Raw genomic sequence first — 57,671 nt, forward strand, 5'->3', positions numbered from 1 at the left:
TTTGGAACGTCCAAATCAAAAACCAATCTTTTTGAAGGTAAGGTATGTTAATTTGTGTTTCGGGATTAAACACGAGGTGGTTAGGGGCAAAAATATTTCAGAAGCATTTATCAATTTCTTTCAATTGCCAGAATCTTGACCGGATTTATCAAGTATTGTTCTTCATTTTTACGCTCGTGAATCTTTAAAAGAACATCCATCCCTGATACAACTTTCCCGAAGGCGGAAAAACCTTGCCCATCTGGATTACGCTTTCCACCAAAATCCAATTCCGGTTGATCGCCTATACAAAAGAAAAAATCAGCTTGTGCAGTTCCTGGTTCATTTCGAGCCATACTAAATACACCATCTTTATGTAGAATTCCTGTTTGCTTCGTTGTTTCATGCTCTATAGGAGGTAAGTGGTTTGGATGCACATCATCATACAACCCTCCTTGCACCACTTCTATTTTAATATCATTATCCGGTTGATTATCCATTGTAACAACCCTATAAAAGGTAGCCCCCTCAAAACGCCCCTCATCCACATACTTTAGAAAGTTGCCAGCAGTAATGGGAGCATCCTTAATATATATGTCGCATACAATTTCTCCTAACTCCGTTTTTATAATAATTTGGGGATCACTCTTACACGACTGAAATAACAATACTATCAATAAACCGAATAAAACAGATTTCATATTCTTACTTTTTACGAATAAATGCTTGCCATAAGACAATAACTACAACTGCAAAAGTAACAATAAATGCCCACCAATTGGTGGTTCGATAATAACCAAACACCGTTTTATCGCAATACTGAAATTCACCTGCTCCCATTTCCCATTTCAAATTTTCATTATCAAGTTCGGCTGCATTGGTATCATAAACAAGTCCGGGTAACTCAAATTCTATTTTATAACTTCGAGAATGCAATAACAGCATTCTATCATTCACTTCTTCTTCAAACTGATCAAAGTATCCTTTCTTATAAAGCCTGTCCATTCGATCAATATTCAATAAACTATCTGTTATTACTGTCAACTCATTCAACTCAGGCCCATCATCCAATACATGATAGAAAATCTCATCAAGAAACTTTGTCTGGTCTTTATTAATTACATCAAACCCATTTAAAACAGCAGCAGAATCAACCAAACGAATATACTCTCTACACATTGATTTTGAAATAAACTCCCACAAATGAAGCTCTCCATTTTCAATCCAGTTATCTTTTTCTTTACCACTTAAATGGTTTATAACTGTCGTATCATCTTCCAGAAAATAAGTTCGTTCATCCTCACTTAAAAATTCACTTATATCAAAATGTCGATAAGGGAATCGTTGCAGAAACGTTTCACTGTATTCATGAAAAGTGTAGAACCATCTATACTTCTTATGATAATCTATCTTTATATTTTCTCTTTGGCCTGAATCAATCTGGGAATAAAACACATTGAAAGAGGCGTCAACAGAAGGAAATGTTTTTTCAGCAATGGCAAAGAAAACAGTGTCTGATTCATTTATTTCTTTTGAGTAACTTACATCCCAACCATCAGAAACATCAAAAGAGAAGGGATTTCGATGAACTTTTGCTGAGTCACCAACAGCTGTCACTCTTTTATAAACGGATCCATCATTATTAATCCGGGTAAAATATCTTAGTTCAGGCTCATCACAACTACTTAATAGAAGAAGTGCAAATAATATGTATTTGATTTTTTTCATTTGTCTGATTTTAGTAGTTAGCGAATCCAATCGCATAAACGGCTATCTTTTTGCAAATGCCAGGCATTGAACTCAACCATTTCGCCCGCACTAAACTGCTCATATTTTGTAGGGTAAATTTCTTTGACTACAACTAAAAACTGTTTTATATCTGATATATACTCTGAGTTATTATCTTTTAGTTGTTCAACATCCTGCCGCGAAAACTGAATGGCATTTTTACGACTATCTATAATAAATCCGGCTTTCTTAAGGCTTTCTATTAAGTCGTTTATCTGATATTGGCATTGCATATCAAGCTCAGGTGCTTTTTTACTATAATTATCTAATACTAAAATATTGGTTCGCAACGTATAAGTTTCGAATTCTAACCACGTAAACGATCCCACAGCCAACAAAACAATAACTGATGCCGCAATACGCCACCACACCATTTTTGAATGATTCTTTTCATCGGCCTCAATGGCTTTTAATACATTTTGCTGAAATCGATTCACATCTCTTAAACGAGGTTGTTTTTTTATTTCTTCCCAATTATTCATCATCCCACTTTTAATATTTTACTTAACACCTCTTTCACCTTTTTGCGTGCAACATAAAGATTATCTTTAATCTTCTTCTCTGAGTACCCTGTAATTTGAACTACTTCATCTACATCCATCTCTTCCAAATCTCGCAATACAAATACTAACTTTTGTTGGGGCGACAAATGCCCGGTAGCAGTGTTTAGTAACTCTCCTAATAGTTTCAGATCAAGATCTTTTTCAATATCATCATCCGATTCGATTGTATTTGGCAAATTGATTTGTGCATGGTTTGTTTTTAAATGATCTAACGCTATTCGGGTGGCTATTGTATATAACCAGGTGCTAAACTTTCCTTTTGCCTCATTGTATTTGTTAATATTTTGCCATGCTTTTACAAATACATTTTGCGCAATATCTTCCGCTTCTAACTCATTGTTTACCAATCTAAAAACAACAGAAAACACATAATCTCCCATCATCAACACTAACTTTCCAAAAGCATTTTGGTCACCTTTCTGGCTTTTATGTATTAACTGGTTTATTTCCATCAATCGCTTTTCGGTTTATTAATGATACGAATAAAGAGTCATTTGGTCGAAAATAAAATCTAAAAACGAATAAAAACCTATCATTTACCCAACACTTTGAAAATGTCCGCATACGAACAAGACGAACACTGTAACCTATTGAATACTACAAGTGTCCCATATAAAATAAGTAAAATAGGTAAAACGTCCGAATATGAACACTTTCGCCCTAATAAGCGATAATGCACCACTACCTAAAAAGTATTTACACTCTGATTTAATGTTATTTAAACTATTCGGCACGAGAGTTGATAACGTATTTTAACAATAAATCCATTGAATTCTATTCATCTTTGAAAAAAATATTATGAGTCAAAGCATCATTCGTGTTAATCAATTGCACAAATCTTACATAACCGGCAGCAACTCACTTCATGTGCTAAAAGGGTTAGACATTGATATTAAGCAAGGCGAGATGGTTTCCATTATGGGCTCATCAGGATCGGGCAAATCTACACTTCTGAACATTTTAGGCATCCTAGATAATTACGACAGAGGTGAATATCACTTAAATGATATTTTAATACGACAAATGAGTGAGCGCAAGGCAGCTGCATTTCGCAACCAGTACATTGGTTTTATCTTTCAGTCGTTTAACCTCATCTCTTTTAAGAATGCCATGGAAAATGTTGCTCTTCCTTTATACTATCAGGGAGTTAGTCGCAAGAAAAGAAATAGCATGGCTCTTGATTTGCTCGAAAAGCTTGGACTAAGAGAATGGAGCGAACACCTACCAAGCGAACTTTCCGGTGGTCAGAAGCAACGAATAGCTATTGCACGCTCACTGATATCTAATCCTAAAATTATATTAGCTGATGAGCCAACAGGTGCATTAGACACACAAACTTCATATGAAGTAATGGATATACTTAAAGAAGTTAACAACAGCGGTATCACCGTTATAATTGTTACTCACGAAAATGATATTGCAGACATGACTCAAAGAGTTATTCGATTGAAAGATGGCTTAATAGAAGCCAATCATACCAATGTTCATTTTGCAGAACAACAGGCAGGTAAATCCATTTTTGTAAACAATTAATTTTTTTTCTGATGATTGATTATTTACAAGAGATATTCTCTACACTCAGACAGAACAAGCTTAGAGCGATCATGACCGGATTTAGTGTTGCATGGGGAATTTTCATGCTAATACTTTTATTGGGCTCAGGAAAAGGATTGCAAAATGGCATGGAAAACAATTTCAGGGGCACTTCAAAAAATGCCTTGTGGATTTGGAGTCGCAGAACTCAGGTTGCTTATGATGGATTAAAAGCCGGACGTCGTATTCGTTTTACTGATCAGGATGCCACAACTATTCAACGTCAGTTTGCCGACGACATTGATAACTTCTCCGGTCGTTTCAGTATTTGGGGTAATAACGATGTGACCTACAAAAATGAATATGGCGACTTTCGAGTTGAAGGTGTAATGCCTGAATTTAAAAAAATATCCATTGTGGATATGCTCGACGGACGTTACATAAACGAACTGGATATTAAAGAATACAGAAAATGCGTAATTATTTCTGAACCGGTTAAAACACATCTCTTCAAAGAAGAAGAACCAATGGGTAAATACATCCGCATTGGTGGAGTACCTTTTAAGGTCGTAGGTATTTTTAAGAATCCAGAGAATCGTGAAGAGAAAAAAGTATATATCCCATTATCCACCACGCAACGTGTTTACAATGGCAACAACCGTTTAAGCGAAATGGCAATCGCCACCAATGCTTTAACCGTTGCTGAGAATAAACGAATTGAAGAAGCCGTACAAAACACGCTGATGGAACGACACAGAGTGGCTCCGGAAGACAAACAAGCTATTGGTATTTGGAATACGCTGGAATCATTTAAACAAGCGCAAGGCGTGTTTGCCGGCATCAGAATGTTTGTTTGGGTAATTGGTGTAATGACCATTATAGCAGGTATTGTTGGAGTCAGCAATATTATGATCATACTGGTAAAAGAGCGAACTAAAGAAATAGGAATCAGAAAGGCAATTGGTGCTTCACCGTTTTCCATTATCCGATTAGTACTATCCGAATCCGTTTTGATTACCGGACTCGCAGGATTTTTTGGACTGGTTGCCGGAATGGGGCTTTTATCTCTGGTATCTCTGATTCTTCAACAAGCCGCTCAAGGCAGTCAGGAGTTAGAGAGGGCATTTTTTAATCCATCAGCAGATTTAGGCGTAGCCATTTGGGCATTGGTAATTCTGGTTTCAGCTGGAGTAATAGCCGGTTTTATACCTGCAAGAAAAGCCTCGGCTATCCGCCCTATTGAAGCTTTACATGATGAATAATTGATAACCTTAGAACCTTATCTATGTTTGATAGAGACAGATGGCAGGAGATTTTTAATGCCATAAAAAAGAATAAACTAAGAAGCGTACTAACAGCTTTCGGTGTTTTCTGGGCCATTTTTATGCTGATTGTAATGACTGGCTCCGGCAACGGATTAAAAAACGGCATTACCGAAGGTGTTAAAGATTTTGCCACCAACAGTGCTTTTATGTGGTCGGAAAATACTACAGTAGCTTTTGAAGGATTTAAAAGAGGCAGACACTGGATGATTACCAACGACGACATTGTTGCCATTAAAGACCAAGTGCCAGAAGTGGAAGTGATATCACCCCGCCTGAACGGTTGGAACCTCAGAAGTGGTGAAAATGTGGTGAGAGGCAAGCGCTCAGCAGCTTTTAACGTAATGGGCGACTACCCAACTTATAAGAAGATAGACCCATGTACGATGCCTTACGGACGTTATATTAATGATGAAGATATACGCTTAAAACGCAAGGTCTGCATCATTGGAGAAAAAGTATATGAGATCATGTTCGACGAAGGTGAAGATCCTGTTGGAGAATACATCAGAGTGAACGGGGTGTATTTTATGGTGGTTGGTGTATTTAAAAGCAACAACCCTCAAATAAACATTGGAAGTAATAAAAAGGAAACGGTTTATCTTCCTTTTACATCTATGCAACAAACCTTTAACTATGGCGATCAGGTACATTACTTTGGAATAACTGCTAAAGAAGGAGTCAAGGTAAGTAAGGTGATAGATAAAATCACCCCTATTCTTCAGAAAAATCATAAAATTTCTCCTGAGGACCCCGATGCTGTTGGCAAGGTTGATATAGAAAATCAAATTCAAACCATGTTCTATATCTTTTTAGGAATTGATATTCTAATATGGGTAGTTGGAATTGGTACTTTAATTGCAGGCGCTGTTGGAATCAGTAATATTATGCTGGTTATTGTAAAAGAACGCACCAAAGAAATAGGAATACAAAGAGCCATTGGAGCGCGTCCGGCTGTAATAATTGGCCAGCTGTTAACCGAATCGGTATTTCTTACAACCATTGCCGGTTTTATTGGTCTGGCTTTCGGAACCTTCGTCCTTTATCTGGTCGATGCCGGTATTGATGCCTCGCGAGCGGGAGCAACCGGAGAAGAAGAAACCTTCTTTTTAAATCCTGAAATTGGATTACCTCTGGCTCTTTCTGCCCTGGCTATGCTAATATTTGTTGGGTTAATAGCCGGTTTAATACCAGCGATGAAAGCCATCAAAATTAAACCAATAGAAGCTTTACGTCACGAATAATAACAAAACGAACAAAATAACTTAAATCAATAATCATGAAAAAGGTATTAAAAATATTAGGTCTAATCATATTTGTAGGATTAGTAGGCTGGGTTGTATTTTACTTGTACGGCCAAACTAAAAAAGATCCGATTGTTTACGAAACAGAAAATGCCGAAGTCACTAATATCATTAAAAAAACGGTGGCTACCGGATCGGTTGTTCCACGAAAAGAAATTGAAATAAAACCCCAGGAGTCTGGTATTATAACAGAATTATATGTTGAACCGGGTGATATGGTTGAAAAAGGCGATTTAATTGCAAAGATTCAGATTATTCCTGAAATGGTGCAGGTTAACAATGCCGAAACCCAATTACGAAAAGCAGAGATCAGCTTTAAAAATGCTGAGATTGAATTTAAACGTAAAAAGGAATTATTTGACACCGGAGTGATACCAGAATCGGAGTATCTTGAAGAGTCTTTAAGATTTGAAACGGCAAAAGCCGATCGCGATGCAGCTGAAAATAACCTACAGTTGATAAAAGAAGGAGTTACATCTAAAATGAAAAACCAAACCAATACTTTAATCCGCTCTACAATTAACGGAATGGTATTAGATGTACCTATCAAAGAAGGAAACTCGGTTATTAAGAGTAATACCTTTAATGATGGAACCACCGTAGCGACAGTGGCCGATATGGGCAAAATGGTATTTGAAGGTAAAGTGGACGAGACAGAGGTAGGTAAAATTCGTGAAGGAATGGATCTGTTATTATCTATTGGTGCCATTGAAGACGAAAAATACGATGCCCAGTTAGAATCTATTGCACCTAAAGGAGTGGAAGAAAACGGTGCCATTCAGTTTGAGATTAAAGCTGCCGTAAACCTTAAAGAAGGTCAGTTTATCAGAGCCGGTTATAGCGCTACTGCTGATATTGTATTAGATCGCAGAGATAGTGTAATTGCCATTAAAGAAAAACTGATCACTTTTGCAAATGATTCAGCTTTTATTGAAATTGAAACCGGAGAGCAAGCCTTTGAGAAACGCCTAATACAAACCGGATTATCTGATGGAATTAACATTGAAGTGAAAGAAGGACTTTCTACTGAAGAAAAGATTAAAGTTCCCAAAAGCTAATATTCAATTATAATTGATATTTTTAATAGTTTTTTCATAAAAACAGTCGGGGTTAACTACCCCGGCTATCTGCTACTAATTTTTTTAGTGCACACCTGAGAGAAATAAAAATAACGATCCTAACGGAAAAAAATCTTAGCAATGATTCGAAAAGCTTTATTTGGGTTTGTAATTGCATTAGCATCCATTACCTCATCATCTGCACAAGAGGTAAAACAATGGTCGCTGCTTGAATGCATTAATTATGCCCACGAAAATAATATTACGGTAAAACGCCAATTACTAAATGCCGAATATCAGGCAAATGTATTAAAGCAAAGTAAACTTAACATGCTTCCAAACCTTAATGCCAGCGTAAGTGGCTCCTTTAATTTTGGTTATACATGGATTCAACAAGAGGCTCAAAACGTGGAAGTGAACACTCGCTCATTAAGCTCCGGCCTGTCGAGTAATGTGGCACTGTTTGAAGGGCTAACCAGACAAAATACCATTAAGAAAAACCAGTATTTGTTAATGCAGGCTTTAGAAGACAATGAGAAAACCAAAAACGATATTGCTCTTCAGATTACTGCACAATACATGCAAATTTTGTTTGACAAAGAGTTATTGGCTGTTGCCAAAGAACAATACGAAACCAGTAAACTTCAAGTGGATCGAACTCAAAAATTAGTAGATGCAGGTAGTGTAGCAATGGGTAATCTTCTTGAAATTAAATCACAGGCTGCTAAAGAAGCTTTAAATGTAACTCAGCAAGAGAATAATTTAAATTTAAATATTCTGACTTTAGCCCAACTTTTAGATCTCGAAAACCCATTGGACTTTGCTATAGAAACACCTACTATACCAGAACTTGAAGCTTTTACTCCTGCCGGACCTGAAAACATTTATCAAACGGCATTAGAAATCATGCCAGAGATCAAAAGTTCGGAACATTATGTAACAAGCTCAGAATATGATCTGAAAATTGCAAAGGGTAATTATTATCCTACCATAAGTTTAGGAGCAAATATTGGTGCTAATGCCAATTGGCTGGCTGATGATCCTGATGGTTACAATCGTCCATTATGGGAACAATTTAAATCAACCAGAAACACTTACATTGGCGCATCTTTGTCCATTCCTATTTTTAACAGATTACAGGCTCGTAATGGTGTAGCCAATGCTAAACTTGGTTTACAAGATGCAAACTACCAATTACAATCGGCTAAACTTGCACTTCGTAAAGAAATTCAACAAGCTTATGCCGATGCAACAGCTGCTTATAAGAATTTCTTATCAAGTGAAGAGGCTGTTGACTCTTACAAGGAATCATTCCGTTATACCGAGAAAAAGTTTAATGTTGGCTTAGTTAATTCGGTTGATTACAATGTATCGAAAACAGATTTTACCAAGGCTCAATCTGATTTACTACAAGCCAAATACTCGTATATTTTACGAACTAAAATTTTAGATTTCTATAAAGGGATTCCTATTGAACTTTAATGTTCACCTTAACCCTAACTTAATACCAGTTGGTTTTTTACCAATTGGTATTTTTTTATTATTTACTTAGATATGATAACGCTGCATAACAAATAAACAGCAGCCTACTACCTAAAAGTAGAGAACTATTATTAAATTAGCGCAAATCAAATATTACCCAGAGGATGAAGAAACCGGTTCTTTTAGCTTTAATTGCTCTTGTTGTCATTATCGTGCTTTTACTTATTGGAAAAAAGCAAGGATGGATTGGTCAGGAATATAGAGAAAAAGTATTGACTGAAAAGGTCACCAACAGAACAATCACCGAAACCATTACTGCCAATGGTAAGATAAAACCCGAGGTAGAAGTGAAGATAAGTTCTGATGTATCCGGCGAGATATTGGAACTTTTGATCAACGAAGGTGACGAAGTAACCAAAGGTCAGATCTTAGCTCGTATTCAACCCGATATTTATCAGCGAAACCTTGAAAAAATGCAGGCTGCTTTAAAATCAGCCGATGCAAATCTGGCACAAGCAAAAGCGCAATTGGTTCAAAAAGAGCTGAGCTTTAATCGGAACAAACAGCTTTGGGACGAAAAAACCATCTCTGAATCGGAATATGAACAGGCACTGTCGGAATACAACGTAGCTAAAGCCAATGTTGAATCGGCTCTGGCCAGTGTAGTTAATTCAAAAGCTGGATTGAACGAAGCGCAGGATAACCTAAATAAAACAACCATCTATGCTCCTATGGACGGTACTATTTCAAGGCTAAATGTTGAAAAAGGAGAACGTGTTGTGGGGACAGCCCAGTTTGAAGGTACCGAAATGATGACGTTGGCCAACCTTAACCAAATGGAAGTTTTGGTTGATGTGAATGAAAATGACATTATCCGGGTTAGCTTAAATGATACAGCTCTTATTGAGGTTGACGCGTATCTTAAAAAGAAATTTAAAGGTATAGTTACACAAATAGCTAATTCAGCTAAAGTGGAAGGAACCAGTGCCGATCAGATCACCAATTTTGAGGTACGAGTGTTGATCTTACCTGAATCATACGAAGATATGATTGATGAAACAAAATACAATAAATATCCTTTCCGTCCGGGTATGTCAGCTACTGTAGATATTCAAACCAATACCAAAACAAATATTCTAACCGTTCCGATTATTGCTGTTACAACACGAAACGATACCATTTCAAGTGATTCAACTATGGTAAACAAAGCCGAAAATGAATCAAAAATTGAAGTAGTATTTGTGGCCAAAGATGGAGTTGTTGAACAACGAAAAGTTGAAACCGGTATTCAAGACTCTAAATACATTGAAGTAACCGAAGGTGTTGATGAGGATGAAGAAGTGGTTAGCGGACCTTACTCTGCTATTTCAAGAAAGTTGAATGATGGAGATTTAATTGAAATAGTTGACAAATTGAACTCAGGTAAAAAGGATTAGTAATTCTCTTTTTTATATTTTTGTGCCATATTTTTAACTGATATGGCACGGATATTAAGCATTGAAACATCAACAGGCGTTTGTTCTGTTGCATATAGCATAGACGGGAAAGTAATTGATTCAAAAGAACTATTTGAAGCCAATTCTCATGCAGCACATTTAACCGTATTAATTGAGAAACTCTTCAAAGAAAATAATTTAACAGCCAAAAATGACCTTGATGCTATTGCTGTCAGCAGTGGTCCTGGATCATACACCGGACTGCGTATTGGTGTTTCAACAGCTAAAGGTATTTGTTATGCTGCAGACCTTCCTTTAATAGCCATTGATTCGATGCATATTCTGAGTTACCCTGTTGTCAATCAAGATTGGAATAACTCAGAATTACCCTATTTGTTTTGCCCATTGATGGATGCCCGCCGTATGGAGGTTTACACCGCTTTTTTTGATTCAGAGATGAACCTTAAAGAAGAAATATCGGCTAAAATAGTAGATGAAAACACCTTTGCCTCAACACTCGAATCGAATAAAGTGGTTTTCTTTGGAAATGGTGCCGACAAATGCAAAGAGGTTATCCAACACGATAATGCCATTTTTGTGGATGACATATATCCGCTGGCAAAAAATCTTGCTCCTTTAGCTGAAAAATATTTCCAGGAAGAGAAATTTGTGGATGTGGCTTATTTTGAACCTTTTTACTTAAAAGATTTTGTTGCTACAACACCTAAAAAAAAGGTACTTTAAACCTAACCAATAAGTGATTTCATACGTTTAATTGTCATAAGGTAACAGTACTAACCTTAAGACAACGTATATGAATAGATTTATTATTCTCTTTTCTGCTTTGATTACCTGTGCAACTATTTGGGCAGATGAACCGGAAAAGAACGATACTATTTTCATTCCCCCATATCCATTAACTAGCCATCAGGCTTATCAAGACGGAGAGCTCCTGGCTTATACACTTGATTATGGATTTGTTACCGGCGGAAAGGCTTATCTTTCGGTAAACGACACTGTAATTAATGGTACAAAAACGCATCATATTATTGGCCGCGGCGAAACTGTTGGTCTTGCCGATGTTCTATATAAAATCAGAGATCGCTACGAAAGTTTTATTGATGTAGAAACACAATGGCCGGTTAAAGCAGTAAGAAGTATTCGCGAAGGGAGATACAAATACTATAACGAAGTTTCATACAATCGTGATTCATCTCAGGTTATAAGCAAAAAAACAGGAGTTCATAATGTGCAAGAAGGAATTCTAGATATTCTTTCGGCGTTTTATTTTGCTCGAAATCATAAGTTTAATAACAATCTTCAAAAGGGAGAAGTAATTGAATTTATGACCTACTTCTCTGATGAGAATTTCCCCCTTCGGATTAGATACAAAGGTATTGAAACAATAAAAACCGAATTTGGTAAAGTAGAGTGTTACAAGTTTTCTCCGGTAACAGAAGTGGGTAGAGCATTTAAAACAGAAGATGACATGCAGGTATGGATCTCAAAAGACGATAACCGAATACCCATCCGTGTTCGATTTAATTTAAAGGTTGGTGCATTTACCTGCGATCTTGAAAGTTTTAATGGCATCAAACATCCTTTCTCCAGTATTCAATTCTAATTTTACCAAGAATCAATAGAAACATTGGCTGGCAAAGCGTTTCAAGTATAGTTGAAGAATGCTTTTGACACTACATTAGGCAAATATTTATATATTATGCTGATTTATTAAGCTTTTACACTATTTTTGCAGCGTTTTTTGAATTTTAATAGAATCAACACAATTTCAATATTATGGCAACTACGGCTGATTTTAGAAACGGAATGTGTATTGAGTACAATGGACAACTTTTTTTCATTGTTCAGTTTCAACACGTAAAACCTGGTAAGGGAGCTGCTTTTGTTAGAACTAAGCTTAAAAATGTTTCAACAGGTAAAGTAATAGAAAATACATTTAATGCAGGTGTTAAAGTAAACGAAGCACGCGTTGAACGCCGCCCACATCAGTTTTTATATAACGACGATATGGGATATCACTTTATGAATGCGGAAACCTTCGATCAGGTGCCTATCGAAAAAGACCTGATTGATAATACTGATTTATTAAGTGAGGGATTAGAAGTTGAAGTGGTTTATCATGCCGATACTGAAACACCTTTAATGGTGAATCTACCAGCAAACGTTTCTTATGAAGTTACCTATACCGAGCCTGGTGTAAGAGGAGATACTTCTTCAACCAACTCATTAAAACCGGCTACCGTTACAACGGGTGCACAAATTATGGTTCCGTTATTTATTAACGTAGGCGACAAAATTAAAATTAATACCGCCGACAATTCATACGTTGAGCGAGTTAAAGAATAAATTAAGCTTTGGCTTAATAAAAAACCTTTTCAAAAAAGTCCTGTTTCATTTTTAACCCGGATTATATTTGAAAGGGTTTTTTAGTTTTTCTCACTCCTTTACTGTTATTGCGACGAACTTTTTAATATCTTAGATGATATTTCATTCCAAAATATGGTAACGCAGATTAAAAAGAAAAGACTCAAGTTGTATAAGGATCGACTAAACATCATCCTTGACATTGCGCAAACCATCAATGAAGATCATAACATTGAAGATTTGTTATCTGAGTTTGAGATTTTACTGCGCGAAGAACTGGAAGTTGGTAAAGTGTTGGTTTTCACACTCACGAATGACATTTGGCACAATCTTTTAATTTCGGGTGTCACCAAAGAAGAAGCCAATCAAATTAATGTGGAAGAAGACTTACTTTGTTATAAAAACATTGAAAGCATAACCATCTCTCACCCACCTAAGCTTAAAGGTTTTGATGCGGTTATTCCTCTTTTTCATCGATATGCACCTATTGGATACGTACTAATTGGTGATATTGAAGAAGAACAACAAGGGATAAGCCCAACGATCAAACACCTGAAGCTTATTCAAATTATTTCCAACCTTATTATTGTGTTTGTTGAAAATAAACGAATGCAAAATGCTTTGCTGGAACAGGAAGTGTTAAAGAAGGAGATGGAACTGGCATCAAAAATTCAAAACCAACTGGTGCCAAGTGAATTTCAAATGCCCAAAACACAAAAGCTTAACATTCAAACTTTTTATCAACCCCATATGGGTGTTGGTGGCGACTATTACGATATTTTTCGACTGTCGAGACAGAATATTGGGTTTTGTATGGCTGATGTATCAGGTAAGGGAATTGCAGCTGCTATGGTAATGTCGAATTTTCAGGCGGTAATGCGATCATTATTCACTACCGGCACCAACTTTAAAAAGTTGATACACCTTTTAAACGAAAGGGTGAATGCCAGTGCTAATAACGAAAAGTTTATTACTCTGTTTATCGGTCGTTATAATGTGGTTACCCGAAGATTAACCTATGTTAATGCCGGTCACCTTCCGCCCCTTTTATATGATGTTAAAAAGAAACATCTCAGCCATCTTGAAAAAGGATGTATTGGTTTAGGAATGCTCGATTTTGTTCCTTCTGTGGAAGTGGGTAAAGTTAAAATCCCAAAAGGAGCTAAATTATTAGCTTTTACCGATGGTGTGGTTGAATTGGATAAAGGTAATCAGGTTGAATCCAACGCTCAGGAAATTGAAGATATCTTTAGTACCAATGAGAGTCTTGAAAACAACTTTAATGAACTGAGAGGTATCATTGATAAATTCGTGAGCAAGGGAGCTGTCTTCGACGATATCTCATTATTAGGATTAGAATTTAAATAATACAAAATAAAAAAAGCAGGCTCAAAAGGCCTGCTTTTCATTTTATGTTTTATCCGTTTATTCGGCAATCACCAAAAAGTAATTTTTCTTCCCCTTTTGAACCAACAGATATTTGTCGTTTAACAGCATAGATGCATCCATACTAATTTCAGCATCCGATACCTTCTCTTTATTAACACTAACACCACCACCTTTAATAGTACGGCGCAACTCTCCTTTTGAAGGGAAAACTTCAGTCTTTTCAGCTAATAAATCAACAATATTAATTCCTTCAGCAAATAAAGCTTTATCAACCGTAAACTGAGGTACACCCTCAAAAACAGCTAGTAATGTTCTTTCATCAATTTTGCGCAATGCTTCGGTAGTTGATTTACCAAACAAAATTTGTGATGCTTCCACTGCAGAATCATAAGCCTCCTGCCCATGTACCATAACAGTTACTTCCTCCGCCAAACGTTTTTGCAACGGTCGTAAATGAGGGGCATCATTTTGTTCATTTACTAACCCTTCCACTTCCTCTTTCGAAAGCATGGTAAATATCTTGATATACTTTTCGGCATCCGCATCAGATGTATTCATCCAAAATTGATAGAAATGATAAGGACTGGTTTTTTCAGGATCAAGCCAAACGTTTCCACTTTCAGTCTTTCCAAATTTACCTCCATCAGCTTTAGTAATCAACGGACATGTTAGAGCAAAAGCCTCTCCTCTTTCAATACGACGAATCATTTCGGTACCGGTAGTGATGTTACCCCACTGATCCGATCCTCCCATCTGTAAACGGCAATTTTTGTCTTTGTACAAATGTAAAAAGTCGTACCCCTGAACCAGCTGGTATGTAAATTCAGTAAACGACATTCCCGCTTTAGAGTCAGCTCCCAAACGTTTCTTTACCGAATCTTTAGCCATCATATAATTAACAGTGATATGCTTACCTACATCACGAATAAAATCCAGAAATGAAAATTCCTTCATCCAATCGTAATTATTCACCATTTCTGCTCCATTATCAAGACTTGAATCAAAATCCAGAAAAAGAGCTAACTGCTTTTTAAGACCATCCTGGTTTTTGCGAAGTGTTGCTTCATCCAACAGGTTTCTTTCGGCACTCTTCCCTGATGGATCACCAATCATTCCTGTTGCTCCTCCTACTAAAACAATAGGCTTATGACCACAGGTTTGAAAATGTTTTAACATCATTACACTTACCAAATGGCCAATATGTAAAGAATCAGCTGTTGGATCAATCCCTACGTAAGCCGATGTCATTTCCTTTTGCAGTTGTTCTTCAGTTCCGGGCATTACGTCATGGATCATGCCCCTCCAGTTTAATTCCTCAACAAAGTTCATTGTTAGCTATTTTATGCGTTTCGCTTGAAACGTTACTATTCAAAAATTAATTAAGCGACAAAGATAATAATTGAATGCTTATGATTCCTTTTTCAATGCTGGAAATTAGAATCTTTCAAACGAAGTGGCTTTAACCTGTAACTAACAGAATCACAAACACGTCCTACTTTAATAAAAATTAATTCATTAATTTAGCCTAAGCGCAACTCAATCCTAATTATGACTAGATTACTCCTTCCCATTATCCTGGTGTTTACGTTCATATCGTTACATGCCCAAAACAAAAAGACTGTTGAATGTTACGCTATCGATCAACCACTGAAGATTGATGGTATTTTAGATGAATCGTGCTATCAGAATGCATTTCCAGCGAAAGATTTTGTACAATTACAACCTTATAACGGTAAACCATCCTACCAACCTTCGGAAGTTTATTTTTTCTACGATCAGAATGCTATTTACCTGGGTGCCATGTTATATGACAGTTCTCCTGACAGCATCTATAATTTTCTCTCTGAAAGGGATAACATCGGTATGTCGGATTATTTTGGAGTATATTTTGACCCATATAACGAAGGTCAGTTAGCCTATGGATTTTTTATAACGCCCGCCGGTGTGCAAACCGACATTAAAGCCATCAAAACATCGTACGATTATGAAGACGGTAATTGGGATGCTGTTTGGCAAAGCGAAACAACTATTACTGATAAAGGCTGGACCATAGAAATGCGCATTCCGTATTCGGCACTTCGCTTCCCGCTAACTGAAGTGCATACCTGGGGTTTAAACATGTTCCGAAATATCAGAAGATATAATTCCAATAACTCTTGGAACTTTATCGATCGAAATGTAAATGGCTTTATTCATCAGCAGGGAAGTTTAACCGGAATTAAAAATATCAAACCTCCTGTTCGTCTTTCTTTCTCTCCCTATTTGGCAACCTATGTTGAACACAATGAAAGTTCGGAAGAAACCAGTTTTATTTACAGAGGTGGACTCGATTTAAAGTATGGCATCAACGAAAGTTATACATTGGACATGATGCTCATACCGGATTTTGGGCAAATTCAATCGGATGACAAACAGCTAAATCTAAGTCCATATGAATTATATTACCAGGAGCGCCGACAGTTTTTTACCGAAGGTGTGGAACTATTTAATAGAGGTGATGTATTTTATTCGCGGCGCATTGGCGGATACCCCAAATTCTCGTCTGAAGCCAATGATAACCTTAAAGAAAATGAGATTATTGATGAGATGCCATCAGAAACTCAATTGGTAAATGCAACTAAAATTTCAGGAAGGAACAAGAAAGGCTTTGCAATAGGCTTTTTAAATGCTATGAGCCTAAATTCTTATGCAACAGTTAAAGATACCAACACTAATTCAACCCGTGATATATTAGTTCAGCCCTTTACAAATTATAATGTTTCGGTTATTGATCAGTCGTTAAAGAACAATTCATACATTAGTTTAATCAATACTAATATGACGGTTGCTAACCATCCATTTATGGCTAATGTAACAGCAACTGAGTTCCAATTCAGAGATAAAAGTCTTACCTATGCCTTAAGCGGACAGGCCGGTATTAGTCACAGAGGTGAAGAGGATAAGGAAACCGGATGGTTTACGTCGTGGGAGCTTTCAAAAAACAGAGGAAAATGGCAATACGGCATTGAGCAAGACATCTACTCTGATGACTACAATCCTAACGATATGGGTTACCTTCAGCGTAATAACCGCTTTGACTCCGAGGCCTATTTATTATTTCAACAGGTGGAACCTTTTAGTATTTTCCGCCAGATGTTTACCCGAACATGGTACGAACAAAACAGGGTGATAGAGCCCTGGGATCTGAACAATCACGAAGCAGGAATTTATACCGAATGGCAGTTTATGAATAATTATGGTTTCGAAGCTCGTTTCACCTATGTTAGTAATGACAGAAATTATAACGAACCTCGTGTAGATGGCAGATACTTTTTCAAACCCGAAACCATCAACTATAACTTTTTTGCACATACCGATTGGACTAAAAAGATAAGTGGCTATGCCTATTATGGAGAATACAAACGACCGGTAAGAGATCAGAAAGGCAATTGGTTTGGTATAGGGCTGGGATGCCAGTTGGGGCAAAAATTAAATTGCGATTTTGAAATGAATTACGAAGGTGAGGATAATGACTATGGCTTTGTAAGTAAGAATGAGTCGGAAGACAGCATTCATTTTGCTCGCCGTAATGTTGGAACTATCGAGAACGTAATACAATTATCGTATACTTTTAATAATGAGTTAAGTCTGCGTTTACGAGGTCGTCATTACTGGTCGGGGGTTGAAAACAAAGAGTTTTATTTGCTGCAAAATGATGGAACACTTCAACCCGATGCTGAATACGATGAAAGTCACGACTTTAATTTTAATGCATTTAACATCGACATGGTGCTTCGATGGGTTTTTGCTCCTGGTTCTGAGATGACTTTAGGATGGAAAAATGCCATATTTAATCAGGGTGATATATCTGAAGAACATTACGGTAAGAATATTGATATACTCTGGAAAAGTCCGCAAACAAATACCATTTCGCTGCGGGTATTATATTATATCGACTACAACAATTTATTTAATAAACACATTTAGTTTACTGAGACAGAATATTGATTAACTTTGCGCCAGTTTTATTTGATACCCCTCCCCTCTCTTTATTATTAATTTAAAACCTAGGCAAATTTTATCATGAAAAAAATTTTAATTCTGGCATTAGCTTTAATGTCAATTAACGCATGGGCTCAACACTCAGAGCATCATTCGGAAACAACACATGAAACGCATCAGGCAGAGGAAGCTCACCATGGGAAACACAAATTAGCCTTTTACTATGGCTTTACTCATGTACCGTCGGCCTTTTACGAACACGAAACACATGTTGAAAGTACTGGAAAGTGGGTGCCAACTATTGGTATTGATTACTACTATGCATTAAATAAAAGATGGGATTTGGGTTTGATTGGCGATGCCGAGCTTGACCAATATTATATCCGAACATCTGAAGAAGATGAATTGGAACGTGCCAACGTAGTTGTAGTATCTGCAGTTGCTAAATACAAAGCCACCAAACGGATTGGTATTTTTGCCGGTCCAGGATTCGAAACAGAATTTAAAAAAGAAGAAGCTAAATCATTCTTTGTTTTTAAAGCAGGAATTGAATATGAAGTTGAAATAGAAAAAGGTTGGGAATTAGCGCCTATTCTATCATACGACTTTAAAGAAGAATATAGCTCGTATGCATTTGGTATTTCCATTGGCAAACGTTTCTAAAACACAGATAAGCCAGTTGCTTCAAAAAACGAGTAACTGGCTTTTTTCTACCCTCTTCCACTACCTCATTAGCTGCAAGTATTGCTGAGTCTTATTTTTTTCTATCTTTAAAATAAAATCAACACCACATGCGCACCTTTTATCTTCTTCTGTTTTCTCTGTTTTTTTTAGGCTCTGCTGCACAAAATTCAGAATTAAAAAATGTTTCTGCTACCATTAATATTAAAACGCTAAAAAAACACATTTCTGTTTTAGCTGCCGATAGCCTTAATGGTCGATACACCACATCTGAGGGTCAAAAAAAAGCAGCGAATTACATCCGAAATGAGTTTAATAAAGCTGGTTTACATCCATACAACGACACCAGTTTTTACCAAACCTTCTCTTTATGGTCGTGGAGATGGGGAAAATGTGAATTAAAAGTTGGAGATATTTTATTACAAAGTTATAAAGATTTTATCTATAGATGTAATTCTCCTCTTGACAGTATCAATACCGATTGTGTATTTGTTGGATACGGTGAGGATGACATCATCAACAATATTGACTTACAGGATAAAGTGGCTTTTGCATTTACCAAAAGTTATTCGAATTATTATCATTTAGCATATCGTTTAAAAAGCAAAGGAGTAAAAGCCATTATTCTGACTAATCCAAAAGATAAAAACAGCTTTACAAGATTAGTTAAAAGTGAAGACCCTGATCATGTAAATGTATCTAAAGCAAAACCATTCTTCTCAAAAACGGCTACTCGTATTTATATTGTAAATCCATCATTGACTAAGACATTTTTTAATAAGAACTCAAATGTTCTGAGTCAAATAAATACGTTAGAGGAAGCTAAAAAGATAAAATCACAAATTATTTCTGCTAATTGCCCAGCTATTGTTGAAAAAGTGAAGACTGAAAATGTTATTGGTTACCTAAAAGGGAAAAGTGACGAAACAATTGTAATTAGTGCCCATTACGATCATATTGGCAAAAAAGGTTCACTTATTTGTAACGGTGCTGATGACAATGCAAGTGGAACATCTGCACTAATAACTTTGGCAAATACCTATGCTCAACAAACAGAAATACCTGATAGAAGCATTCTATTTCTCGCCACTTCGGGTGAAGAATTAGGTTTATTAGGAGCTCTTCACTTTGCCGACCATCAGCAAGAATTGCCCTTTGATATAAAGGCGAACCTTAATATTGATATGATTGGCAGACGCGATTCTACTCATAAATCAAATTACATCTATATAATTGGTGGTAAAGAATACCCTGTACTAGACTCTCTTTGTAATGTTGCCAATAAAAAAGTTGGACTAACTCTTGATTATGGATATGCCGGCCGAAGTAGTTTTGGTAACATTCTTAATTTATCAGATCATTATGCTTTTCATAAACAAGGTATACCCATCCTGGGTTTCTTTAACGGACTGCATCCTGATTATCACAAACCCACAGATACCATCGACAAGATTGAATTTGACGAGATGCTCAAACGGGTCCAATTAATTTACCTCACAGGCAATCTTTTGGTTAATAAACAAAGTTATTCCAACAACTGATTTTTTACATGTAAATTACCATGTAAAGATTATACATTTACATACCTGATAAAACTAAATGTAAATACTATGTCTAACATTGGAAGAACATTAAAAAGCTTCCCCAAACTTTTTTGGGTTGCTAATACTATTGAACTACTGGAGCGTTTTGCCTGGTATGGATTTTTTATGCTGTTTGCGAATTACTTAACTAGTTCGCTTGATGCAGGTGGTTTAGAGTTATCTCAAGCGCAAAAAGGAATCATCATGGGATTTGGAACGGGCATTCTGTATTTTCTTCCCATTATAACCGGATCTATTGCAGATAAATTTGGCTATCGCAGGGTGCTTTTTGTTGCTTTTATTGTTTATACAACAGCCTTTATAGCCATGCCATTGTTTAAATCTTTTACAGGAGTATTTTTTATTTACCTGTATCTGGCTTTAGGAGCAGCGTTGTTTAAACCCATTATTTCGGCAACCGTTGCTAAAACAACCAATGACAGTAACGCTTCCATTGGATTTGGCATTTTTTATATGATGGTTAATCTGGGGGCATTCTTCGGACCTTTAGTTACTTTATTGTTTAAAAACTCATCGTATACCTTGGTGTTTTATATTTCGGCAGGTATTGTTGCATTAAATTTCATCCTTCTTTTGTTTTACAAAGAACCTGAACTTGAAAAAAACGACGACACACTTGCTACAGCCATAAGTAAGGTGTTTAAAAATATATTGGTTGTATTAAAAGATTTTAAGTTTGTATTGTTCCTATTGATTGTTGCTGGTTTTTGGACTATGTACAATCAGTTATTTTTTACTCTTCCGGTATTTATCAAACAGTGGGTTGATACCAGTTCGATGTTTGACTTTTTTGCCCAATATGCACCTTTCTTCAGCGAGAACTATGGTGCTGGAGACGGTCAGATGGAGGCAGAATTCATTACCAACCTTGACGCTTTATACATTATTATTTTTCAGATAATAGTATCTGCCATTGTTATGAAGTGGCGCCCATTGAAAACCATGATGACTGGCTTTTTGGTATGTTCAATTGGAATGGCACTTACTCTAACAACTCAAAATGTACTTTATACATTAGTTGCAATTTATGTATTTGCCATTGGTGAGATGGCCGGGTCACCTAAAATTACTGAGTACATTGGACGTATTGCTCCGCCAGACAAAAAAGCCTTATATATGGGATATTCGTTTATTCCTGTATTTATAGGTAATGTTTTTGCGGGTATTATTTCCGGAAATGTTTATCAAATAATGTCTGACAAAACACAATTTGTTCAACAAGAAATGGCTTCAAGAGGCATTACCTTGTCAGAGGGGCTTACACAAGATGAATATTTTAGTACGGCTGCACAAAAACTAGATATGTCAACATCCGAACTGACCAACTTTTTGTGGGATAAATACGATCCATCATCAATTTGGAAGGTTCTATTGTTTATTGGCTTATTTGCTGTTGTAGCCTTATTCTTCTACGATAAAAACCTAAGGAAATCTGAAGCAAAATAAATTTTAGGCGCTCATTAGAGCGCCTTTTTTGGCATACATATTGTTACATAGTTTCAGAACTTAACCCTGAAATATGAGACAATATTTATTCTTGCTTTTTCTTATTGTAACCTCAACTTTCAAACTTTCGGCTCAAGGTAAAGGGAGTTTTAAAATATTTACGAATCCAACTTCTGCCAACATAACATTAGATGGCTTTCCCGATATTCAAAAAACATCACCTGCCGAGTACACTCTTTATCGACCTCTCACTTATAAGATCAAAATTAGCAAGTTTAATTACTATGATTTAGATACAGTGGTTACCTGTACTCCCGACTCAATCACTGAATATCATTTTAATTTAACTCCTAAAATGAGCACGCTCAACATTACAACTATTCCAACAGCAAGAATTTACCTTGATGATGAATTTATTGGAGTTTCACCCATCAAAGATTATCAAGTAATATGCGGAACATACATGGTTAAGATAGTGTATGATAACAATGTTGAATTCAGCACCAGGCACTTTGTTTCGGAATACGGACCATGTGAAATTCACCACGAATACTCATCTACAATTTCAGCTAACAAAAAAGAAACTAATCATTTACCCGCTACAGAAGACTCTCTTTATTTTGAAAAAGCATTTGTAGATCAAATTAATCCATCTGCTTACAAAGAAGAAACTGAAACAGTAGAATCTTCTAAATCAGGTTTCGGACATATTGGTTTTTTTGCAATGACAGGAAGTAATGGGACGAAAGGTGCTTCCTGGAGATATGGTTTAGACATTTTGCATTACATTCGTTTTATTGGTGAGACTAATACTACTTTAGGAATTTCAGGAATTGGAGTGGAACTAATAATACCAGGCGATTTCAACAACTTTGCAGCATATTGGAAACTTGGTTTTATTGACAGAAATTATCATGATATAAATATTAATATATCCAATACTTTTATAAACATGGGAGGTGGATTAATTTACAAACCAAGTCCACATTTTCAGATCTTTAGTGAATTTGAGTTTAACTTGAACAATGAAAAATCTTCAGATGAAATAAATGAATGGACAGATCAGTTTCCAAATTACTCTTCTGTTGCTGGATGGGTGGGTTTAAGGGTTGCCTTCTAATAATTGAATTTTTACCCACATGGATGAATCACTTTTGTTATTTTTGAAAAAAACGATTCAATGACAAAAGGTTCTCTTAAATACCTTCCTCCGCTGGGTAAATTATTTACTGTTATAGTTTTAGTTTTAAGCGGGTCTGTACTCATCTCATTAATTAGTATACTAATTGCTAAACCTTTATTTGGTATTGATATTCAATCAGCAGAAGATGTTTATCACAATATTGATTTTTTAAGGGCGATACAGATTCTTCAGGGTATTTTGGTATTTATTGTGCCTTCCGCATTGGCCGTTTATCTTCTATATTCTTCAAAAGATAAAGTGATACCTGGTAAAGGACATTTTACTATTTCTTTTTTTCTGATAGCAGTTGTAGCCATCATATTAAGCCAATCATTTATTAGCTGGTCAGCTTATTTCAATCAACAACTTCAACTACCCGAAGCAATGAGCGGACTGTCAGATTGGATAGCCAGTAAAGAAAAAGAAACATTGGAGTTAACTAGCTTAATGATCAACACATCTGACTGGAAACAGACGCTCATAACTGTTTTACTTATTGCTATTTTACCAGCCATAGGTGAAGAATGGCTGTTCAGAGGATTAATACAACGCGAGTTAATGAATATCTTTAAAAGTGGTCATTGGGCTGTATTGGTAACTGCCATTATTTTTAGTGCCATACACATTCAGTTTCTTACCTTTTTACCACGTTTTATTCTTGGTATAATCTTAGGATACATGATGTTATATTCTCAAAATATCTGGATGCCCATCACTGCTCATTTTACCAATAATTTCTTAGCTGTTGTGTTATACGCATTCTTTCAAAACAAGGAAATGCCTCAACCACAATCTCAATCGCCCGGTACTCTTAGCATCATTTTTAGTTTGGTAGTAATTATCACTCTCATCATAACCACGCAACAGCTGGGTAAAAAACAAGCAACCAGCTTTAGGTGACTCTCAATTTCAAAATTTTAGCCTTCTAATCGCGTTAATAATTGCATAGCAATAAATTAAAATTGTTATCTTAATCATGATTTTATATTTGAGGTAGCTTACGCTTCTTCAATACAAACCTATTTCTATGCTAAGAGAGTGAATATGAATAACCACAACCAATCCAATATCATTCTAGTAAAAAACTCCTTGGTCAAACCTGGCCAAACTACAGATTTAGAAAAACGTTTTTTAAAATCCATTAACCTATTTAGCGACAATGAATTAATTACTGCATTATGCATGCAATATTCTATGCTCTCTGACAAATACAGAAATGAACTCATTGAGCAAATACACAAAAGATCATTGTCGAAACGAAAGGTCAGGCGCCTTTACAATACAAAAAAGTTTTATAAAGATCTAAACTCTGAAGATTGTCCTTGTTGTGAATCATCACAGCATGTCATTATTCGAAAAAATAAAGTGTCTTTTTGTTTGGTTTGTGGATACAACATCAAATTAGATAACCCCAAATCATATCTTAACAGATTAAAATGGAAGATGGGTGTTTACAGACAAAGAAAATTATCCTTAAACGAAGTGGAGAAATTATTATTTCAAACACCAAGTCATACATCCACCTTAAAGGATCTTGAATCTTCACACAAAGGTACATTTTAAACATTTCAACTATAAATTGAAGAAAAAGTGCAGGTAAGTGTTTCTTTACAATTATACATTTGCGAAACTAAATAACAAATTCACTAGAATAATTATGAATAGAAATTCAATTAAACTTCTTTTGACACTTACGGCTATGGTTCTGATAGCATCATGTAACACTCCTAAGAAGAAAGCAGAAAAAGTAGATTTCAAGCAATGGGCTCAAACCCCGCCTATGGGTTGGAATAGCTGGGACTGCTATGGCCCAACAGTAAAAGAGCATGAAATTAAAGCCAATGCCGATTATATGGCAGAGCATTTAAAAGATTTTGGCTGGGAATATATAGTAGTTGATATTCGCTGGTTTGTTGAAAACACTAAATCGCACGGTTATAATCAAGATGACCCGCGTTATGTAATGGATGAATATGGCAGATATTTACCTGCAGTTAATCGTTTCCCATCAGCTGCTGATGGTAATGGTTTTAAAGCTTTAGGCGAATACATCCATTCTAAAGGTTTAAAATTTGGTATTCATATTATGCGAGGTATACCAACACAAGCCGTTGAGCAAAAATTACCAATTAAAGGTACCGATGGAATTACGGCTGATCAGATTTACTCAACCGAAAACCAATGTAAATGGCTTCGAGATAATTACACCATTGTTGCAGATAAACCAGGAGCGCAAGAGTATTACAACTCTATTTTTGAGTTATATGCCGAATGGGGCGTTGACTTTATTAAAATTGATGATTTGTCAGCTCCTATCTACCATGCTGATGAAATTGAACTAATTCGTAAAGCAATTGATCAGTGTGGAAGAGAAATAGTTTTAAGTACCTCACCAGGTGAAACTCCGGTTGATGCAGGTCCTCATGTTAGCGAACATGCCAATATGTGGCGTATGGTTAATGACGTATGGGACAGCTGGTGGCACATTCAACACTTAATGAATGTTAGTCAGGATTGGTACAAATACATTAAAGCCGGTACATGGCCTGATTGCGATATGATTCCTTTAGGACGTTTATCAATAAGAGGTGAAAGAGGTGATGATCGAATGGCCAACCTTACAAAAGATGAACAGTACACATTAATGACTTTCTTTACTATTTTCCGATCACCACTAATGTTTGGAGGTGATTTACCAAGTAACGATGAGTTTACAAATTCACTTCTGACAAACAAAGCTGTTTTGAAGATGCATTCCGAAAGTTCAGACGTTCGTCAATTGTATCAGAAAGATGATATGGCTGCCATTACTTCTAAAAATGAGAAAGAAGGATGGACTTACCTTGCACTATTTAACCTATCGGATTCTGAAACGCAGAAAGTAGAAGTTTCATTGGCTGAACTAGGTTTGAAAGGTGATGTTAAACTTACTAACCTTTGGACAGGTGATGTTTTGGATGGAATAAAAGCTGATACATTCTCTAAGGAGCTAGCTTCGCATGCATCGGTTCTTTATAAAATTGAACCATCGAAATAATTACTATTATTAAAAAATTAAAAGGTGTACGAAATAGTTTTTGTACACCTTTTTTATTTTTTACTCCTTCAGCTTTTTTAAATAATCTGAAGGACTGATGCCAAATTCATCTTTAAAACACTGCCTGAAATAACCTGTACTGTTAATACCTATTCGGTACATCACCTCTGATATTGTATACTTACCGCTAAGAATTAATTGTTCTGCCACCCTCATTCGAATCTTACGAATGTATTCATTCGCTGTCATATCAGTTAATGCCTTAATTTTACGATACAGCGTTGAATGGCTCATATTCATGTGCTGGGCTATTTGAGAGATATTCATTTCCTCGTCTTCGAGGTTTTCCTCAATAATCATATCCAGCTTCTCCAAAAAGTCTTTATCTAATTTATTGGTTGCCTCTTTAAACAGTTTTTGCTTATCTTCAATCTTATTAGTATACGAATCAGATAGTTTTTTGCGGGTTTCTAAAATATTTCGCAAACGACTCTTTAACAGACTACTGCTAAATGGCTTGGTAAGATACGAATCAGCGCCGGCATCATACCCTTCACTTTTATCTTGTAAGGTATCTTTTGCTGTTAGTAAAATTACCGGTATATGACTGGTGCGAATATCCTGTTTCATTTTTTTACACATCTCTATCCCATCCATAACCGGCATCATTATATCACTGATAATAATATCAGGTACTTTTTCGCAAGCCACTTCATATCCTTTAAGTCCGTTATTAGCCGTGTAAACCTGGTACACATCCGATAAACTATCATAGATATACTCTGTTATATCCTGATTGTCATCAACTACCAGAATCACATCTTTATTGCCCAATACCTCTTCGTCCTCCAACTGTTCCGTATGAGTCGTAAGAAGTTTTACCCCCGGATAACTATTGTTAGTTAAGAAACGAACCGTAAAAGTGGTTCCTTTATCTAACTCACTTTTCACATAAATTTCTGCCTGATGCAACTCAACCAGATTTTTTACTAAGGCTAAACCAATTCCTGTTCCACTTATCGCATGCTTAGTATCTTTTGCCTGATAGTAACGCTCAAAAATATTAGTAAGATTATCTTCTGAAATGCCATAACCCGTATCTGACACCTCTATTTCAGTATAAGCTATGTCATATTCTTCAAACTGTTTCATTTTCATGCAAACACATCCTTCTAATGTGTATTTAAATGCATTCGACAGAAGATTATCAAGTATGATTCCTACCACTTCCGGATCATACAATATTTCTTTATTTTCCTTAGGAAGTTCTATTTCAAACTCCACTCTCTTATTCTGATTAAGCTCTTTATATTTTAGTCCCGTTTCATATATAAACTGACCTAAATCTCCTTTGACAACAGCTAATTCTCGTTTTTTTGATTCCGTTCTTCTAAACTCAAGAACCTGGTTTATAAGCTGAAGCAATCGATTAGCCACCCGATGCATCGAGTTTATTTTTTTGGTTAAGGATTCAGAAAGAGATTGTTCAGCGACCAAATCTTCGAGCGGACCAATAAGCAAAGTCATTGGAGTGCGTAACTCATGTGCAATATTGGTGAAGAACTTGATTTTTTCTTCATTCAAATCATGTTCCCTCTGCCGAATACTCTTTTCTAATACCAATGCATTTTCTACATCTACTTTATTTTTATAAAATCTTAATATAAACCATGAGCCTAACACAAACAAAACAAGATAGAGTATTTTAGCCTGCCATGTCTGCCAGTAGGGCGGTTCAATACTTATAGACATCATCTTTATTTCATCCGTCCATTCTTTGTTATGAAGCCTAACCTTAAGATTAAACTGGTAACTTCCCGGATTGAGGTTTCGAAAAGTAACGGTATTTTCTTCCTTCATTAAGTACCAATTATTATCGAGTCCAACCATTTGAAACATATAATCGACCTTATCTGTCAAAGAAAAGTCTGCTACATTAAAACTGATCCTGAATGAGTTTTCATTGTAATTGAGATTAACATTATCATTAAAAGGAAAATCAACAAACTCAGTAAACGTTTCATTGGCTTTTGAAGGAACCTCAAAACTTGTAATCATCACGTTGGGCAAATCACTGTATCCTAAATCAAGATTTTGATTGAAGAAGGTTGCTCCATTTTGAGTACCAAAATAGATTGTTCCATCTTTTGATTTATAACAGACCCCATTAATATAGTCACCGGTAGAAATACCATCGCCCATATTGAAATTAACAATCTGATTGCTTTGAATATTATAATGACTAATTCCATTTAGGGTACTAAACCAAATTTCATGATCACTATTGCCCTCAGCTATAGCTCTTACATCGGTCTCGGCCATACCATCTTCAAGGCCTATTCGCTTGGTTAAGGTATAATCTTCGAAGTAGAATAAATCATTCTGACTACCTACCCAAATTCTATCTTTAGAGTCACGATATAAATGGTTGACATTATAAAAGTCATACTGCTGCCCGAAATTATATCGTAACTGAAAGTGAGCATCAAATACACACAGACCTCCTACTGCGGTGCCCACCCATAAATCACCATTGGCATCTTCAACCACCGATCGAATGATATTATCGGTTAACGCCGAGTTTTGGGTGGTGTATACGAAATGTTTCTCCGTTTTAATATTGTATTTTAATAAACCGACATCAGTACTTATCCACAAATTCTTTTTTGAGTCTTCGTAGAAATTGTAAATAGGCACATTTTTAACCTGCGGGAAACTATTTAAGATTGAAAAACGATTGTGATCCGGCTCAAACTTATAAATAATACCATTTACCGTTCCAATCCAAAAGTCATTGTTGCTATCTTTAAAGATACTTTGCGCTAATAATGGTTTATTATTAACAGAGGTTATATCTCTGACTTTCTCTTTTCCGTTATATACGCAAACACCGCCGTCACCATTAGCAATCCAAATATTTGACTGACTCCCCTCTGCAAAACCAAATACGATTTGATTATTCAAACTATTAGTATTGCCAATAATGGGTAAAAAGCTCAATTTTTTAAAGAAGGATTCTTTAACCGGAATTAGATTAATGCCTCCGACAAAACCACCCAACCACATGTTTCCATGTGCATCCTGAAATATAGTTTGAACCGATAAGCTTGATAAACCATCTTCTGTATCGGAAGATCCGATGCTTTCAAATTGAATATCCTTAGGATCTTCGAATTGCTTTAAATCAACAATATTAACTCCTCCTCCTTCTGTACCAACCCATAAAACTGAGTCTTTGGTTTCGATAATGCTCTGAATAAAATTATGGGAGATAGAACCTTTTCTTTGGGCATCATGCTTAAAAACAGTCATTGAATTGGTCAAAGGATCAAAAAGTACCAGCCCACTGCGTGTGCCTACCCAAATATTGCCTTGAGAATCCTTAAATATATTTGTGACCGTATTATCTGGTAAAGAATTAGGATTATCAGCATCATGTTTAAAATTGACAGCCGATTGGGTTTTCAGGTTAATAATACTCATTCCATCATTAACATGTCCCACATAAACACTTTCATCACTTTCATACATTACACACCAATTGTAATTGGATGGCAAACCTTTTATATTCGACTGATTATAATGAGTAAACACCCCTGTTTTTTTGTCAAAATAATCTAAACCGTACTGATAGGTTGCTAACCACAAATTACCAATGCTATCACATGTTATATCTGTAATACCATCAGCTGCTAAACTATTCTTCTGACCACTGTAGTCATGGGTATAATGGGTAAATTCATGAGTTCGGTAATTATAGGCATCCAATCCATTTTTTTCGGTTGCTATCCAAATTACATCATCCTTTTTATCGGCAAACACAACGTTAAAGATGTTACTTGCTGGTGAATTATCCCCATTTTTTCGGAACACCTTAAATGAATGTCCGTCATAACGATTTAATCCATCTTTGGTAGCGATCCACAATATCCCATCATTATCCTGAGTAATGCTCATTACATTATTGTTCGACAGCCCGTCCTTAATACCAATCTTTTTGATATCGTATGCTTTTGCTGAGCCATAAAAAAGACTCATTCCTACAATCAACAAACAAATTTTTATTGGAATCCTCATTTCACCCTAATTCAATATTTACTTAAAAATAATATTAAAAAAAATGAATCTCGCATCTATAAATACTCTTGCTGAATTTCTGTTTATGTTTTGCCGAATAAATGAAAAAGTAATGACATTAATGAATATAAATTTGTAATCGTTAATGAACCAATCATGTGTTAAAACCAGCTCAAACTTGTAATCATCAATCACTAATTAAAGCTAAAAACAATAATAAAAATGAAACAAATCATTGCTTTTTTACTGGTAATCTGCAGCATTACTGTACATGCGAAGGATAAAAACCTGGTACTTCGTTATACTTTTTATTCTTCTAATGCTGATGAAATCATAAAAGATGATACCGGAAATGGCTATAATGGCGAATTAAAAAATCATGCATACATCGATCAGATGGGTGATTTTTCCATACTTAATTTGGGTTACTCAAACGGCTATGTTGATATGGGTGAAAAAGTGGGTACTTTAATTAATTCGTTAAAAGATTTTTCAATATCGTCGTACGTATGTATTAATGCTGAGGCCAACCTTAATGACAATGGACATTTCATCTGGTCGTTTTCAAATAGCAACGATATTATGAAAGACCAGAATGGTTGTATGTTTTTTTCTGCCCGAACACAGGGTTTTTCTATAAGCAAAACAGATTACAGAGCTGAATCTGGAATCAGTGTTAATTCGCCGTTACAAAAAAAGATTTGGAAGCATGTGGTTTACACTCAAACCGGAAATACTGCCAAAATATATGTAGATGGAGCAGTGATAGCAGATGGAGAAATTACAATTAATCCGAAGGACCTGGGCAAAACCTTATTTAATTTTATTGGACGATCTCCTTATGGCGCTGATGCCTATTTCAAAGGTCTGATTTCTGATTTTAGAATATACAAAAAAGCTCTTTCTGAAAATGAGATTGCTCCACTTCATGCTGATTTAGAAGTTATGAACAATGCCTATGCCGATTATTTATTAAAACCGGTTCAGCATGTAACGAACGGTAATCCTTTATTTTCTCACAAGCACACTGCTGATCCGGCTGCTTTTGTTTATGACGATACATTTTATATTTATGCAGGTCAGGATGTTGGTGACGGTTCGTACTATAATATGCCAAACTGGGTGGTTTTCTCATCCAAAGATTTAGAAACATGGGAAGAACATGCTGTACCCTTATCGGTTAGTGATTTTTCCTGGGCAAAAGGAAATACTGCTTGGGCAGCACAGGTGATTGAACGCAACGGCAAATTTTACTGGTATATCTCTACCGAACATGCTTCGATACATGGTAAATCAATTGGTGTTGCAGTATCCGATTCACCAACTGGTCCTTTTGTAGATGCCCGCGGGAGTGCATTAATCACAAATGATATGACTACCGAATATACAGGCATCTCGTGGGACGACATTGATCCAACAGTTTGGATTGATGATGATGGTCAGGCTTATATTTTCTGGGGTAATACACAATGTTACTATGCAAAATTAAAGGATAATATGATTGAATTGGATAGTGAGATTATGCCTGTTACATTACCTAATTTCACCGAAGCTCCATGGATTCACAAAAGAGGTGATTGGTATTACTTATCATACGCTTCATTGTGGCCTGAAAAAACATGCTATGCAATGAGTAAAGACATCAATGGTCCATGGGAATACAAAGGTATTTTAAATGAATTGGCAGGAAACTGTAACACCAACCATCAAGCCATTGTTGAATTCAAAAACAATTGGTATTTTGTATACCATAACGGTGGATTATACAACGGTGGTAGTTACCTTCGATCGGTTTGTATTGATTATTTGTTTTACAACACCGACCATACCATTAAAAAAATTCAAATGACGTCGGAAGGCGTTAGTAAAGTGGAATAACCACTATATTTAATATTATTTGATTTACTGCACTTTTAATTAAATATTTTAAAAGTGCAGTAAACAATCGAAAGAAGCTACCCTTGCCTTAAAACCTTTTGTTTTTGACAAGTTACAGCAGTTACTCATAGAACCTACTGCTTGAAATTGAGCTGATTCCGTTCAAATTAAGCTTGAGCATAAACAATTTCTCGAACATATTATTATATAACATACACATATGTTCAATATCTACCTCAACTCAAATACCTTATAAACCACATTAGCTATGCATTGCATAGTATTTTCATACTATTAATAACATAATTACTTTCTCCAAAATACATTATTAATTTTATAATATTGTATTAATCAATCATCTACAACACACTAAACCTGACTATATAAATAGAACCTATAGAATCAGCTTTTTAATCATGAGTCTGATAATTTCTTTTCAGCAAGCTTGAATTAAAATGGTATAACAAATCAAAAATAAAATCTATTCAAACACTAGAATCTTTATAATTCAAAAAATCCAAGTCTATGAAAACAAAATTATTATCATTTATCACTTTATTATTTGTCTGTCATGGGCTTTTGGCTCAAGATGGAAATGAATTACCCTTTCATAAATGGGCTCTTACGCCTCCAATGGGTTGGAATAGCTGGGACTGTTTTGGTCCATCTGTTGTTGAAGATGAAGTAAAAGCCAATGCCGACTATATGGCTGCTAATCTTAAAGAAACAGGTTGGGAATACATAGTGGTTGATATTCGCTGGTATGTTGATAATCAAACAACCGGACATTACAATGCGTATGATCAATCAGACTTTATCATTGATGAATACGGGCGCTATATGCCTTCACCAACCCGATTCCCTTCAGCCGCAGACGGTGCCGGGTTTAAACCTTTAGCTGATTATATACATAGCCTGGGATTAAAGTTCGGGATTCATATAATGCGGGGAGTTCCAAAAGAAGCCGTTTCCAACAATATGCCCATTAAAGGAACATCATATAAGGCATCCGATATTTACTCAACAGCTTATGAGTGTACCTGGCTACAGGATAATTACACCATAGATGCAAGTAAACCAGGAGCCCAGGAATACTACAATTCAATCTTTGATTTGTATGCCGAGTGGGGTGTTGATTATATTAAAATTGATGACCTCTCACGCCCCTATCACAGCAATGAAATAGAAATGATACGCAAAGGTATTGATCAAACAGGCCGTGCAATGGTATTAAGCATGTCGCCCGGAGCTACTCCGCTCACAGAACATGACCATGCCCGTACACATGCCAACCTTTGGCGCACTATAGATGATTTTTGGGATAACTGGGCACAGTTGAACTACTCATTTGGTGTTTGTGCCGATTGGGCTCCTTACATCACACCGGGTGCCTACCCCGATGCCGACATGCTTCCATTAGGTAAATTTATTAGAGGTGAAAGAGCCAGCAACCGATATACGAACTTCACCGAAGATGAACAATACACCTTAATGAGTTTATGGGCCATGTTTAAATCACCATTGATGTTTGGCGGCAATATGCCTGATAACGATCAATTCACATTAGACTTGATCACCAACGAAGAAATGCTGTATATCAATCAGCATTCGCGTAATAATCAGGAATGGTCAAACGAAAATGGTATTATCACCTGGACAGCGGAAGATCCTGCTAATGGTGATTTATTTGTTTCTTTGTTCAACAACGGTGGCGATGGATTTGTAAGAACCCAAAATCTTTTATACCGAAGTGGCACTGTTTCACGATTAACAGATGGCTTTGGGGTTGATATTGACATTAGTATACCTGAAGGGTCGGACCAACTCTATTTAATTGTCAACGATGGCGGTGATGGATACGCCTGTGATCATGCTGATTGGATAGATCCTATTGTTGAGTTATCTGATGGTAGCATTGTTGCCTTAACCGATTTGGATTGGGAATTTGCATCTGCAGGATGGGGAACTATAACTAAAAACAAAAGTATTTCTGGTGGCAATTTAAATATAAAAGGCACAGAGTACGATACCGGAATTGGAACTCATGCTCAATCAATTATATTATTCGGCATCCCGGAAAATACAGTTCGTTTTCAGGCTTTTGCAGGTCTTGACATTGGCGGAACCAGTCAAACAGGAGGAGCCACTGTAGAATTTATGATTGCCAATGAAGATCCCACACCTCGCGAAGTAGAAGTTAATAATGCCATTGCCAATACCGGTCGCATGAGTCGCACATTAACTCCTGAAGGAAAAAACATTGAAGCCGATATAACAGGTGCTGAAAAATTGTACCTTGTGGTGACCGATGCCGGGGACAATTTTAATTACGACCACGCCGATTGGATTAATCCAACCATCATAAAAGAAAATGGCGAAACTCTGTTATTAACTGATCTCGATTGGGTAAGTGCAACAAGCGGTTGGGCCAGTGTGGCAAAAAACACCAGTCTGGATGGAAATCCTTTAACTGTTAATGGTGTAACATATGATAAAGGATTTGGTGTAAACGCTTATTCAATAATAGAATTTAATCTGCCGGAGGGATATGTAAGCTTTGAAGCTTTTTGCGGAGTTGATGACGAGGTTAAGAATGCACCCGAGGGAGTAACTGTTGAATTTATGGTATTTACGCAAGATCCGTCCATCCTTTCATCCATTCCTGTTACTCTCGATTTAAATGAATTTGGTTATTCAGGGGCTTGTATAGTTAGAGATATTTGGGGGAAATCAGATGTTGGTGCGTTTTCCGGTGATGAATTTATTCCTGAAATCAGAACGCATGGAGTTGGCTTGTACCGCATCTCGGCAACTGACAGAAGTAACGATATAAGTGTTAGTTTATCAGCAACTGAAAGTGAGATTCAATCTGGAAGTTCGATCACTTTTACTGGTAGCATTTCAAATACCGGCCAGACAAATGACATTCCTACTGGTTGGGTACAAATTTATCAAGGTGATTCAATTGCCGCTTGCATCGAACTATCAGAAAACGGAGTGGTTCAATTTGAGACATCAGATTTAAAACCCGGCAACTATACTTTTAAAGCCAGCTATAGTGGCGATGCCGTTTTTAACACTAAAGAATCGAATCAAATAACGGTAACTGTAGTTGATAATTCAACTGCCATTGATGATAACACCAATGACGAGGATACAATTTATATAAGTAATGAAGGTGGAGCCAGATATCTTTGTGGAACAAGTAGTGGAGATGCTGTTTCAATTTATAGCTTAAACGGAAAACTAATCCAATCCTTTATTGCCAGTTCAGACAAAGAGCAGGTTCTCCTAAAAAATGGTATTTACCTATTTCGTGTCACGACTGATTTAAGAGTTTATGTTCTTAAAACTGCTATATAATCGGCTTTAAATAGTAAATTTTAAGGTTGTGCCATGTTTCTGGCACAACCTTTTTTCATTATTAAAACCTCATCCACAACCCATTAACCACATATCACCATAAACTTTTACAAAACGAACACAATCAACGTATAATTTTGACAAGTTTCAAATCACTATTTGCCGAATTATTGAAAAAATATAAATCTATTTCACCGTAGCTTTGCTATCATGTGCTAAAGAAAAATCAGTAATTTGATTTAGTTATTAAATATAGAAGAAAAGCTCATATTAATTCTTTGTCACAAAACTTATGAGCTGCCCTGAGAAATTTCAGTATAACAACTATTTAAAAAGAAAATATCAAGGTCATGAAATCCAGATTTGTAATTTTTGTTTCCCTTTTAGCATTGCTACAGGGAGTAATAGCTCAAACCACAAATGAATTACCTTTTCATAAATGGGCGCTCACACCTCCAATGGGATGGAATAGCTGGGACTGTTTTGGTCCTTCGGTAGTTGAAGATGAAGTAAAAGCCAATGCCGATTACATGGCTGCTAACCTGAAAGAATCAGGTTGGGAATATATTGTGGTTGACATTCGCTGGTACGTCGATAATCAAACAACCGGTCATTATAATGCATACGATAAATCAGACTTTATCATTGATGAATACGGGCGCTATATGCCATCACCTACTCGATTTCCTTCGGCTGCGAATGGTGCAGGTTTTAAACCATTAGCTGATTATGTGCATAGCCTGGGATTAAAGTTCGGAATTCATATTATGCGTGGCGTACCAAAGGAGGCTGTTTTCAACAACATGCCCATAAAAGGAAGTTCTTACAAAGCATCTGATATTTATTCAACTGCCTATGAATGCACCTGGTTACAGGATAATTACACTATTGAATCAGATAAACCCGGAGCTCAGTACTATTACAATTCAATCTTTGATTTATATGCTGAGTGGGGAGTTGATTACATTAAAATTGATGACCTTTCCCGCCCTTATCATGACAAAGAAATTGAAATGATACGCAAAGGAATTGATCAAACAGGTCGTCCGATGGTACTAAGCATGTCGCCGGGTGCAACTCCTTTGTCAGAGCACGACCATGCCCGAACACATGCCAACCTTTGGCGTACCATTGATGACTTTTGGGATAACTGGGCACAGTTAAACTACTCTTTTGGTGTTTGTGCCGATTGGGCACCTTATATCACGCCCGGTGCTTTTCCAGATGCCGATATGCTACCTTTAGGTAAATTTATTCGTGGAGAAAGGGCTCACGATCGCTACACCAATTTTACCAAAGATGAACAATATACCTTAATGAGTTTATGGGCCATGTTTAAATCTCCGTTAATGTTTGGAGGCAACATGCCTGATAATGATCAATTCACCTTAGACTTAATAACCAATGATGAGATGTTATACATCAATCAGCACTCTCACAAAAATCAAGAATGGTCGAACGAAGGTGGTATTATCACATGGACAGCGGAAGATCCTGCTAATGGTGATTTATTTGTTGCTTTGTTTAATAATGGTGGCGATGGCTTTGTTAAAACCCAGAACCTATTATATCGAAGTGGTACCGTTTCGCGCTTAACCGATGGCTTTGGTGAAGATATTGACATTGAACTTCCTGAAGGAGCAGATCAATTATTTCTAATTGTCAACGATGGTGGTGATGGTCATGCCTGCGACCACGCTAACTGGATTAACCCAACGGTTGAATTAGCTGATGGGAGCACCGTTGAACTAACCGATTTAAACTGGGAATATGCAACTTCAGGCTGGGGTAATGTAAGCAAAAATAAAAGTATCTCCGGTGGTAAACTTAATGTCAAAGGTACCGAATACGAGAAAGGAATTGGTACGCATTCTCAATCAATTGTTTTATTTAAACTACCTGAAAACAGTGTTCGGTTTAAAACATTTGCCGGCCTGGATTTAGGTGGAACTAATCAAACTGGTGGTGCAACTGTAGAGTTTATGATTGCCACGGAAGATCCAACACCTCGCGAAGTGGAAGTAAATAACGCCATTGCCAACACAGGACGTATCAGCCGTACATTATTTCCTGAAGGTAAAAAAATTGAAGCTGATATTACAGGTGCTAAAAAATTATATTTAGTGTTGACCGATGCCGGTGATGATCTTACATTCGATCATGCCGACTGGATTAATCCAACCATCATCAATAAAAAAGGCAAATCATTACCACTTACCAAGCTCGATTGGGCGAAAGCTACTTCAGGCTGGGGTAATGTTTCAAAAAATAAGAGTTTAGATGGAAATCCATTATCAGTTAATGGCAAGACTTACAAAAATGGTTTTGGTGTAAACGCATATTCAATCATTGAATTTGATTTACCTAAAGGGTATACCAAATTTGAAGCTTTTTGCGGCATTGATGATGAAGTCTTAAACGTAGAAAAAGGAGCTACGGTTGAGTTTATGGTATTCACCGAAGATCCATCTGTGCTTTCATCTATTCCGGTGACATTGGATTTAAATAAATTCGGATTTTCAGTACCTTGTACTATCAGAGATGTTTGGAAAAAATCAGACATTGGAACTTATAGAGGTGATGAGTTTACACCAGAAATCAGGACTCATGGAGTAGGATTATATAGAATTTCACCTGTTAAGAAAAAATAAATACAACAATAATTATATATACTTATGAACCGTAAAATGGTAAATAACTTAAAGTGTATTTTTCTGGCCACTCTTTTTTGGAGTGTTGGAGCAAGTACATTGTTTAAGTTGAACGCACAAAACCTGAAAGTGCATTATGCACTTTCTCAAGATCCAAACGGCAGTACCACTGTTATTGATGAATCAGGAAACGGATTTAATGGAAGCCTGGTTAATGGAGCTGCTATTTCTAAATACGATGGTCTATCGGTTATTGATTTAAAAACATCAAACGGATATGTAAACTTGGGTTCTTCATTCGGTGAAGCAGTTGAATCGTTGAACGATTTTAGTATCGCAACCAAAATATTCATACCAAGCACTACCAATATTAGTGGAAATGGAAATTTCGTTTGGTCTTTTGCTAACTCCAACGATATTGCAAACGATGCAAAAGGATGCCTTTTCTTTAGTGCCAAAAACACTTACTATTCTATCACTCCAAGCAACTGGACCAGCGAATCGGGTGTTAATAATTCATCTGCCATAAGTAAAGGAAGCTGGCAAACCATTGTTTATGTTCAGCGCAATGGCATAGGCAAGATTTACATCAATGGTAATCTTGTAAAGAGTAATGAAGTTTCGATGACACCTTCAGAGTTGGGAGCTACTCCTTATAACTATTTAGGTCGCTCGTGTTACAATGGTGATGCTTACTTGAATAATGCTAAAATTGCTGATTTCAGAGTGTATGATAGCCCGCTGAGTACTGATCAGGTTGAAGAGTTATCAGGTATCTCAAATGAATTTTATCCAACTACCACTCTGGCCAGATTCGATTTTAAGTCGACTCAGGATGCAGACGGTAATTATATCGGCACTTTGCAGAACGGTGCTGAAATCATCAGCTATGGCGATGGATCTGTTTTGAGCCTTGGCGATAACGATGGTTATTTTAATTTAAGTAATGATTTTGGAAGTATCGTATCAACTTTAGATAGTTTTACAATTTCAACAAACTTATTAATTCCATCTTCGGTTGAGATCTCGAGCAACGGTAACTTTGTGTGGTGCTTTGCTAACTCAGATAATATGGCTTCTGATGCCAATGGAAACCTGTTTTTCAGAGCTTCACAAACACGATATTCTGCCTCTAAAACTCACTGGACATCAGAGTCCTCGATTTCAGCCAACAAAGAGCTTCCAAAGGGAGAGTGGATAAACATCACTTACACCCAGAGATATAACAGTGGCCGTATTTATATAAATGGCGAGTTAGTAACATCTGGCAGCATGCCAATTAATCCTAAAGATTTAGGTGCAACAGCTTATAACTTTTTAGGCCGGTCGTGTTACGCTGGTGATGCCTACCTTAAAAGCACATACTTTGATGATTTTACCATTTATCAGGGAGTATTAAAAGAATCAGACATATGGACCTTATGCGAGAGCTTAACTGCATTGAATGATGTTAACGATTTAATCACTTTAAATGCAGCTATCAAAAGCCTAACCATAGCTGATGCTGATCAGGTAAGATCGAGTCTTATTTTACCTACAACAGCTGGTAATGGAGTATCTGTTACCTGGTCATCAAACAATACAGATGTGGTTAGTAACACTGGTGTTGTAACCCGCCCTGCTGCAGGAGCTGATGCTGTTAAAGTAACGATGACAGCCACATTGAGTTACAATAATGTTTCGGACACAAAAGAAATTGAAGTTACCATTTTGCCACAATACAGCAATGCTGAAAGTGTTGCTTTCGATATCGAGAACCTTAGCCTTTCTGGCAATATTGATAACATTAAAACAGCCATCAAACTACCAATCAAAACCAACGAAGGTTCAATGGTTGTTTGGGAGTCTGATTCACCGGAGTTCTTGAGCAATGTAGGTAAAGTAGTTCAACTATCACCTATTGGCGAAGGTAAAAAGAAAGTTACCTTAACGGCAACTGTTATTAAAGGTGATATATCTGTTTCTAAAACATTTGAAGTATATGTAGCTGAGAAAGAAGATCGTGCTGCTTACCTTTTCTCATATTTTACAGGTAACCATACTGATGGTGAACAAATTCGTTTTGCTGTAAGTAACAACGGAATTGATTACACACCGCTAAATAATGGCCAAAAAATTATTAGTTCCGATACCATTTCATTGAAAGGTGGGGTTCGTGATCCACATATTTTAAGAGGTCCAAACGGATATTTCTATATGGTGGTTACCGACATGAAATCGGCTGAAGGCTGGAGCAGTAACCGCGGTATGGTACTATTACGATCTGATGACCTGGTAAACTGGTCGCATTCAACCGTTCACTTCCCGGGTAAATGGCCTGAAAAGTGGGGTAATGTATTACGCGTTTGGGCTCCTCAGACTATTTATGATGCCGAAGCGGACAAAATAATGGTTTACTTCTCTTTATATTCAGGACAGTCAAATGCGCCATACGATAGAATCTACTATTGCTATGCCAACGAAGATTTTACTGATTTGGAAGGTGAACCCAAAATTCTTTTCGATCGCGGTACCGCTACTATTGATGGCGACATTGTATTTAATGATGCTGATGACTTATATTATATGTTCTTCAAGAACGAATCACTAGGTGGAATCAGCCAGGTAACAACTAAATCGTTAACTGAAGCCGAAGGCAAAGCACCCAGTTCACAGTGGAGCGAACCAACGCCTCCTAAGCAACAAACTGATAAAGCTGTTGAAGGTTCTGGTGTTTTCCAGCTAATCAATTCGGATGAATGGGTTTTGATGTACGATTGTTATGCCAATGGTCATTATCAGTTCTGTACTTCAACCGATTTGCAAAACTTTACATTTAAACAAGATAACTACAATATGAATGCTCGTCATGGAACAACCATCTCACTTACTCAGGAAGAGTTGGAAAGATTGGTTGCTAAATGGCCAAGTGAAGCATTATCCAACGAACCAGAGGGAGCACGCAGCATTAAGGTTAAAAACAACGGATGTAAAATCAACACAACTGATAAAACCATAGATATTGCGGTTTACTATGGAACAAATATCAGTAGTTTCAACCCAGAGTTGTATGCTTCACCAGGTTCGGTGGTTAGTCCCGAAGGACCTCAGGATTTCAGTCATGGAGGCGTTTCTTATTCATTCACTCAAAATGGGAACACAGTAACATACACAGTTAATGTAGCTGTTGAAGGCAACCCTGTATTACCCGATTTTCATGCCGATCCGGATGTTTTGTATTCCGAAAAAACGGGTCGATTCTACATCTATCCTACTACTGATGGATATCCTGGATGGGGAGGTTACAGCTTTGATGTATTCTCATCTCCAGACCTGGTACAATGGACCAACGAAGGAACTATCATTGATATGAGTACCGATCAGGTGAGCTGGGCAACAGGTAATGCATGGGCTCCCTGTATCGAAGAAAAGAAAATGGCCGATGGTTCATATAAGTATTTCTTCTATTACAGTGGCCATGCTGGTAGTAAAAAAGAGATTGGTGTAGCGGTTGCCAACGATCCTTCCGGTCCGTTTATTGATTCAGGTTCACCAATGCTATCGAATCTTCCTGCTGGCATCGGCGGTCAGTTGATCGATGGTGATGTATTTACCGATCCTGTTTCGGGTAAAAGTTATTTCTATTATGGAAATGGATTTGCGGCAGTGGCCGAACTAAACGATGATATGACATCGATTGATGAAAGCACGGTTACTGTTATCACTCCACAAGGAGGTTCTTTAAGTGACTATGCATTCCGTGAAGCTATTTATGTATTTTATCGCGATGGATTGTATTATTTCCTATGGTCGGTGGATGATACCGGATCGCCCAATTACCATGTGGCCTATGGCACTTCCACATCACCAATGGGCCCGATTGAAGTAGCTGACGAACCTATTGTAATTATCCAGGATGCCGATAAAGAACTATATGGAACCGCTCATAATTCAGTGCTTCAGATACCAGGCAGAGACGAATGGTACATTGTGTACCACCGTATTAATGCCAATTATTTGAATAACGACCCGGGTGTACACCGTGAAGTATGTATTGATAAGTTGGAATTTAACGAAGATGGAACCATCAAACAAGTCGTTCCTACTCGTGAAGGAATTGAACCTGTTATATTGGATCACCTTTCTACGGGTATGACTGACACTGTAAAACCGGGTAAACGCAAAGCTAAAGGCAAAGTGGTTTCGCAGGAAACATATGATCTTTCAGGTAAAAAGTTCAGAAAAAAAAAAGAAAGAAAGACATCTACATCATCAAAGAAACATATGAAAACGGAGTAGTTAAAACCTATAAACACTTCGAAGAATAATATTAAAAGCGGTTTCGATTCGGAACCGCTTTTTTAATGCTTCAACAGACTTCTTTCCCTATTCTTCCTTCTTTTCAACACGCAAGCTTAAAACAAACCAAAGAATTAAAGAGATGATGTAAATGATCATTCCATAAAGTGTTGTTATCATCGATACTTTAATACCTGCAAAAACCATGGCTGGAGAAACAGATCCCATTTTTTCAATGGCCGAAAAAGCATCGTAAAAACCAATTAATTGTCCCAGTATTCCGGTTATTAAAGCATACAATCCTATCGATTTCCCATATTTAAGGTAACGCAACTTTTTTTCTACAGTTGAATGTTTCGCTACTGTGTAATGATAAATCATCCAGGCCACAATACCTAATAATAATAAGGTTAGGACACTCATAAAAAGGGGTCCACCCATAAAAAATAAATCTTTCATTTCTCTTCTTTTTTAAGTGATTAATACTACCACCAAATAAAAAGGACAGACAGAAATATACCAAGGTCGTATCCGATTCTAAAGCCGTTGTTTATCGACAGACACTGGGAATATCTGAAGTTTTACCGAAATTAGCACAAATTTTACTATCAATATGTTTAAAAAATCATCTAATCCATACTACCATATTTTATATTGGATATTTGTAATTTTTATTCTCACCCTATTTTTTGGACGCTCGTGGGGTAACAATATAGCATCGTTCTTTTTTGTAAGCATGTTGCTTCCCATCACACTGGGCACTTCCTATTTTTTCAATTATGTACTGGTAAGCCTTTTTTACCTGAAAAAAAGTTATTGGAGGTTTGGCCTGTACAGTTTTTATCTAATGGTGGTTTCGTTATATCTCCAGTCGATTGTTATCATGTTTGCGTTTATTTACCTGGGAAATTTCAATTATCAAAATCTTCCACCCAATGCTTCAGACACCTTGCTTTTAGCTGTAGTAATGTATCTATTGGTATTTCTGGGTTCATTTTTATTGATGACGCGCCAGATTAAAGAACGAGAAAACTTAATTCAAAAATTATTAATCGATCAGGAAAAAAATAAGGTTGCCAGCCTTCAACTAAGGTCGAACCGAAAAACAATCCAGATCCCATACAATAGTATTATTTTCATCGAAAGCATGGCTGATTACATTAAGGTACACACAATAGCAGATACCGTTACCAGCAAAGAAAAAATAAGCAAATTAGCCGAGAGACTTCCTGAGCAGTTCATGCGTATTCATCGGTCGTTTATTGTGAATAAATCGCGCATCAAAGAAGTTTCGTACAACGAACTAACCGTTGATAACGTCACTTTAAATATTGGACGTAGTTATCAAAAAACAGTTCGCGAAGAACTAAAAGACAATTAAGCTATGGAGTGGAGATCGTTGTACAAATAATTTTAAAATTTACCTTTGCAGCAAACTGATAATGCTATGGAAATTAAGTTTGTTGAAATCATTTCAGCCTTTATTGTGCTTTTTGCCGTTATTGATATTTTAGGGTCTATTCCTATTATTCTTGATCTACAAAAAAAGAGTGGTCCGGTTAAAGCTTTTCAGGCAACTTCAGTAGCTTTTGCTATTCTTATTGCCTTTTTATTTGTTGGCGAAGCGCTGCTCGGGCTTTTTGGCGTTGATATTTCATCATTTGCCATAGCGGGTTCCATTGTCCTTTTTATTATGGCCTTCGAAATGATTTTTGGTGTTGAAATTTTCAGGCACGATTCTCCTTCCGGTGCCTCTATTGTACCCATTGCTTTTCCTTTAATTGCCGGTGCAGGTTCGTTTACAACGCTATTATCGTTACGAGCTGAATTTGAAACCATCAATATTATTATTGCTCTCTTTCTGAATATTATTGTGGTTTATATTGTATTGAAATCATCAAAACTCATCGAACGCATCATTAGTGAAGGCGGTATTTATATACTGAAAAAATTCTTCGGCATTATTTTATTAGCTATGGCAGTAAAGCTGTTTCTAACTAATTTTGGCAACATTGTGATGCAGTTTATTCAAACCATCCAATTTTAAATACGCTACGCAAAATCCATACATTCAACTGTTAATAAATTAATTGTGAAGAAGAACACCAAATTCAAAATAATTGCGATTTTACTGCCTTTTTTCTTTTTATTACTTTTTGAAATTGGACTGAGGTTATCCGGCTACGGGGTTACTTATAATGTTTTTAGCACAATTCCAGACGAAGAACAATCCGATTACTTAGTTATTAATCAGGATATCACCAAGAAGTATTTCAGAAATAATGTTGTTTCCTCGGATAATCCACAAGATGTATTTTTAGCTTCAAAAACGGATAGTACCTTTCGTATATTTGTTCAAGGAGCTTCAACCGTGGTTGGATTTCCTTTTTATCATGGAGGTTCCTTCCCAAACATTCTTAGACAAAGGCTATCTCAAACATTTCCTGATAAAAATATTGAGGTAATCAATACCGGTATTACTGCGGTTAACACATACACCTTATTGGATTTTACGGATGAAATTATTGAACAAAAACCCGATGTGGTTATAATTTATGCCGGTCACAACGAATATTACGGAGCGCTGGGGGTAGGTTCAAGTAGTAATTTTGGAAGTCACCCGGCAATTGTTCGAACCTATCTGGCCGCTAAAGATCTTCGCATTTTTCAGCTAGTAGAAAATACGCTAGTAAAACTTACAGGTAAAAAGAAGCAGCCAAAGGTTGATGATTCCACTGTGATGGAAAAGATGGTAAAACATCAGCGCATACCTTTCAATTCCAATTTGTATAAAAAAGGTCTAAATCAATTCGAAGATAATCTTGAAAAAATTCTTAGAAAGTATGCCAAAAACAATATCCCAGTCATTCTTTCAACGCTAGTTAGTAACGAGAAAGATCTTAAACCATTTATCAGCGATAGCCTTTCCAATGCAAATCTTTTTGCAAATGAGATCATAAAAGATACACCAGAAACAGTTAAGCTAGCTCAAAAAAATGCAAAAGCAGCTTATTTACTTGGTCGAGAATATCTCAAATCGAATACGGATTCGGCTAAGAAATACCTTCACCTTGCTAAGGAATTAGATTTACTCCGCTTTCGGGCTCCTGAAAAAATTAATGATATCATTCTTTCATTAGGAAAGAAATACAATTGCCATATGGTTGATATGGAAAAAATGTTTCTCAATCACACAGAACAAGATGTTGTTGGTAATGAATTATTAACAGAGCATGTTCATCCAAATGTTGAAGGTTATTTTGTAATGGCCGATGCTTTTTATAACAAGTTGAGAGACCTACAACTTATTGGATCGTGGAATCATTATATCTCATCTGATGAAGCGTTCAATAATATTCCTATTACTGCTATTGACTCATTACGAGGTGCCATTATGGTTGAGAACCTGAAAAAATCATGGCCATTTGATTTAAGCAGTGCGGGATCTAGGTTTAAGGACGCTGATTTATCCACTGAAAATAGAGACTTTGAACATGTAAAAGCAAGAGAACTTTTCAGGAAAGAAAGCCCCAGGAAGGATATCATGTTGCAGGCTTACAAATGGTATAAATCACAAGGTAATAGCGAACAGTGTCTACGAATTATTCAATCCGACATACTGGAAACTCCAGACTGGACGAATTTATATTTATATGCAGGAGATTTATGCATTGAACAGGATAATCTTAAACAGGCCATTTATTACTACACAAAATACCATCAGTTTGAAGACAATAGCCTTTCAGCACAAAGGTTATCATCAGCCTACATTAAAAATAATCAAACAGAGCTAGCCAGAAAAGTTATTACAGAAGCTTTAAGTAAAAACATCAATGATACAAAGCTGAACAAATTATTGAACGAGATTAATTAGCCTTTATAAGACCTACCAAGGATGTTCAATATCCTTTACAGAAAACCAATGATTACGTTTTTGGAAATAGGAGGTATCTTTTTTGCTTTGCTTTTTACGCATCAGTTTTTGAAGCAGAGACAAGGGTAGTAAAAACAAAAAGAAGATAATAAAGAGTATAATATGATTCATTACTATTCCAAAGTAATGCGAGAAACCAAACCAACTTTTACCAATTAGGTTAGTTATTTTTTTTGATGCTAAAGCAACAACCAAAAATCCAATAGATACATAGATTAACCAATGAATATCGCGCCATAAACTAATAATCAGCGATACCAATGCTAACACAATGATGGTTTCAAGTGATTTCTCCCTACTCATTAAAATAAAGTATAAATAAAAGGTGCTAATGCTGAACCACTTGTAAAAAAGATTAATGCTCCAAAAATCAGAAAAATGATAATTAATGGCATTAACCACCACTTCTTACGTTCCTTCAAAAACAAGAATAACTCTTTTAAAAACTCCATTATTTCTCCACTATATAATTCTCCAAAACTAATGCATCCATACCAGATTTCATAAAACAGGCGTATGCCTCCTCGGGCGTATTTACAATGGGTTCATCTTTAACGTTAAAACTGGTATTGATTACCACACCAATTCCGGTTTGTTTCTGATACGACTTTATTAAACTCCAAAAAACAGGATTAATATCTTTTTTTACTACCTGAACTCTGGCTGAATAATCGATATGTGTAATGGCCGGTAAATCAGACTTGATGAAATTACGTTTTTCGTCTAAGCCAAAACTGTGAAAACCCTCTGGCAATTCTTTTTTAATCGATTGCTTAACATTATTAGTAAACAACATATAATAAGAATGCTTACCCGCCTCAAAATATGTATCAAAATCTTCTTCACAAACAGCAGGTGCAAAAGGCCTGAAACCTTCCCGGAACTTGATTTTCATATTTAATTTATACTGCATTTCCGGATCCGAAGCATCTGCTAGTATGCTTCTGTTACCTAAAGCACGTGGACCAAACTCTGTTCTTCCCCTAAACCACCCTACTACTTTTTTTGATGCAATTAACTGCGCCGTAGCCTCAGTTAATTCTTCATTACTACTATAATATCGATAGTTGCATTTGTGTTTTTGTAGTAATCTTTCTATATCATTATCTGAACATCTCGACCCTAAATAAGGATTGAACGGCTTATGCAATCCATCGAAAATTCTATCCTCCTTAATATGAGCTACCGCCAATGCAGCCCCTAAAGCACCTCCCGCATCTCCTGCTGCCGGTTGTACAAATATATCTTCAAACAAATCCTGATTAAATAATACAGAGTTGGCTACGCAATTCAGGGCCACACCTCCTGAAAGACACAAATACTGTTCGTTTGTTTCTTGTTTTATAAATCGAATGATTTTAACCAGTATTTCTTCTAAAACAGACTGGGCAGCAAATGCGAGATCGGCATGTACCTGCTCCAATTTTTCTTCTGGTAGACGTTGTTTTATTCCAAACAGTTTTGCCCACTTTTGGGGATCAACCATCCTTAACCCAACCGGATATTCGAAATATTTTCGATTTAGCTGTATAGATCCATCCGATTCTATATCAACCAAATTATCTTTAATGGTTTTAATAAATTGCTGAGCCCTCTCTGATGATGAATTACTATAGGGAGCCAATCCCATCATTTTATATTCCCCTTTATTTACTTCAAAACCCAGAAAATAGGTAAATGAAGAATAAAATAGCCCCAGCGAATCTGGAAAATGCAGCTCTCCCATTATTTCAATTCCCTTCTCTCCACACGCAATGCCATATGAGGTGGTTGTCCACTCTCCTACTCCGTCGATTGATAAAAATGCACTTTTCTTAAATGGCGAAGTATAAAAAGAACTGGCAGCATGCGATAAATGATGTTCGGGAAATGAAATTGGAATATTATCAACATTGCCAATGGACTTTAAGCTCTTTCTGATATTCTGTTTGATAAACAACTTTTCTTTTAGCCACACCGGAATAGCCTTGGCAAAAGATTTAAAACCTAAAGGTGCATAGGCATAGTAGGTTTCTAACAAGCGCTCGAACTTTAAAAAAGGCTTTTCATAAAAAGAGATGATGTCAATATCTCCAAGGTCAATCCCCGACTCTGAAAGGCAGAATTTGATCGCATTCTCAGGAAAACTGGCATCATTCTTTACTCGGGTAAATCTTTCTTCCTGAGCTGCAAATAACACATTCCCATTTTCAATGATAGCTGCCGCTGAATCGTGATAGTATGCTGATATTCCTAGAATTTTCATTGTGCTAAATATATAAATATTCCGCTAAAGGATACTATCTTCAAAAAACAAAGAGCCGCTCCAAATGAGTTGAAGCGACTCCTTTAAGATTGCTTGCGTGAATAAAAGTTATAACTTTTTGCCTATATAAAAAGCATAGCCATAAAACTGCTTGTACTTGTAATACAAGTCTGTTTCGTGCTGTTGATTTTTTATAAAATCTTCGGCTGCGTTATTACCTGCATGTTTCTTTAGATAATCTTCCTGAGCCTGAACCTGTGGTTCATAAAAATGCTCAATCCAACAGTTTTCAGGTAACATAAAGGCAGCTATTGGAAGATAACCGGCACTTTGCATTTGTGCCATCTTATTTGGCAGGGTATCAATTTCCGGATATGCATCCATCCAGAAATCCTGAATTTCAGCAGGACGTTCATCCGTAAACCATGTAGCTTCAGAAACAGCCACATACCCTCCCGGCTTTAAAAACCTTTGCCAATACTTCAGGCCTTTTTCAAAACCAATATTATAAATAGCTCCTTCACACCAGATCAAATCCAATGATTCTTCTTGAAAATGCAAATCATCCATCGAACCTTGTTCTCCTTTCACTCTATCCTGAAGATTCAAATCGTTGGCATTGGCATTGAATAAATCAACAAATTGAGGAAACAGATCAATGCCCGTTACCTTACCGGGTGCATTTTGTGCCAATACCATTGTCTGTACACCCGCACCGCAACCAAAATCAACAATGTGCGATGACTCTGTAAGTCCATCAACAAAGCTAAGTGCCTTCTTAGTTATTTCTGGGCTTCCGGGCCCCTGACGCTTTACTGTAGTATAATATTCAACGATAAGGTTAACATCAAATTCGTGAATAGATTTTATGTTGTCGCTCATGACAATTAATTTTTATGATAACATAGAAATCCTATGCATCAAGTTATTTGTAATAAAGTATGGATATAAAAATTCCTCCTGGCAGATTTTGCCGGAGTTTAACGAAAGGATAACCAAGGTCGAAACCTAGGTTATTTACTTTACCAGATCCTTATTAGTTATAGTCATAAAGCGTTTTAAGCGATGCAAATATACAGATATTGAAGCAATCAAACCAAAGTTATGTGTAATTTTCTATATTAGTATCAACTTAATCAACCTCTAACATAATGACGATCTCAAATTCCAACTTCTTTTCACAATCTCTCTTATTAATTGGTGGATTTGCAATTGCATATAATACCTCCGTTGCCTTACATGAACTGGGCCATACTGTAGCAGTATTAATTGATGGCGGACAAATACAGGAATTTGTGTTAAATCCTTTCTCGTGGAGTTGGAATCTTGGTCAGAATGTTAGCAACATTACTTTCACTGCCTGGGGAGGCGTTACCTTTGGATTATTCTTTTCCATGCTACCTTTCCTATTAAATTTTATCATCCACTCTGGCACCTATCAATTTTTAAGCAAGATAACAGCCGCTTATGCTTTACTTTTTAATGGTGTTTATCTGGTTGCAGGAACCCTATTTGATTTTGGTGATGGAGGAGAACTGGCTGATTTGGGTATTAGCAAGGAATTGCTTCTTATACTTGGATCTATCTACTTAATCAGCTCCTTTATAATTTGGATCAATCTGCAATATCATTTGGGGATGAATAAACAAACCTCCTTTCTTCAACGTTTGGGAGTGATTACCATTGGATTTGCTCCCTATCTGTTTCTTATCTATTTGTACAATCAAATACACAATGCTCATCAAATATTGATTTGGGGTGGATTTGCTTTGGTAGGAATCCTCTTAGCATTTTTGATAGCCATTGCAGGTTATTGGGGAGTAAGAGGAATGATACAAAAACAACCAAAAGTAATCCCTCTCAACAAAGACTGGCTTATACTGGTAATAGCATTACTAATTATTATAGCTGAATTTGTTGTATTCGGAACACCTGATAATCCGTTTTAACCATAAACAGTACCAATGAAAAAGTTGAAAATACACTATTCGTTATTATTTGTGTTTATCTTCTTGATAAACATCTCAACAAATGCACAACAAAAAGATGTTAATCAAATAAAATCGTTGACCACTAAATCATGGCGACTTCTTGAAGAAAAACAATATAAAAAAAGCCGCGACACAGCCGAATTATTATTAAAAGTAAATAGCTGTTCAAGTTCTACCTATGCTTTATTGGGCACTATCTATGCAAAATATGCGGCAGAAGGCAATACCGAAGATGATCTTATAAACAGAAGCCTTATCTACTGCCTGGTTATAGATATGTACGAAAAGGCCAAACAAGTAGATCCGGGTTATACTCAACAAGCTGATACTTGGATAGAGGTTTATTCCAGCTACCTACCTGATCATCAATCAACATTTATTAATATACAAGAAAGAGATGAAGTTATTTTAGAGGGATGGATTAACCGCAAAACAAAATTTCGTTATAAACCTTAGCTTTTATACCATCAATTCTATAATTTTAATCTCAAAACCTATTACATGAAAACAGATATAAAACTTTTTAATATCTCTCTCACTGATACCTTCCTTTTGTTTGTTTTCATGAGTCTGGCAATAACCATTCTGCTATTTTTTATTAGTGCATTTCAAGGTACACCCACTTTGCTTTATGGCAAAACACCCTGGTTTTACCAGTTATTATTTCCGTTACTATTTGCATTTTCCAATAACCTGGCAAATCGCAAAGGGAAGCTAACTTTTTCTGATGTTAATAATTCACAAGCTCTTTTTGAACAGATCGATTCCTTTCTTCAACATAAATACAATCGAATCAATGTATCAGACAATGAGTTCAGATATACAAAAAGAAATGTATTAGCTCGATTTTTTGATTTCTTTCTTAGAGAAAACATACGTATTTCAACCACCAACAACCAAATAGTTATTTATAGCAAGAAACATCAGTTTAACCGGATTGAAGTACAATTACAAAGAACTGAGGCTTACTCATAACAATCATCAATTTTTATCGTTTTCTACCATATTTATTCGATTTTGCACAAGAATAATACACATTTGTATAAGTCTTTCTTTTAAAAACAATGTAATTTTGGTTTTACCCTTACTTAATTAAGGGCTTCTTTAGAAAATCATAAAACCAAATTGATGTATCAAAAAAATACTTTAATCATTACTTTGCTATTTTTAGTACTTCCTTTATGTGTAAAAGCTCAGGATATAAAAGACCGATATGCAAAATACGAAGCATTTAAATCGTTAACCAAAGACAAGGTTCTTCACGGATCGTTCCATACACATTGGCTAAAAGACGGCCATTCGTTTTGGTACCATGTATTAACACAAGAGGGTGTTAAATACTATTTAGTAGATGCATCGAAACTGAAAAAGAAAGAGATTATTGATGTTAATGCACTATTAGAAAAGGTTTCGGCTGAATACGGCAATGAAGTCTCATACAACGATCTTGAAAGATTTAGCGTTAGCGATAATATCAAATCATGCGAGTTTGTTTTGGATGGTTATAAATATCAATACAGCCTGCCATCATATAAGTTTATTAAAAAAGAAAAGTATACTAAACCCGCGCCATACAACTGGACAATGGACCAGATGGATCAAACCAATAATCCTCCGGTGAAATCACCAGATGGAAAGTGGCTCGCATACATTAAAAATTACAATCTGTACATAAAAGACCTTTCAAACGAAACAGAAGTAGCTTTAAGTTACAACGGTGGTTTGGGATTGTATTATTCTACCTATCTTCAGTGGTCGCCCGATAGTAAAAAGATTATGGCTTACCTGGTTCAACCGGCCGAAAAGCATTTTGTGAATTACATCGAGTCGAGCCCAACAATGCAAAAGCAACCAGTTTATTCCTCTATTCAATATTATAAACCCGGCGATGCGCTTCCTCAGTTTTATCCTTGCATCTTTAGTGTTGATGATAAAAAAATGATTTCATCGTCGAAGGATATAATTCCGAATCAGTATTCGATTGAAAACATACGTTGGAGAAAAAGTAGTGAAAGCCTGACTTTTGAATATAACAAACGTGGACATCAGGTGTATCAGGTAATTGAAATGAATGCCGAGACCGGTAAAAACAGTGTTCTGATAAACGAAACCTCACCTACTTTTATAGATTACAGCAGCAAGCGTTATCGCTTCGATATAAACGATGGTGAGGAGATTATCTGGGCATCGGAACGCGATGGATGGAATCATCTTTACCTTTTTGATGGCAAAACCGGGTCTGTTAAAAACCAGATTACCCAAGGCGATTGGGTAGTTCGAAATGTAGTTAAAGTTAATCCGAAAAACAGAACGATCATTTTTAGTGCTAGTGGAAAAGAGGCCGGCGATCCTTATTTAATACATTATTACTCGGTTGGATTTGATGGCTCCAACTTAAAACTACTAACTGAAGGCGAAGGAAACCACCGAGTAAGTTTCTCGGCTGAATACAAATACCTGGTCGATTCCTGGTCGAAAGTTGACACACCACCAGTAACCGTGTTACGAGATGCCCAGACAGGTAAGCAAATCATGACTTTGGAAGAAGCCGACATCACTCCTCTTTTGGCCAACGGTTGGAAGAAACCTCAGATATTTTCGGCCAAAGGCAGAGATGGTAAAACAGATATTTGGGGAATATTTTTAACTCCATCTGATTTCGATCCTTCTAAAAAATACCCGGTTATTGAATATATTTATGCCGGCCCTCACAGCAGTCATGTACCCAAAGATTTCAGTGCCTACTATAACCGTTGTCGCCAGTCATTAGCCGAGTTAGGATTTATTGTGGTGATGATTGATGGTATGGGTACCTCCAACAGATCAAAAGCCTTTCATGATGTTTGTTGGAAAAACCTGAAAGATGCAGGCTTCCCCGATCGTATTTTATGGATGAAGGCCGCTGCTGAGAAATATCCGTTTATGGATATCAGCGATGTGGGTATATACGGAAAATCGGCCGGAGGACAAAACTCAACCGGGGCAGTATTATTTCACCCTGAATTTTATAAATCAGCCGCATCCATATGTGGATGTCACGATAATCGCATGGATAAAATCTGGTGGAACGAACAGTGGATGGGCTGGCCTATTGGACCCGAATATGCCGAGAGCTCAAACGTGGATAATGCCTTCCGATTACAAGGAGATTTGTTTTTAGTGGTTGGCGAAATGGATCAGAATGTTGACCCAACCAGCACTTACCAGGTGGTAGATGCCTTAATTAAGGCCAATAAAGATTTTGACTTATTAACACTCCCTGGCAAAGGACACGAATGGGGTGGCGAATATGGAGAGCGCCGTATTTGTAATTTCTTTGTTGAGAAAATAATGAAGCAAACTCCTGTTAAAATGAATACCGAAAGTTTAGATCATAGTTTGATACAAACAGATATTGATATAGATAAATAATTTTTCAGGCATGCCATCTTCATAGCTCTACAGCTATTAAGATGGTTCTTTACTTGCCTAAAGCCTCCATTACTTCGTACCTTTATATATAGTATAGATGGAGGATCCGTCATGAAAGACAAACTGATCTATTATCGTTTACTTTACGCTGCTATCGGCTTTATTATTACAACGGCACTTATATTAGCAGTTATCGCTCTGCCTACAACCAAGCTACCCGATCAGGCTATTACTCCGGTTTGGGTCAATGTTTTTATTCATTTGTTATTTATCCTATCAATTGTATATGTAATTAAAGTAGAACAAAGGGGCGGACAGCAAAAGAAGGAATTACTAGTTGTTACCGGTGCAATGATTATATTCTTAGGACTTATTGTATCTGATGGAGGCTTTGCATACTCTAACGATCCGGAAAGAATCACATTATGCGTATCGTTGTTTGTATGCGCCGGAACAGATTTAATAGCAGGTATTTTAACAATTAGTGCAAGATATTCTAGAAAATGGGGATCTACTAAAACTATCATATGAGATATTGCTTTCCGCTACTTATTTTATTTATCCTAAGCCAACTTTGTGTTGGACAAGAAAATAAATTCTCTGAAAAGTGGGGAATAAATCTCGATTACTCATTATCAAACCAAACAAATTCAGTTGTAGCAGGCCCGTCTTTATTCTTTGAAAAAGGTTACGATCTAAATAGCGGTTTTTGTACACGCTTTGTTCCCCTATAAACTTGTCTATTTCCCTCGTGTACTTAACACCATCCCCTGTGTACTTGCCGTAAGTACATAAGGGATAATCATTATCCCCCTTGTACCCGACATTTTCCCCCTTGTACTTATAACAAGTACATTGGGGATAAGCATCATCCCCTGTGCACCAGACATCATCACCCGTTTACTCATGAGTTTCCCTCGTGTACTTGAGGTTATCCCCCTTGTTTTTTATTCAGCTTTTGTGTGGATATTTTATTAGCAACACACCTGACTGTTTGACTAATGCACTAAAATCAAACGAATCTCCGATTAATCATGGCCATACATCTTCACTTTTTCTCGTATAGCTGTATCTTTGTATAAAACTGAATTATCAAACCATGAGCATTCAAGATTTTATAATTCGATTAGCTTTTGCTTTGGTAGGTGGCTTTATTATAGGCTTCGAAAGAGGCTGGCATCATAAATCAGCTGGATTACGTACCAACACTTTAGTTGCAGTTGGTTCGGCACTTTTTGTGATGCTTTCAATTAATCTTACTCAGGAAAAAGGTGATGTTACCCGAATTGTAGCTCAGGTTGTAAGTGGCATCGGTTTTTTAGGAGCTGGAATTATTTTTAAAGAAGGATTAACAGTACATGGACTCACAACAGCAGCCACTGTTTGGTGCAGTTCTGCTATTGGTTGTTTAGCAGCGGCCGGTTATTATATCGAGACATTAATTGGAACCATTTTCGTCTTAATCATCAACAATCTGCTTCTTCCTTTGGATAAAAAATTATCGGAACGAGATAAGGAGGATGAAGAAGAAAAATAAACTGTTTATTATCTTTAATTCTTTTTAAACAAATCCTTCATCCGATCCAAAACACTTTTATGATCTCGTTTTTCTTTTCTTTCTTCGCGTTTGGATTTACGTTCTTCTTTGCGTTTAATTTTAGTTGAATCCGGTCGGCCAAAGCTATCAAACAAGCGATTGAATATATCCTTATCCGGATCATCCAAAGAATAATCATCACACGTCAAGCGGCTTTGCAAATCATATGGGATAGAATAAAAGGAACTGGAAGAGTACTTTTTCATTGAGCCATCACGCTCTACGCGTTGCATAAAACGGGCAAAGATCGGTAACGCCATATGCCCTCCGCTTCCGAGTGCAGTAGAGCGAAAATGTATTGATGGCTGATCGTTTCCTACCCATGCCCCGGCAACTAAAGTAGGTGTATAACCTATAAACCAACCATCGGAATTATCCTGAGTAGTACCTGTTTTACCTGCCAATTCACTTTTAAGGTGATATAAATCTCTCAGGTTATGTCCTGTTCCTCGTTCAACCACCCCTTTCATCATTTCAATAATATAATATGCCACCTGGTCATCATATGCCTGCCTACTTTCCTGCTCATCTTCATTAACATACAATGGGTTTCCATATCTATCTTCAATTCTAAGCAACATTATAGGTTCCACCGGACGACCATAATTGGGAAAGGTAGTATATGCAGAAACCATTTCAAGCAAGGATAATTCAGCTGTTCCCAAGGCAATAGAAGGCACTTTAGGGATATCGCCCTCTATACCCATATCATGGGCCATATCAATGGTTTTACCAATGCCTACACGGGTAATCACTTTGGCACTAATAGTATTGACCGATTTTGCCAGGCCACCTTTTAAAGTATAATATCCTTCATGATTACCGTCACTGTTTGATGGCTTCCAATCATCATAGTCTTCGTATACTTGTTGTTCGTTCGAGATCCATTCGCATGGTTCCATACCGTCTGCCAGTGCTGTAGTGTATACAATTGGCTTAAAGGTAGAGCCTACCATACGCCGGGAAGTAACATGATCGTATTGCGATGTTTTATGATCTACTCCTCCAACCCAGGCCAGTACGTGACCATTCTTCGGATTCATTGCCAAAAAGCCGGTATTCAGTAATTTTAGATAATGCTTTACCGAATCAACTGGACTCATGGTAACTTTCTTCTCTCCAGAAGCCGTATAGATAGTCATCGACACTGGGACCTCCATGTGTTTAAAAATCTTCTCTTCCTTCCAACCGGCATCATCCAGCAATTTATATCGCTTTGAGTAGCGTAGTGCATTCAGGTATATATTGGGATTCTTTTCCCAGGGATCACGCCCTTTCCAATGCCGATCGAACTCTCCCTGCAAGCGTTGCATTTGTTGATCAACAGCCTGTTCGGCATACTTTTGAAGCGAAGCATCTATGGTAGTAAAAATGCGCAACCCATCAGAGTAAATATCATATTCATCACCGTATTTCTCTTCCAGTATTTTTTGAGCCTGCACCCTTATCTTTTCCCTGAAATAAGGTGCAATACCAGAGTTATGATCTATTCTATGATAGTCTAAAACTAACTTACTCTGCCTCCATTTCTGATATTCTGTTTCTGATAGAAATTCTTGCTCCTTCATCCTGCGAAGTACAATATTCCTTCTTTTTACACTTCGTTCCGGGTGAAGTCTGGGATTATAAGCGGTATTGGCAGCCAACATCCCTACCAAAGTAGCTGCCTCAGCAGGATTTAATTCTTTAGAATGCTTACCAAAAAAACGGCGCGATGCCATTTCTATACCATAAATATCCTCACCAAAAGGTACTGTATTTAAATATAAGGTAAGAATATCGTCTTTGCTGTAAATATCTTCGAGACGTGCGGCTGTAAATATCTCTTTTGTTTTACCAACAGGCAATGTAAGAAAACCTAAACGCATACGAGGATAGAGGTTCTTAGCCAACTGCTGACTAATAGTACTTCCACCTCCCTGAGCTCTGTCTCCTAAAAAAACACTTCGGAACAAAACCCTGCCAAGACTTATAAAATCCAAGCCATTGTGTTCAAAAAAGCGACTATCTTCAGTGGCGATCAAAGCATCTTTCACAAAAGATGACACCTGGTTATTATCGACAGTCAGGCGTTG

The 57,671-nt window shown here is 36.6% G+C and carries 43 protein-coding genes (1 of these 43 running past the window's edge); 31 read left to right on the forward strand and 12 right to left on the reverse strand.

Translation table 11 applies throughout. The features are described 5' to 3' along the window. Positions 1-110: 110 nt before the first annotated feature. From KEM10_RS07555 to KEM10_RS07570, 4 genes are read right to left on the reverse strand one after another with little or no spacing between them, the layout of a single operon-like run. Positions 111-680, reverse strand: a complete 570-nt coding sequence (locus KEM10_RS07555; protein ID WP_212215379.1) for a peptidylprolyl isomerase — start codon at positions 678-680, stop codon at positions 111-113. A 4-nt stretch (positions 681-684) separates the two neighbouring features. Then, positions 685-1,707 carry a hypothetical protein gene (locus KEM10_RS07560; protein ID WP_212215380.1) on the reverse strand — a complete coding sequence of 341 codons (1,023 nt, stop codon included), beginning with the start codon at positions 1,705-1,707 and terminating at the stop codon, positions 685-687. A gap of 17 nt (positions 1,708-1,724) precedes the next feature. Next, positions 1,725-2,249, reverse strand: coding sequence for a hypothetical protein (locus tag KEM10_RS07565; protein ID WP_212215381.1), 525 nt, complete (start codon positions 2,247-2,249; stop codon positions 1,725-1,727). Then, the gene (locus KEM10_RS07570; RefSeq protein WP_244825651.1) at positions 2,249-2,782 is read right to left on the reverse strand and encodes an RNA polymerase sigma factor; all 534 of its coding nucleotides are present in this window, start codon (positions 2,780-2,782) and stop codon (positions 2,249-2,251) included. The genes KEM10_RS07565 and KEM10_RS07570 overlap by 1 nt, the downstream gene beginning before the upstream one ends. A 346-nt stretch (positions 2,783-3,128) precedes the next feature. Here KEM10_RS07570 and KEM10_RS07575 point away from each other — a divergent pair, with 346 nt between their 5' ends. The 10 genes from KEM10_RS07575 (at position 3,129) to KEM10_RS07620 (ending at position 14,218) form a co-directional block, all read left to right on the forward strand. Further along, entirely contained in the window at positions 3,129-3,863 is a 735-nt protein-coding gene (locus KEM10_RS07575) for an ABC transporter ATP-binding protein (protein WP_244825639.1), read from the forward strand. An 11-nt stretch (positions 3,864-3,874) separates the two neighbouring features. Next, on the forward strand, positions 3,875-5,125 hold the full coding sequence (locus KEM10_RS07580; RefSeq protein ID WP_212215383.1) for an ABC transporter permease: 1,251 nt from the start codon (positions 3,875-3,877) through the stop codon (positions 5,123-5,125). A gap of 23 nt (positions 5,126-5,148) precedes the next feature. Next, on the forward strand, positions 5,149-6,429 hold the full coding sequence (locus KEM10_RS07585) for an ABC transporter permease (protein ID WP_212215384.1): 1,281 nt from the start codon (positions 5,149-5,151) through the stop codon (positions 6,427-6,429). A gap of 35 nt (positions 6,430-6,464) precedes the next feature. Next, complete coding sequence (locus KEM10_RS07590) at positions 6,465-7,547, forward strand: efflux RND transporter periplasmic adaptor subunit (protein ID WP_212215385.1); 1,083 nt, start codon at positions 6,465-6,467, stop codon at positions 7,545-7,547. 141 nt (positions 7,548-7,688) lie between these two features. Then, complete coding sequence (locus KEM10_RS07595) at positions 7,689-9,029, forward strand: TolC family protein (protein ID WP_212215386.1); 1,341 nt, start codon at positions 7,689-7,691, stop codon at positions 9,027-9,029. 164 nt (positions 9,030-9,193) lie between these two features. Further along, positions 9,194-10,465, forward strand: coding sequence for an efflux RND transporter periplasmic adaptor subunit (locus KEM10_RS07600; protein ID WP_212215387.1), 1,272 nt, complete (start codon positions 9,194-9,196; stop codon positions 10,463-10,465). A gap of 42 nt (positions 10,466-10,507) precedes the next feature. Then, the gene (gene tsaB / locus KEM10_RS07605; protein WP_212215388.1) at positions 10,508-11,209 is read left to right on the forward strand and encodes a tRNA (adenosine(37)-N6)-threonylcarbamoyltransferase complex dimerization subunit type 1 TsaB; all 702 of its coding nucleotides are present in this window, start codon (positions 10,508-10,510) and stop codon (positions 11,207-11,209) included. Between the two features lie 70 nt (positions 11,210-11,279). Then, positions 11,280-12,089, forward strand: coding sequence for a DUF3108 domain-containing protein (locus tag KEM10_RS07610; RefSeq protein WP_212215389.1), 810 nt, complete (start codon positions 11,280-11,282; stop codon positions 12,087-12,089). A gap of 173 nt (positions 12,090-12,262) precedes the next feature. Next, a complete protein-coding gene (efp, locus tag KEM10_RS07615) occupies positions 12,263-12,832 on the forward strand; it encodes an elongation factor P (protein WP_212215390.1) in 570 nt (189 codons plus the stop codon). Positions 12,833-12,985: 153 nt separating this feature from the next. Further along, on the forward strand, positions 12,986-14,218 hold the full coding sequence (locus KEM10_RS07620; RefSeq protein ID WP_212215391.1) for a PP2C family protein-serine/threonine phosphatase: 1,233 nt from the start codon (positions 12,986-12,988) through the stop codon (positions 14,216-14,218). Between the two features lie 57 nt (positions 14,219-14,275). Here KEM10_RS07620 and tyrS read toward each other — a convergent pair whose 3' ends face one another. After that, positions 14,276-15,568 (reverse strand): tyrosine--tRNA ligase, encoded by a 1,293-nt coding sequence (tyrS, locus tag KEM10_RS07625; RefSeq protein ID WP_212215392.1) that lies wholly within the window; start codon positions 15,566-15,568, stop codon positions 14,276-14,278. Between the two features lie 219 nt (positions 15,569-15,787). Here tyrS and KEM10_RS07630 point away from each other — a divergent pair, with 219 nt between their 5' ends. The 8 genes from KEM10_RS07630 to KEM10_RS07665 all read left to right on the forward strand — a co-directional run bounded on the left by KEM10_RS07630 (position 15,788) and on the right by KEM10_RS07665 (position 26,171). After that, on the forward strand, positions 15,788-18,205 hold the full coding sequence (locus KEM10_RS07630) for a DUF5916 domain-containing protein (RefSeq protein ID WP_212215393.1): 2,418 nt from the start codon (positions 15,788-15,790) through the stop codon (positions 18,203-18,205). A 96-nt stretch (positions 18,206-18,301) separates the two neighbouring features. After that, on the forward strand, positions 18,302-18,883 hold the full coding sequence (locus KEM10_RS07635) for a hypothetical protein (RefSeq protein ID WP_212215394.1): 582 nt from the start codon (positions 18,302-18,304) through the stop codon (positions 18,881-18,883). A 128-nt stretch (positions 18,884-19,011) separates the two neighbouring features. Then, positions 19,012-20,442, forward strand: coding sequence for a M28 family peptidase (locus tag KEM10_RS07640; RefSeq protein WP_212215395.1), 1,431 nt, complete (start codon positions 19,012-19,014; stop codon positions 20,440-20,442). A 69-nt stretch (positions 20,443-20,511) separates the two neighbouring features. Continuing rightward, on the forward strand, positions 20,512-21,951 hold the full coding sequence (locus KEM10_RS07645; protein ID WP_212215396.1) for an MFS transporter: 1,440 nt from the start codon (positions 20,512-20,514) through the stop codon (positions 21,949-21,951). 73 nt (positions 21,952-22,024) lie between these two features. Beyond that, positions 22,025-23,071 (forward strand): peptidase associated/transthyretin-like domain-containing protein, encoded by a 1,047-nt coding sequence (locus tag KEM10_RS07650; protein ID WP_212215397.1) that lies wholly within the window; start codon positions 22,025-22,027, stop codon positions 23,069-23,071. A gap of 60 nt (positions 23,072-23,131) precedes the next feature. Further along, positions 23,132-24,034, forward strand: a complete 903-nt coding sequence (locus KEM10_RS07655; protein WP_212215398.1) for a CPBP family intramembrane glutamic endopeptidase — start codon at positions 23,132-23,134, stop codon at positions 24,032-24,034. Between the two features lie 144 nt (positions 24,035-24,178). Then, complete coding sequence (locus tag KEM10_RS07660; protein WP_212215399.1) at positions 24,179-24,697, forward strand: hypothetical protein; 519 nt, start codon at positions 24,179-24,181, stop codon at positions 24,695-24,697. Positions 24,698-24,791: 94 nt separating this feature from the next. Next, positions 24,792-26,171, forward strand: a complete 1,380-nt coding sequence (locus tag KEM10_RS07665) for a glycoside hydrolase family 27 protein (protein WP_212215400.1) — start codon at positions 24,792-24,794, stop codon at positions 26,169-26,171. Positions 26,172-26,231: 60 nt separating this feature from the next. On the opposite strand, the gene KEM10_RS07670 is transcribed toward KEM10_RS07665, so the two are convergent. Beyond that, positions 26,232-30,248: a hybrid sensor histidine kinase/response regulator transcription factor gene (locus KEM10_RS07670; RefSeq protein ID WP_212215401.1), complete on the reverse strand. Its 4,017-nt coding sequence runs from the start codon at positions 30,246-30,248 to the stop codon at positions 26,232-26,234. 222 nt (positions 30,249-30,470) lie between these two features. Between KEM10_RS07670 and KEM10_RS07675 the strand changes: the two genes are divergently transcribed. The 4 genes from KEM10_RS07675 to KEM10_RS07690 all read left to right on the forward strand — a co-directional run bounded on the left by KEM10_RS07675 (position 30,471) and on the right by KEM10_RS07690 (position 42,418). Continuing rightward, a complete protein-coding gene (locus tag KEM10_RS07675) occupies positions 30,471-32,126 on the forward strand; it encodes a family 43 glycosylhydrolase (protein ID WP_212215402.1) in 1,656 nt (551 codons plus the stop codon). Between the two features lie 525 nt (positions 32,127-32,651). Next, positions 32,652-35,489 carry an NPCBM/NEW2 domain-containing protein gene (locus tag KEM10_RS07680; protein ID WP_212215403.1) on the forward strand — a complete coding sequence of 946 codons (2,838 nt, stop codon included), beginning with the start codon at positions 32,652-32,654 and terminating at the stop codon, positions 35,487-35,489. Between the two features lie 350 nt (positions 35,490-35,839). After that, positions 35,840-38,140, forward strand: coding sequence for an NPCBM/NEW2 domain-containing protein (locus tag KEM10_RS07685; protein WP_212215404.1), 2,301 nt, complete (start codon positions 35,840-35,842; stop codon positions 38,138-38,140). 24 nt (positions 38,141-38,164) lie between these two features. Then, on the forward strand, positions 38,165-42,418 hold the full coding sequence (locus KEM10_RS07690) for a family 43 glycosylhydrolase (protein ID WP_212215405.1): 4,254 nt from the start codon (positions 38,165-38,167) through the stop codon (positions 42,416-42,418). An 87-nt stretch (positions 42,419-42,505) separates the two neighbouring features. Here KEM10_RS07690 and KEM10_RS07695 read toward each other — a convergent pair whose 3' ends face one another. Next, positions 42,506-42,877 (reverse strand): MotA/TolQ/ExbB proton channel family protein, encoded by a 372-nt coding sequence (locus KEM10_RS07695; RefSeq protein WP_212215406.1) that lies wholly within the window; start codon positions 42,875-42,877, stop codon positions 42,506-42,508. Positions 42,878-43,031: 154 nt separating this feature from the next. Here KEM10_RS07695 and KEM10_RS07700 point away from each other — a divergent pair, with 154 nt between their 5' ends. The 3 genes from KEM10_RS07700 (at position 43,032) to KEM10_RS07710 (ending at position 46,292) form a co-directional block, all read left to right on the forward strand. Next, positions 43,032-43,799 (forward strand): LytR/AlgR family response regulator transcription factor, encoded by a 768-nt coding sequence (locus KEM10_RS07700; RefSeq protein WP_212215407.1) that lies wholly within the window; start codon positions 43,032-43,034, stop codon positions 43,797-43,799. 66 nt (positions 43,800-43,865) lie between these two features. Further along, positions 43,866-44,465 (forward strand): MarC family protein, encoded by a 600-nt coding sequence (locus tag KEM10_RS07705; RefSeq protein WP_212215408.1) that lies wholly within the window; start codon positions 43,866-43,868, stop codon positions 44,463-44,465. Positions 44,466-44,510: 45 nt separating this feature from the next. Beyond that, on the forward strand, positions 44,511-46,292 hold the full coding sequence (locus KEM10_RS07710; protein WP_212215409.1) for an SGNH/GDSL hydrolase family protein: 1,782 nt from the start codon (positions 44,511-44,513) through the stop codon (positions 46,290-46,292). Between the two features lie 12 nt (positions 46,293-46,304). Here KEM10_RS07710 and KEM10_RS07715 read toward each other — a convergent pair whose 3' ends face one another. The 4 genes from KEM10_RS07715 to KEM10_RS07725 form a co-directional block, all read right to left on the reverse strand. Then, the gene (locus KEM10_RS07715; RefSeq protein WP_212215410.1) at positions 46,305-46,655 is read right to left on the reverse strand and encodes an SxtJ family membrane protein; all 351 of its coding nucleotides are present in this window, start codon (positions 46,653-46,655) and stop codon (positions 46,305-46,307) included. Continuing rightward, positions 46,655-46,804, reverse strand: a complete 150-nt coding sequence (locus KEM10_RS24960; RefSeq protein ID WP_394369430.1) for a DUF5989 family protein — start codon at positions 46,802-46,804, stop codon at positions 46,655-46,657. Before KEM10_RS24960 ends, KEM10_RS07715 begins: the two co-directional genes overlap by 1 nt. Then, positions 46,804-48,597 (reverse strand): carbamoyltransferase family protein, encoded by a 1,794-nt coding sequence (locus tag KEM10_RS07720; protein ID WP_212215411.1) that lies wholly within the window; start codon positions 48,595-48,597, stop codon positions 46,804-46,806. Before KEM10_RS07720 ends, KEM10_RS24960 begins: the two co-directional genes overlap by 1 nt. Positions 48,598-48,705: 108 nt before the next feature. Beyond that, the gene (locus KEM10_RS07725) at positions 48,706-49,479 is read right to left on the reverse strand and encodes a class I SAM-dependent methyltransferase (RefSeq protein WP_212215412.1); all 774 of its coding nucleotides are present in this window, start codon (positions 49,477-49,479) and stop codon (positions 48,706-48,708) included. 269 nt (positions 49,480-49,748) lie between these two features. Here KEM10_RS07725 and KEM10_RS07730 point away from each other — a divergent pair, with 269 nt between their 5' ends. The 6 genes from KEM10_RS07730 to KEM10_RS07755 all read left to right on the forward strand — a co-directional run bounded on the left by KEM10_RS07730 (position 49,749) and on the right by KEM10_RS07755 (position 55,536). Further along, entirely contained in the window at positions 49,749-50,546 is a 798-nt protein-coding gene (locus tag KEM10_RS07730; RefSeq protein ID WP_212215413.1) for a hypothetical protein, read from the forward strand. A gap of 15 nt (positions 50,547-50,561) precedes the next feature. Then, a complete protein-coding gene (locus tag KEM10_RS07735; RefSeq protein WP_212215414.1) occupies positions 50,562-51,044 on the forward strand; it encodes a hypothetical protein in 483 nt (160 codons plus the stop codon). A gap of 45 nt (positions 51,045-51,089) precedes the next feature. Then, complete coding sequence (locus tag KEM10_RS07740) at positions 51,090-51,563, forward strand: hypothetical protein (RefSeq protein WP_212215415.1); 474 nt, start codon at positions 51,090-51,092, stop codon at positions 51,561-51,563. Positions 51,564-51,716: 153 nt separating this feature from the next. After that, the gene (locus tag KEM10_RS07745) at positions 51,717-53,999 is read left to right on the forward strand and encodes a S9 family peptidase (RefSeq protein WP_212215416.1); all 2,283 of its coding nucleotides are present in this window, start codon (positions 51,717-51,719) and stop codon (positions 53,997-53,999) included. A gap of 111 nt (positions 54,000-54,110) precedes the next feature. Further along, positions 54,111-54,530 (forward strand): hypothetical protein, encoded by a 420-nt coding sequence (locus KEM10_RS07750; RefSeq protein WP_212215417.1) that lies wholly within the window; start codon positions 54,111-54,113, stop codon positions 54,528-54,530. A gap of 568 nt (positions 54,531-55,098) precedes the next feature. Continuing rightward, a complete protein-coding gene (locus KEM10_RS07755) occupies positions 55,099-55,536 on the forward strand; it encodes an MgtC/SapB family protein (RefSeq protein ID WP_212215418.1) in 438 nt (145 codons plus the stop codon). A 14-nt stretch (positions 55,537-55,550) separates the two neighbouring features. On the opposite strand, the gene KEM10_RS07760 is transcribed toward KEM10_RS07755, so the two are convergent. Then, positions 55,551-57,671, reverse strand: partial view of a penicillin-binding protein 1A gene (locus KEM10_RS07760; RefSeq protein WP_212215419.1) — the 3' portion only. It continues 258 nt past the right edge of the window; 2,121 of the gene's 2,379 nt are visible here — the last part of the coding sequence; its start codon lies beyond the right edge, outside the window; its stop codon occupies positions 55,551-55,553.

It is taken from the genome of Carboxylicivirga linearis (assembly GCF_018271995.1).
GTDB classification, from domain to species: Bacteria; Bacteroidota; Bacteroidia; order Bacteroidales; family Marinilabiliaceae; genus Carboxylicivirga; species Carboxylicivirga linearis.

Excerpts from the sequence above, each read along its gene's own strand:
- KEM10_RS07595 (WP_212215386.1), top strand. The coding sequence starts at position 7,689 with ATGATTCGAAAAGCTTTATTTGGGTTTGTAATTGCATTAGCATCCATT.
- KEM10_RS07755 (WP_212215418.1), top strand. The coding sequence starts at position 55,099 with ATGAGCATTCAAGATTTTATAATTCGATTAGCTTTTGCTTTGGTAGGT.
- KEM10_RS07715 (WP_212215410.1), bottom strand. The coding sequence starts at position 46,655 with ATGAGTAGGGAGAAATCACTTGAAACCATCATTGTGTTAGCATTGGTA.
- KEM10_RS07570 (WP_244825651.1), bottom strand. The coding sequence starts at position 2,782 with ATGGAAATAAACCAGTTAATACATAAAAGCCAGAAAGGTGACCAAAAT.
- KEM10_RS07685 (WP_212215404.1), top strand. The coding sequence starts at position 35,840 with ATGAAATCCAGATTTGTAATTTTTGTTTCCCTTTTAGCATTGCTACAG.
- KEM10_RS07655 (WP_212215398.1), top strand. The coding sequence starts at position 23,132 with ATGACAAAAGGTTCTCTTAAATACCTTCCTCCGCTGGGTAAATTATTT.
- KEM10_RS07635 (WP_212215394.1), top strand. The coding sequence starts at position 18,302 with ATGAAAAAAATTTTAATTCTGGCATTAGCTTTAATGTCAATTAACGCA.
- KEM10_RS07740 (WP_212215415.1), top strand. The coding sequence starts at position 51,090 with ATGAAAACAGATATAAAACTTTTTAATATCTCTCTCACTGATACCTTC.
- KEM10_RS07650 (WP_212215397.1), top strand. The coding sequence starts at position 22,025 with ATGAGACAATATTTATTCTTGCTTTTTCTTATTGTAACCTCAACTTTC.
- KEM10_RS07735 (WP_212215414.1), top strand. The coding sequence starts at position 50,562 with ATGAAAAAGTTGAAAATACACTATTCGTTATTATTTGTGTTTATCTTC.
- KEM10_RS07675 (WP_212215402.1), top strand. The coding sequence starts at position 30,471 with ATGAAACAAATCATTGCTTTTTTACTGGTAATCTGCAGCATTACTGTA.
- KEM10_RS07690 (WP_212215405.1), top strand. The coding sequence starts at position 38,165 with ATGAACCGTAAAATGGTAAATAACTTAAAGTGTATTTTTCTGGCCACT.
- KEM10_RS07620 (WP_212215391.1), top strand. The coding sequence starts at position 12,986 with ATGGTAACGCAGATTAAAAAGAAAAGACTCAAGTTGTATAAGGATCGA.
- KEM10_RS07750 (WP_212215417.1), top strand. The coding sequence starts at position 54,111 with ATGAAAGACAAACTGATCTATTATCGTTTACTTTACGCTGCTATCGGC.
- KEM10_RS07640 (WP_212215395.1), top strand. The coding sequence starts at position 19,012 with ATGCGCACCTTTTATCTTCTTCTGTTTTCTCTGTTTTTTTTAGGCTCT.
- KEM10_RS07670 (WP_212215401.1), bottom strand. The coding sequence starts at position 30,248 with ATGAGGATTCCAATAAAAATTTGTTTGTTGATTGTAGGAATGAGTCTT.
- KEM10_RS07560 (WP_212215380.1), bottom strand. The coding sequence starts at position 1,707 with ATGAAAAAAATCAAATACATATTATTTGCACTTCTTCTATTAAGTAGT.
- KEM10_RS07585 (WP_212215384.1), top strand. The coding sequence starts at position 5,149 with ATGTTTGATAGAGACAGATGGCAGGAGATTTTTAATGCCATAAAAAAG.
- KEM10_RS07565 (WP_212215381.1), bottom strand. The coding sequence starts at position 2,249 with ATGAATAATTGGGAAGAAATAAAAAAACAACCTCGTTTAAGAGATGTG.
- KEM10_RS07575 (WP_244825639.1), top strand. The coding sequence starts at position 3,129 with ATGAGTCAAAGCATCATTCGTGTTAATCAATTGCACAAATCTTACATA.
- KEM10_RS07730 (WP_212215413.1), top strand. The coding sequence starts at position 49,749 with ATGACGATCTCAAATTCCAACTTCTTTTCACAATCTCTCTTATTAATT.
- KEM10_RS07725 (WP_212215412.1), bottom strand. The coding sequence starts at position 49,479 with ATGAGCGACAACATAAAATCTATTCACGAATTTGATGTTAACCTTATC.
- KEM10_RS07600 (WP_212215387.1), top strand. The coding sequence starts at position 9,194 with ATGAAGAAACCGGTTCTTTTAGCTTTAATTGCTCTTGTTGTCATTATC.
- KEM10_RS07660 (WP_212215399.1), top strand. The coding sequence starts at position 24,179 with ATGAATAACCACAACCAATCCAATATCATTCTAGTAAAAAACTCCTTG.
- KEM10_RS07680 (WP_212215403.1), top strand. The coding sequence starts at position 32,652 with ATGAAAACAAAATTATTATCATTTATCACTTTATTATTTGTCTGTCAT.
- KEM10_RS07695 (WP_212215406.1), bottom strand. The coding sequence starts at position 42,877 with ATGAAAGATTTATTTTTTATGGGTGGACCCCTTTTTATGAGTGTCCTA.
- KEM10_RS07745 (WP_212215416.1), top strand. The coding sequence starts at position 51,717 with ATGTATCAAAAAAATACTTTAATCATTACTTTGCTATTTTTAGTACTT.
- KEM10_RS07580 (WP_212215383.1), top strand. The coding sequence starts at position 3,875 with ATGATTGATTATTTACAAGAGATATTCTCTACACTCAGACAGAACAAG.
- KEM10_RS07700 (WP_212215407.1), top strand. The coding sequence starts at position 43,032 with ATGTTTAAAAAATCATCTAATCCATACTACCATATTTTATATTGGATA.
- KEM10_RS07590 (WP_212215385.1), top strand. The coding sequence starts at position 6,465 with ATGAAAAAGGTATTAAAAATATTAGGTCTAATCATATTTGTAGGATTA.
- KEM10_RS07610 (WP_212215389.1), top strand. The coding sequence starts at position 11,280 with ATGAATAGATTTATTATTCTCTTTTCTGCTTTGATTACCTGTGCAACT.
- tyrS (WP_212215392.1), bottom strand. The coding sequence starts at position 15,568 with ATGAACTTTGTTGAGGAATTAAACTGGAGGGGCATGATCCATGACGTA.
- KEM10_RS07555 (WP_212215379.1), bottom strand. The coding sequence starts at position 680 with ATGAAATCTGTTTTATTCGGTTTATTGATAGTATTGTTATTTCAGTCG.
- KEM10_RS24960 (WP_394369430.1), bottom strand. The coding sequence starts at position 46,804 with ATGGAGTTTTTAAAAGAGTTATTCTTGTTTTTGAAGGAACGTAAGAAG.
- KEM10_RS07630 (WP_212215393.1), top strand. The coding sequence starts at position 15,788 with ATGACTAGATTACTCCTTCCCATTATCCTGGTGTTTACGTTCATATCG.
- KEM10_RS07705 (WP_212215408.1), top strand. The coding sequence starts at position 43,866 with ATGGAAATTAAGTTTGTTGAAATCATTTCAGCCTTTATTGTGCTTTTT.
- KEM10_RS07720 (WP_212215411.1), bottom strand. The coding sequence starts at position 48,597 with ATGAAAATTCTAGGAATATCAGCATACTATCACGATTCAGCGGCAGCT.
- efp (WP_212215390.1), top strand. The coding sequence starts at position 12,263 with ATGGCAACTACGGCTGATTTTAGAAACGGAATGTGTATTGAGTACAAT.
- tsaB (WP_212215388.1), top strand. The coding sequence starts at position 10,508 with ATGGCACGGATATTAAGCATTGAAACATCAACAGGCGTTTGTTCTGTT.
- KEM10_RS07665 (WP_212215400.1), top strand. The coding sequence starts at position 24,792 with ATGAATAGAAATTCAATTAAACTTCTTTTGACACTTACGGCTATGGTT.
- KEM10_RS07645 (WP_212215396.1), top strand. The coding sequence starts at position 20,512 with ATGTCTAACATTGGAAGAACATTAAAAAGCTTCCCCAAACTTTTTTGG.